The sequence below is a fragment of the Streptomyces sp. UF-297 genome (genome assembly GCF_058245575.1).
This window is the reverse complement of sequence record NZ_JBSIBZ010000051.1, coordinates 1-55568: the sequence shown is the minus strand read 5'-3', so window position 1 is coordinate 55568 and position 55568 is coordinate 1. Positions and strand designations below refer to the sequence as shown.

The 55568-nt window shown below is 72.6% G+C and carries 53 protein-coding genes and 1 tRNA gene (1 of these 54 running past the window's edge); 23 read left to right on the top strand and 31 right to left on the bottom strand.

Annotated features, from left to right (window positions below; all coding sequences use genetic code 11):
* Together AC4IJH_RS26060 and cdgB are read right to left on the bottom strand one after the other, a co-directional pair.
* On the bottom strand, positions 1-14 hold the start of the coding sequence (locus AC4IJH_RS26060; RefSeq protein WP_490854289.1) for a carbohydrate-binding protein. The gene continues 898 nt to the left of window position 1, outside the view; the window shows 14 of its 912 coding nt (coding positions 1-14); the start codon lies at positions 12-14; its stop codon lies beyond the left edge, outside the window.
* Positions 15-201: 187 nt separating this feature from the next.
* Positions 202-1860: a diguanylate cyclase CdgB gene (gene cdgB / locus AC4IJH_RS26055; RefSeq protein WP_490854288.1), complete on the bottom strand. Its 1659-nt coding sequence runs from the start codon at positions 1858-1860 to the stop codon at positions 202-204.
* Positions 1861-2122: 262 nt separating this feature from the next.
* Between cdgB and AC4IJH_RS26050 the strand changes: the two genes are divergently transcribed.
* Positions 2123-2752: a flavin reductase family protein gene (locus AC4IJH_RS26050; protein WP_490854287.1), complete on the top strand. Its 630-nt coding sequence runs from the start codon at positions 2123-2125 to the stop codon at positions 2750-2752.
* 90 nt (positions 2753-2842) lie between these two features.
* Here the strand turns inward: AC4IJH_RS26050 and AC4IJH_RS26045 are convergent, their stop codons facing one another.
* Positions 2843-3715, bottom strand: coding sequence for an EamA family transporter (locus AC4IJH_RS26045; protein ID WP_490854286.1), 873 nt, complete (start codon positions 3713-3715; stop codon positions 2843-2845).
* Between the two features lie 87 nt (positions 3716-3802).
* On the opposite strand from AC4IJH_RS26045, the gene AC4IJH_RS26040 reads away from it, so the two are divergent.
* Complete coding sequence (locus AC4IJH_RS26040) at positions 3803-5386, top strand: B12-binding domain-containing radical SAM protein (protein WP_490854285.1); 1584 nt, start codon at positions 3803-3805, stop codon at positions 5384-5386.
* A gap of 88 nt (positions 5387-5474) precedes the next feature.
* Here AC4IJH_RS26040 and arfB read toward each other — a convergent pair whose 3' ends face one another.
* Positions 5475-5912 (bottom strand): alternative ribosome rescue aminoacyl-tRNA hydrolase ArfB, encoded by a 438-nt coding sequence (gene arfB, locus AC4IJH_RS26035; protein ID WP_490854298.1) that lies wholly within the window; start codon positions 5910-5912, stop codon positions 5475-5477.
* 281 nt (positions 5913-6193) lie between these two features.
* Here arfB and AC4IJH_RS26030 point away from each other — a divergent pair, with 281 nt between their 5' ends.
* Positions 6194-6769 (top strand): TerD family protein, encoded by a 576-nt coding sequence (locus AC4IJH_RS26030; RefSeq protein ID WP_490854284.1) that lies wholly within the window; start codon positions 6194-6196, stop codon positions 6767-6769.
* A gap of 218 nt (positions 6770-6987) precedes the next feature.
* Here AC4IJH_RS26030 and AC4IJH_RS26025 read toward each other — a convergent pair whose 3' ends face one another.
* Positions 6988-7269 (bottom strand): helix-turn-helix domain-containing protein, encoded by a 282-nt coding sequence (locus tag AC4IJH_RS26025; RefSeq protein ID WP_490854283.1) that lies wholly within the window; start codon positions 7267-7269, stop codon positions 6988-6990.
* A gap of 66 nt (positions 7270-7335) precedes the next feature.
* Between AC4IJH_RS26025 and map the strand changes: the two genes are divergently transcribed.
* The 3 genes from map (at position 7336) to AC4IJH_RS26010 (ending at position 10741) form a co-directional block, all read left to right on the top strand.
* Complete coding sequence (gene map, locus AC4IJH_RS26020; RefSeq protein WP_490854282.1) at positions 7336-8103, top strand: type I methionyl aminopeptidase; 768 nt, start codon at positions 7336-7338, stop codon at positions 8101-8103.
* Positions 8104-8518: 415 nt separating this feature from the next.
* The gene (locus tag AC4IJH_RS26015; RefSeq protein ID WP_490854281.1) at positions 8519-9991 is read left to right on the top strand and encodes a S41 family peptidase; all 1473 of its coding nucleotides are present in this window, start codon (positions 8519-8521) and stop codon (positions 9989-9991) included.
* Between the two features lie 252 nt (positions 9992-10243).
* Positions 10244-10741 carry a hypothetical protein gene (locus tag AC4IJH_RS26010; RefSeq protein ID WP_490854280.1) on the top strand — a complete coding sequence of 166 codons (498 nt, stop codon included), beginning with the start codon at positions 10244-10246 and terminating at the stop codon, positions 10739-10741.
* A 262-nt stretch (positions 10742-11003) separates the two neighbouring features.
* Here the strand turns inward: AC4IJH_RS26010 and AC4IJH_RS26005 are convergent, their stop codons facing one another.
* On the bottom strand, positions 11004-11651 hold the full coding sequence (locus tag AC4IJH_RS26005) for a pentapeptide repeat-containing protein (protein ID WP_490854297.1): 648 nt from the start codon (positions 11649-11651) through the stop codon (positions 11004-11006).
* Between the two features lie 277 nt (positions 11652-11928).
* Here AC4IJH_RS26005 and AC4IJH_RS26000 point away from each other — a divergent pair, with 277 nt between their 5' ends.
* Positions 11929-13149 carry an NAD(P)-binding protein gene (locus AC4IJH_RS26000; protein WP_490854279.1) on the top strand — a complete coding sequence of 407 codons (1221 nt, stop codon included), beginning with the start codon at positions 11929-11931 and terminating at the stop codon, positions 13147-13149.
* Between the two features lie 79 nt (positions 13150-13228).
* Entirely contained in the window at positions 13229-14368 is a 1140-nt protein-coding gene (locus tag AC4IJH_RS25995; protein ID WP_490854278.1) for a zinc-binding dehydrogenase, read from the top strand.
* Positions 14369-14439: 71 nt separating this feature from the next.
* On the opposite strand, the gene AC4IJH_RS25990 is transcribed toward AC4IJH_RS25995, so the two are convergent.
* From AC4IJH_RS25990 to AC4IJH_RS25980, 3 genes are all read right to left on the bottom strand, one after another.
* Positions 14440-15543, bottom strand: a complete 1104-nt coding sequence (locus tag AC4IJH_RS25990) for an aminopeptidase P family protein (RefSeq protein ID WP_490854277.1) — start codon at positions 15541-15543, stop codon at positions 14440-14442.
* 189 nt (positions 15544-15732) lie between these two features.
* Positions 15733-15806 (bottom strand) — tRNA-Thr (locus AC4IJH_RS25985).
* 105 nt (positions 15807-15911) lie between these two features.
* A complete protein-coding gene (locus AC4IJH_RS25980) occupies positions 15912-16148 on the bottom strand; it encodes a hypothetical protein (RefSeq protein WP_490854276.1) in 237 nt (78 codons plus the stop codon).
* Positions 16149-16549: 401 nt separating this feature from the next.
* Here AC4IJH_RS25980 and AC4IJH_RS25975 point away from each other — a divergent pair, with 401 nt between their 5' ends.
* The 3 genes from AC4IJH_RS25975 to AC4IJH_RS25965 all read left to right on the top strand — a co-directional run bounded on the left by AC4IJH_RS25975 (position 16550) and on the right by AC4IJH_RS25965 (position 19303).
* Positions 16550-17686 carry an ABC transporter ATP-binding protein gene (locus AC4IJH_RS25975; RefSeq protein ID WP_490854275.1) on the top strand — a complete coding sequence of 379 codons (1137 nt, stop codon included), beginning with the start codon at positions 16550-16552 and terminating at the stop codon, positions 17684-17686.
* Between the two features lie 374 nt (positions 17687-18060).
* Positions 18061-18477, top strand: coding sequence for a hypothetical protein (locus AC4IJH_RS25970; RefSeq protein ID WP_490854274.1), 417 nt, complete (start codon positions 18061-18063; stop codon positions 18475-18477).
* A gap of 97 nt (positions 18478-18574) precedes the next feature.
* Positions 18575-19303: a nucleotidyltransferase family protein gene (locus AC4IJH_RS25965; RefSeq protein WP_490854273.1), complete on the top strand. Its 729-nt coding sequence runs from the start codon at positions 18575-18577 to the stop codon at positions 19301-19303.
* 150 nt (positions 19304-19453) lie between these two features.
* Here AC4IJH_RS25965 and AC4IJH_RS25960 read toward each other — a convergent pair whose 3' ends face one another.
* The 7 genes from AC4IJH_RS25960 to AC4IJH_RS25930 form a co-directional block, all read right to left on the bottom strand.
* Positions 19454-21118, bottom strand: a complete 1665-nt coding sequence (locus AC4IJH_RS25960; protein ID WP_490854272.1) for a DoxX family protein — start codon at positions 21116-21118, stop codon at positions 19454-19456.
* Positions 21119-21271: 153 nt separating this feature from the next.
* Complete coding sequence (gene rlmB / locus AC4IJH_RS25955; RefSeq protein WP_490854271.1) at positions 21272-22228, bottom strand: 23S rRNA (guanosine(2251)-2'-O)-methyltransferase RlmB; 957 nt, start codon at positions 22226-22228, stop codon at positions 21272-21274.
* Positions 22229-22363: 135 nt separating this feature from the next.
* Complete coding sequence (cysS, locus tag AC4IJH_RS25950) at positions 22364-23761, bottom strand: cysteine--tRNA ligase (protein ID WP_490854270.1); 1398 nt, start codon at positions 23759-23761, stop codon at positions 22364-22366.
* A gap of 154 nt (positions 23762-23915) precedes the next feature.
* Positions 23916-24329 (bottom strand): PPOX class F420-dependent oxidoreductase, encoded by a 414-nt coding sequence (locus AC4IJH_RS25945; protein WP_490854269.1) that lies wholly within the window; start codon positions 24327-24329, stop codon positions 23916-23918.
* Positions 24330-24434: 105 nt separating this feature from the next.
* Positions 24435-24944 (bottom strand): 2-C-methyl-D-erythritol 2,4-cyclodiphosphate synthase, encoded by a 510-nt coding sequence (ispF, locus tag AC4IJH_RS25940; RefSeq protein WP_490854268.1) that lies wholly within the window; start codon positions 24942-24944, stop codon positions 24435-24437.
* Positions 24931-25680 carry a 2-C-methyl-D-erythritol 4-phosphate cytidylyltransferase gene (gene ispD / locus AC4IJH_RS25935; RefSeq protein ID WP_490854267.1) on the bottom strand — a complete coding sequence of 250 codons (750 nt, stop codon included), beginning with the start codon at positions 25678-25680 and terminating at the stop codon, positions 24931-24933. Before ispD ends, ispF begins: the two co-directional genes overlap by 14 nt.
* 317 nt (positions 25681-25997) lie before the next feature.
* Positions 25998-26480 (bottom strand): CarD family transcriptional regulator, encoded by a 483-nt coding sequence (locus AC4IJH_RS25930; protein WP_003953493.1) that lies wholly within the window; start codon positions 26478-26480, stop codon positions 25998-26000.
* 753 nt (positions 26481-27233) lie between these two features.
* Here AC4IJH_RS25930 and AC4IJH_RS25925 point away from each other — a divergent pair.
* Positions 27234-27911, top strand: coding sequence for a copper chaperone PCu(A)C domain-containing protein (locus AC4IJH_RS25925; RefSeq protein WP_490854266.1), 678 nt, complete (start codon positions 27234-27236; stop codon positions 27909-27911).
* A gap of 96 nt (positions 27912-28007) precedes the next feature.
* Here the strand turns inward: AC4IJH_RS25925 and phoP are convergent, their stop codons facing one another.
* Both phoP and phoR read right to left on the bottom strand, forming a co-directional pair.
* Complete coding sequence (gene phoP, locus AC4IJH_RS25920; protein ID WP_466419800.1) at positions 28008-28679, bottom strand: two-component system response regulator PhoP; 672 nt, start codon at positions 28677-28679, stop codon at positions 28008-28010.
* A gap of 5 nt (positions 28680-28684) precedes the next feature.
* On the bottom strand, positions 28685-29980 hold the full coding sequence (phoR, locus tag AC4IJH_RS25915) for a two-component system sensor histidine kinase PhoR (RefSeq protein ID WP_490854265.1): 1296 nt from the start codon (positions 29978-29980) through the stop codon (positions 28685-28687).
* Between the two features lie 204 nt (positions 29981-30184).
* Between phoR and phoU the strand changes: the two genes are divergently transcribed.
* A complete protein-coding gene (gene phoU / locus AC4IJH_RS25910; protein ID WP_490854264.1) occupies positions 30185-30862 on the top strand; it encodes a phosphate signaling complex protein PhoU in 678 nt (225 codons plus the stop codon).
* Between the two features lie 381 nt (positions 30863-31243).
* On the opposite strand, the gene AC4IJH_RS25905 is transcribed toward phoU, so the two are convergent.
* Entirely contained in the window at positions 31244-32005 is a 762-nt protein-coding gene (locus AC4IJH_RS25905; RefSeq protein WP_490854263.1) for a phosphoglyceromutase, read from the bottom strand.
* Positions 32006-32145: 140 nt separating this feature from the next.
* Between AC4IJH_RS25905 and AC4IJH_RS25900 the strand changes: the two genes are divergently transcribed.
* On the top strand, positions 32146-33459 hold the full coding sequence (locus tag AC4IJH_RS25900; RefSeq protein ID WP_490854262.1) for an MDR family MFS transporter: 1314 nt from the start codon (positions 32146-32148) through the stop codon (positions 33457-33459).
* Positions 33460-33646: 187 nt separating this feature from the next.
* On the opposite strand, the gene AC4IJH_RS25895 is transcribed toward AC4IJH_RS25900, so the two are convergent.
* Together AC4IJH_RS25895 and mshA are read right to left on the bottom strand one after the other, a co-directional pair.
* Complete coding sequence (locus AC4IJH_RS25895; protein ID WP_490854261.1) at positions 33647-34144, bottom strand: type III secretion system chaperone family protein; 498 nt, start codon at positions 34142-34144, stop codon at positions 33647-33649.
* Positions 34137-35534 (bottom strand): D-inositol-3-phosphate glycosyltransferase, encoded by a 1398-nt coding sequence (gene mshA, locus AC4IJH_RS25890; RefSeq protein WP_490854260.1) that lies wholly within the window; start codon positions 35532-35534, stop codon positions 34137-34139. The genes AC4IJH_RS25895 and mshA overlap by 8 nt, the downstream gene beginning before the upstream one ends.
* Positions 35535-35695: 161 nt before the next feature.
* On the opposite strand from mshA, the gene AC4IJH_RS25885 reads away from it, so the two are divergent.
* A complete protein-coding gene (locus tag AC4IJH_RS25885; RefSeq protein ID WP_490854259.1) occupies positions 35696-36502 on the top strand; it encodes a class I SAM-dependent methyltransferase in 807 nt (268 codons plus the stop codon).
* Between the two features lie 12 nt (positions 36503-36514).
* Here AC4IJH_RS25885 and AC4IJH_RS25880 read toward each other — a convergent pair whose 3' ends face one another.
* Entirely contained in the window at positions 36515-37363 is an 849-nt protein-coding gene (locus tag AC4IJH_RS25880) for a helix-turn-helix domain-containing protein (protein ID WP_490854258.1), read from the bottom strand.
* Between the two features lie 135 nt (positions 37364-37498).
* Between AC4IJH_RS25880 and AC4IJH_RS25875 the strand changes: the two genes are divergently transcribed.
* Positions 37499-38506 (top strand): aldo/keto reductase, encoded by a 1008-nt coding sequence (locus AC4IJH_RS25875; protein ID WP_490854257.1) that lies wholly within the window; start codon positions 37499-37501, stop codon positions 38504-38506.
* Between the two features lie 21 nt (positions 38507-38527).
* On the opposite strand, the gene AC4IJH_RS25870 is transcribed toward AC4IJH_RS25875, so the two are convergent.
* From AC4IJH_RS25870 to AC4IJH_RS25840, 7 genes are all read right to left on the bottom strand, one after another.
* The gene (locus AC4IJH_RS25870; RefSeq protein WP_490854296.1) at positions 38528-38950 is read right to left on the bottom strand and encodes an Hsp20/alpha crystallin family protein; all 423 of its coding nucleotides are present in this window, start codon (positions 38948-38950) and stop codon (positions 38528-38530) included.
* A 119-nt stretch (positions 38951-39069) separates the two neighbouring features.
* Positions 39070-39513, bottom strand: a complete 444-nt coding sequence (locus AC4IJH_RS25865) for an NUDIX hydrolase (protein WP_490854256.1) — start codon at positions 39511-39513, stop codon at positions 39070-39072.
* Between the two features lie 5 nt (positions 39514-39518).
* Positions 39519-40826, bottom strand: a complete 1308-nt coding sequence (locus AC4IJH_RS25860) for a CHAD domain-containing protein (RefSeq protein WP_490854255.1) — start codon at positions 40824-40826, stop codon at positions 39519-39521.
* A complete protein-coding gene (locus AC4IJH_RS25855; protein WP_490854254.1) occupies positions 40792-43083 on the bottom strand; it encodes an RNA degradosome polyphosphate kinase in 2292 nt (763 codons plus the stop codon). The genes AC4IJH_RS25860 and AC4IJH_RS25855 overlap by 35 nt, the downstream gene beginning before the upstream one ends.
* A 294-nt stretch (positions 43084-43377) precedes the next feature.
* Positions 43378-44364 carry an ATP-binding cassette domain-containing protein gene (locus tag AC4IJH_RS25850; protein ID WP_490854253.1) on the bottom strand — a complete coding sequence of 329 codons (987 nt, stop codon included), beginning with the start codon at positions 44362-44364 and terminating at the stop codon, positions 43378-43380.
* Positions 44365-44571: 207 nt separating this feature from the next.
* Positions 44572-45552, bottom strand: coding sequence for a mycothiol synthase (mshD, locus tag AC4IJH_RS25845; protein WP_490854252.1), 981 nt, complete (start codon positions 45550-45552; stop codon positions 44572-44574).
* Between the two features lie 138 nt (positions 45553-45690).
* Positions 45691-46086 carry a hypothetical protein gene (locus tag AC4IJH_RS25840; protein ID WP_490854251.1) on the bottom strand — a complete coding sequence of 132 codons (396 nt, stop codon included), beginning with the start codon at positions 46084-46086 and terminating at the stop codon, positions 45691-45693.
* A 271-nt stretch (positions 46087-46357) separates the two neighbouring features.
* Here AC4IJH_RS25840 and AC4IJH_RS25835 point away from each other — a divergent pair, with 271 nt between their 5' ends.
* From AC4IJH_RS25835 to AC4IJH_RS25820, 4 genes are all read left to right on the top strand, one after another.
* A complete protein-coding gene (locus AC4IJH_RS25835) occupies positions 46358-46639 on the top strand; it encodes a hypothetical protein (RefSeq protein ID WP_490854250.1) in 282 nt (93 codons plus the stop codon).
* Between the two features lie 108 nt (positions 46640-46747).
* Positions 46748-47416 (top strand): RNA polymerase sigma factor, encoded by a 669-nt coding sequence (locus AC4IJH_RS25830; RefSeq protein ID WP_490854249.1) that lies wholly within the window; start codon positions 46748-46750, stop codon positions 47414-47416.
* Between the two features lie 95 nt (positions 47417-47511).
* Positions 47512-47955, top strand: a complete 444-nt coding sequence (locus AC4IJH_RS25825; RefSeq protein ID WP_490854248.1) for a hypothetical protein — start codon at positions 47512-47514, stop codon at positions 47953-47955.
* Positions 47956-48261: 306 nt separating this feature from the next.
* Positions 48262-50121 (top strand): bifunctional metallophosphatase/5'-nucleotidase, encoded by a 1860-nt coding sequence (locus AC4IJH_RS25820; RefSeq protein ID WP_490854247.1) that lies wholly within the window; start codon positions 48262-48264, stop codon positions 50119-50121.
* 100 nt (positions 50122-50221) lie between these two features.
* Here the strand turns inward: AC4IJH_RS25820 and AC4IJH_RS25815 are convergent, their stop codons facing one another.
* Complete coding sequence (locus AC4IJH_RS25815) at positions 50222-51541, bottom strand: chymotrypsin family serine protease (protein WP_490854246.1); 1320 nt, start codon at positions 51539-51541, stop codon at positions 50222-50224.
* A 324-nt stretch (positions 51542-51865) separates the two neighbouring features.
* Between AC4IJH_RS25815 and AC4IJH_RS25810 the strand changes: the two genes are divergently transcribed.
* Together AC4IJH_RS25810 and AC4IJH_RS25805 are read left to right on the top strand one after the other, a co-directional pair.
* A complete protein-coding gene (locus AC4IJH_RS25810) occupies positions 51866-52372 on the top strand; it encodes a SigE family RNA polymerase sigma factor (protein ID WP_490854245.1) in 507 nt (168 codons plus the stop codon).
* 58 nt (positions 52373-52430) lie between these two features.
* Complete coding sequence (locus AC4IJH_RS25805; RefSeq protein ID WP_490854244.1) at positions 52431-52964, top strand: DUF3574 domain-containing protein; 534 nt, start codon at positions 52431-52433, stop codon at positions 52962-52964.
* 60 nt (positions 52965-53024) lie between these two features.
* Here the strand turns inward: AC4IJH_RS25805 and AC4IJH_RS25800 are convergent, their stop codons facing one another.
* Positions 53025-53876, bottom strand: coding sequence for an SDR family oxidoreductase (locus tag AC4IJH_RS25800; protein ID WP_490854243.1), 852 nt, complete (start codon positions 53874-53876; stop codon positions 53025-53027).
* A 239-nt stretch (positions 53877-54115) separates the two neighbouring features.
* On the opposite strand from AC4IJH_RS25800, the gene AC4IJH_RS25795 reads away from it, so the two are divergent.
* Positions 54116-55534: an LmeA family phospholipid-binding protein gene (locus AC4IJH_RS25795; RefSeq protein WP_490854242.1), complete on the top strand. Its 1419-nt coding sequence runs from the start codon at positions 54116-54118 to the stop codon at positions 55532-55534.
* Positions 55535-55568: the final 34 nt, after the last annotated feature.

Genomic DNA, 55568 nt, shown 5'->3' with positions numbered 1-55568 from the left:
TTGCCGGCCGTCATTGCGTGTCACTCCCAGCGGTCTGTGCAAGTCGTGCGAGTCGTTCGTGCTGACCTGTGTTCCGGTCTTCAGGCCCCCGGCGGCGCCCCGCCGCATCGGCGCAGCCTACCCCTTTCGGGCTACGGCACGCCGACCCCGGACCGCTACAGAATCGCTACAGAAAGGGGAGACGAACGGCGCAGCCGCAGGTCAGCCCGCGCGCCGGTTCGCCTTGGCGCGGGAGCGCTTTTCCACGTACATCCGCTGGTCCGCGGACTGCAGGACCTCCTCGGCCGACATGCCGCAGCTCGCCCAGCCGATGCCGAAGCTGGCGCCGACGCGGACCGCCCGCCCGTCGACCCGGATCGGCGGAATGATCGCGTTGCGCAGGCGTACGGCCAGGTCCTGGGCGTCGGCCTTGCCCAGCCCGTCGGCCAGCACCACGAACTCGTCGCCGCCGAGCCGGGCGACGGTGTCCCCGTCGCGCACGCCGTTGGTCAGCCGCCGGGCGACCTCGATCAGCACGGCGTCGCCGGTGTGGTGCCCGAAACGGTCGTTGATCGACTTGAAGCCGTCCAGGTCGCAGAAGAGGACCGCCAGGCCCTTGGTGCCGTCGTCCTCGGGGCCCTCGCTGGGCGCGACGGTGTGCACGTGGTGGTCGTAGGGGCCCACCGCGCCGCCTTCGTAGGAGTCGAAGGGCTCGGGGCCCTCGGGGCCGTAGCCGTGCGCCTGGGCGGCGGCCGTGGAGGCGGCGGAGGCGTAGGCGTCGGCGTCCGAGCCGGGCGGGCGCGAGCACAGCCGGGCGCTGAGGCGGGCCCGCAGCTCGGCGCTGTTGGGCAGGCCGGTCAGCGAGTCGTGGCTGGCGCGGTGCGCGAGCTGGAGCTCGTGGCGCTTGCGCTCCTCGATGTCCTCGACGTGGGTGAGCAGGAAGCGGGGCCCGTCGGCGGTGTCGGCGACGACGGAGTTGCGCAGCGAGACCCAGACGTAGGAGCCGTCGCGGCGGGCCAGGCGCAGCTCGGCCCGGCCGCCCTCGGCGGAGGTGCGCAGGAGCGTACCGATGTCCTCGGGGTGGACGAGGTCGGAGAAGGAGTAGCGGCGCATCACGGAGGCGGGGCGGCCCAGCAGGCGGCACAGCGCGTCGTTGGTGCGCAGCAGCCGGCCGTGCTGGTCGCCGCCCATCTCGGCTATCGCCATGCCGCTGGGCGCGTACTCGAAGGCCTGGCGGAAGGACTCCTCGCTGGCGCGCAGGGCCTGCTGCTCGCGCTCCAGGCGCACCAGGGCGCGCTGCATGTTGGCGCGCAGGCGGGCGTTGCTGATGGCGATGGCGGCCTGGAAGGCGTACATCTGCAGGGCTTCCTGGCCCCAGGCGCCGGGGCGGCGGCCGTTGCGGGGCTTGTCCACGGAGATCACGCCGAGCAGTTCGCCGCCGCCGGACGCGGCGGCGTACATGGGCGCGAAGAGGCGGTCCATGGGGTGCCACTCGTCGGGGAAGCGCGGCGCTGGCCCGGCGGTGTGCCACTGCGGGACGTCGTCGTCGTCCAGCACCCAGCCCTCGGTGTACGGGATGAAGCGCAGGTCGCCCCAGCGGTCGCCCATGCTCAGCCGGCGCTCCCAGGAGGAGCGGGAGCCGACCCGCCCGGCCATCAGCGCCTCGGCGCCCGCGCTTCCGGCGACGGCGGCGACGACGAGGTCGCCGTCGGGGCGTACGAGGTTGACCGCGGCGAGCTCATAGCCGAGCCCGGCGATCGCGCCGTCGGCGACGGTCTGCAGGGTGTCCGCAAGGCTGCGTGCGGTGTTCAGGTCGGCGACCACTTGGTGCAGCTGCCGCAGGGTCGCAAGACGGACGTATGGCTCCGACTCGGTCTCCATCGCTCGCTCTCCCCGAGACCTCGACAGCAACTCCAGGATTTCTTGTCGGCGCTCTTGCTGTGGTGTCACGGCCACTGAATCACAGTGAGCTGTTCACTCGGTACACAGGGTCAACAATTACTGGCTGCTGTGACTCAAGTCACAGCGGGTGATGGGCAGTTGATGATCTTGGTGGGGAGCGCTTCTACAATTCCTGAACGCAAATTCGAGAACGAGCGCCGCTCGGCCGTCAGACCTAGGGCGCACCTGGTCCCCGGGGCCGATGCGCGGCCCCGCGGACGCGGCTAGCGTTCATGGCGTGTTCACGAAAAGCTCCACCGGCCCCGCCCCCACCACCGCCCCCGATGCCACCGGCGCCGTCACCGACCGCATCGTCCCCCATCCTGATGGGGTGAGTGACGACGATTTCCGCGCCGCCCTGTCCCGACTTGCCGCCGGTGTAGTACTGATCACCGCCCATGACGCCGAGGACGGCCCGCGCGGTGAGGACGCCGGCATGACGGCCACCGCGTTCCTGTCCGTCTCCCTGGACCCCCCACTGGTGATGGTGAGCGTTCGCAACGACTCGCGGATGGACGACATTCTTGAGCGGCAGCCGCTGTGGGCCGCCTCGATCCTCTCCGAGAGCCAGCGGCACATCGCGGGACGCTTCGCCATGAAGGGCCGCATCAGCGACCGCCTGCTCTTCGAGGACATCCCCTATGTACGGGGGGAAGAATCGGGCGCGCCGCTGGCGGGCGGCGCCCTGGCGACCCTGGAGTGCCGCACCGAGCAGCGCGTGGTCGCCGGGGACCACACCCTGGTCATCGGCCGGGTGCTGACCGCCTCGGCACCGAGCGCGGAGGGCGGCCCGCTGACGTACTTCCGGGGCCGGTACCGGCAGTTGAAGTAGGCGGCGCGCGGCGGGTGCGTACGGGGCGTGGGCCGTTCGGCGCGCGCCGGTGGGGGCCATGGCGAGGATCTCCCCCGAGGCGGCGGGGTACTACTGCGCGCCGATCAGCGCCACGCCGATGAACGTGGCCACCACGCCGGTCAGCTGCAGCCGCCGCAGCCGCTCCTTGTCGATCAGCCCGGCGAGGACGACGGTGACGACCGGATAGAGCGAGGCCAGGACGGCGACCACCGGCAGCAGATCGGAGCGGGTGGTGTGCGCGTACAGGAGGTTGGCGACCATGTCGCCCAGGCCGACCACTACGGCAGCGGCGAGCCGGGCGGGGGTCCAGCCGCCGCCCTCGCCCTCCACGGACGGCTCCTTCCCGCGCCGGGCGCGCGCCATGACCAGCAGGATCACACCGACCAGGACGACATAGGCGGTGCGCTGCCCCAGCAGCGTCTGCGGCACCGAGGTCCGGCTGCCCAGCGCGATACCGACCAGCACCACCCCGAACCCGGCCGCCGCCAGCAGCGCCAGCCCCACCGACCGGGCCGCTCCGGCGCGCGGCCCCGAGTTCAGCTCGGGGCCCACCGCGACGCAGGTGCCGACCGCCGCCAGCGCCAGCCCGCCGCACTGCAGCAGCGGGGGCGCCTGCCCCTGGACCACGCCGACCAGGACCGGTACGGCGACAGACGTGGCCGCGATCGGCGCGACCAGCCCCATCCGCCCGATCGCCAGCGCCCGGTAGAAGGCGCCGAGGGCCACCACACCGGCGGCCCCGGCCACCGCGCCCCACGCCAGCCCCGGCACGTCCGGCGCGGCGGGCAGGCCCGCGGCCACCAGCACCGCCGTACCGGCCAGCGCCGCCGACTGCGCCACGAAGATCACCGCGTAGGCGGGGAGCCGGCGCGAGAGCCTGCCGCCCACGAAGTCGGCGGCGCCCCACAGGACGCTCGAGCACAGCCCCAGCAGTACGACCACGAGAACCCCTCCCCGTCCGGTTTCCCCGCGCAGTATGGACGTACGGAAGTACCGACTTGAACCGTCTCGTCTACCAAGGAGACGTACGTGTCCAAGGTGCTGATCATCAATCCGCCCAATTCCAACACCGTTCTGGACGGCGCCACTTGTACGGTCACCCGGCCCGAGGACCACACCGACTGGTCCAACTTCCCCAGCCTGGGCGTACTCACCCTCGCCTCCGCCCTGGCGGACATACCGGGCGTCACCCCCGTCTATCTGGACGGGACCGTCGTGCCCTGGCCGACGGTCCTGGACTACATCGACACCCACGCCGGCGAACTGCTGGCCGTGTGCGCCAGCACGCTGACCGCGACGTACGAGGCCGCCGTCGCGCTGCTCGCGCACGCCAAGGCCGTCCGGCCGCAGATCGCCACGGTGGTGGGCAACGACCACTTCACCGCGCTGACCGAACCGTGCATGCGGCGCCGTCACTCCTGCATCGACTACGGGTTCGTGGGCAACGAGGTCATCGGCCCCTTCCGTGACCTGATCGCCGATCTGCACCGGGGCGCCGTGCGCGGCCCGGAGGCGTACCCGGGGCTGGTCGTGTGGCGCGAGGGGCGCACGGTGCGCGTACCGCAGCGGCCCGAGCCCGTCTTCACCCGGCACCTGCACGGCCTGGTCGACGCCGCCTTCGACCACAGCACGCCGTACGAGAAGAACTTCCGCACCCGCGTCGCGCCCCGATTACACGAGCTGCTCGGCGTCGAACTGCACGCCGGGATGCCCGTCGAGATCGGCCGCGGCTGCATCAAGTTCAGCCGCAACGACGCCTGTTCGTTCTGCTCGATCCAGTTCGGCGGGCTGTGGAAGAACACCGTGGACAGCCCCGCCGCCGCCTGGCGGCTCATCGAATCCGCCACCCGCGGCGGCTACGACTACCTCTATCTGACCGCCGACGAACTCCCGCTCACCTTCGGCCCGTTCCTGCGCAGGATGCTGGATCAGACCCCCGCGTGGTGGTCCGCGCTGCCGGAGGCCGAGCGCCCCGTGCTGGTGGGGTACGCGCGCGCCGACGGCCTCTCCAGCCCGCGGCACGCCGACACGCTGCGCCGCCTGGGCATCCGCCAGCTCATGGTCGGCCTGGACGCCGGCTCGCCCGTCTCGCTCTCGGCGATGAACAAGCCGCTGTCCCCGGCCAAGGACGCCGACCCCGCCCACCGCGCCGAGCGGATGTTCGACCACAACGTGCGGGCCATGCAGATGGCCAGGGAGCACGGGCTGCTGCTCAAGGTCGGCTTCGTCATCGGCCACCTGGGCATGACGCCACAGCTGCTCGCCGACAACGTCGCCTCCATGCGCGAGCTGATCGACGCGGGCAAGGGCGCCATCGCCTCCCTGGACGTCGAGGTCCTCTCGCCCGAACCCGGCTCGCTGGACTACCGCTGTCTGACCGAGCCGGATCTCGCGGCGCGGGCGGCGGAGCGCACCGGCCTGGAACTGCCGCCGGAGAGCCTGCGCCGCGCCGTCGCCGAGCGCTGGGCGCCGCTGGACATCGTGGACCGGGAGGCCGCCATGGAGGACTACGTCAGCGCCGTCATGCCCGGACTGACGCTCGCGGACCTGGCCGCCGAGCGGGCGGCGCTGCGGGAGTACGGGAAGGATTCGGGGGTGGTGATCGGGGAGTGATCCGGGGGCGGTGACCGGGGAGTGATTCGGGGGGCGGTGAGCGGGGAGTGACCCGGGGGGGCGGTGAGCGGGGGTGGAGCGGCGCGGGTCAGTGCCAGTCGCGGCCCGAGCGGCCCCGCTTGGTGTCGCCGCGCTGCTTCTTCTCCCGCAGCCGCCGCTCGTTGATGCCGCGCGGGATACGCGTCTTGCGGCGCGGCTTGGGCGGCGGCGCCGACGCCTCGGCGAGCAGCGAGGCCAGGCGTACGGAGGCCGTCTCGCGGTTGCGCCACTGGGAGCGGTGCTCGGAGGCCCGTACGGACACCACGCCGCCGTCCACGAGCCGGCCGCGCTCGGCCAGCCGCGCCAGCGCGCGCTCCTTCCACACCTCGGGGAGCGCTTGGGTGGCGGCGAGGTCGAAGCGCAACTCGACCTGGCTGTCGGAGGTGTTGACGTGCTGGCCGCCCGGCCCCGAGGACCGGGAGAATCGCCACATCAGCTCGGCCTCGGGGAGAACGACCGAACCGCGGATGACATAGGGCCCGGACATGTCACCCATGATCCCGCCTTTCGGGCGGGCGCGTCACCTTCTTTTCGCCGGTGTGTGTCCGGTTCGCCTCGCTGCTGCGTTTCCGGTTCTCCTCGCCGCCGTATGCCCGGTTCTCCTCGCCGCCGTATGCCCGGCGCGTGGCCGGATCCCGGCATCAGGATTGAGCAAAGAAAGTAAAGAGACCTGGAACCTCTCGGTCCCCTGCTTGCGTTCTGCTGGGTGACGGTAGCTTCGTCCGCAGTACGGAGCCCGGACGATTCAACGAGGAAAGGGACATCCCCATGGCTGTAAGCCTGTCCAAGGGCGGCAACGTCTCGCTCACCAAGGAGGCACCGGGCCTGACCGCCGTCACGGTCGGCCTCGGCTGGGACGTCCGCACCACCACGGGCACGGACTTCGACCTGGACGCCAGCGCCATCGCCGTCAACACGGCCGGCAAGGTCTTCTCCGACCAGCACTTCGTCTTCTTCAACAACAAGGCCACGCCGGACCAGTCCATCGTGCACACCGGTGACAACGTCACCGGCGAGGGCGAGGGCGACGACGAGCAGATCAAGGTCAACCTGGCCGCGCTGCCCGCCGACATCGACAAGATCGTCTTCCCGGTCTCGATCTACGACGCCGAGAACCGCAGCCAGAACTTCGGCCAGGTCCGCAACGCGTTCATCCGCATCCTCAACCAGGCCGGCGGCGCCGAGATCGCCCGCTACGACCTGTCCGAGGACGCCGCCACCGAGACCGCCATGGTCTTCGGCGAGCTGTACCGCAACGGCGCGGAGTGGAAGTTCCGCGCGGTGGGCCAGGGCTACGCCTCCGGCCTGGTGGGCATCGCCCAGGACTTCGGCGTCAACGTCTGAGTCCAGGCCTGACGCGCGCGGTTGCAGCGCGCGCACGAGCCACTGAGGGGCCGGTCCCGGCGGGGACCGGCCCCTTCGGCATGTCCGGAGCCCCTGTTGTCCCGGGGCCCTGTCCGCTCAGGGGCTCTGCCCGCTCAGGGACCTTGCCCGGCCGAAGCCCTTGCCCGCCCAGGGGCCTGCCCGCTCAAGGGCCTTGCCCGCCCAGGGACCCGGTCCGCTCAGGCCGCCGCTCCCCCGGCCGCGGCCCCTTCCTCCTCCTCGGGCGTGGCCAGTACGGCCAGCTCGTCGAGCGAGAGCCCGAGCGTGCCCGCCAGCGCCACGACGGTGAAGAAGGCCGGGGTCGGCGCCCGGCCCGTCTCGATCTTGCGCAGCGTCTCGGCCGACAGTCCGGCGGAGGCCGCGATCTCGACCATGCTGCGGGGGCCGCGGGCCTCGCGCAGGATCGCGCCCAGCCGCTCGCCGCGCTCGCGTTCCCAGGGGGTCAGTGGAGTGCGCACCATGCCCGTGATACTAATACCGGTAAACAAATACCGGTATAAGAATTGGAACCGCGGGAGGACCCCACGATGGTCGAGCTCAAGACGGACACGGCGCTGGACGCGATGCGGGTGGCGGGACGGGTCGTCGCCGACGCACTCGCGGCGGTGCGCGCCGCGGCCGCCCCCGGCGTGCGGCTGCTGGAGCTGGACGAGGTGGCCCGTACGGTCCTGAAGGAGGCGGGCGCCACCTCCCCCTTCCTCGGCTACCGGCCCTCCTTCGCCCCCACCCCCTTCCCCGCCGTCATCTGCGCCTCCGTCAACGACGCGATCGTGCACGGCATCCCGGACGCCTCCCGGCTGCGCGACGGCGACCTGGTGAGCATCGACTGCGGCGCGGTCGTCGACGGCTGGGCGGGCGACGCCGCCACCAGCTTCACCGTCGGTACGCCGAGCCCCGCCGACCAGCGGCTGATGGACACCACCCGGCAGGCCCTGGAGGCGGGCATCGCGGCGGCCGTGGTCGGGGCCCGTATAGGGGACATCGCGCACGCCATCGGCAGCGTCGGACGGGCCGCCGGCTACGGCATCCCCGACGGCTTCGGCGGACACGGCATCGGGCGGCAGATGCACGAGGACCCGGCGGTCCCCAACGACGGCCGCCCCGGGCGCGGCTTCGTGCTCCGGCACGGGCTCACCATCGCCATCGAGCCGATGTTCCTGGCCGGCGGCAAGGACGCCTTCTACGAGGCCTCCGACGGCTGGACCCTGCGCACCTCGGACGGCAGCCGGGCCGCCCACTTCGAGCACACCGTCGCCGTCACGGACGAGGGGCCGCGGGTGCTGACGCTGCCGTGAGCGCGGGGCATTGCGGGCGGGGGTGCGGGGCACTGCGGGCGAGGCGCGAGGCACTCCGGGCGGGGGCGCGAGGCACTGCGGGCAGGGGTACGAGGCACTGCGGGCAGGGGTACGAGGCACTGCGGGCGAGGTGCGGGGCACTCCGGGCGGGGGCTCGGGGCACTGCGGGCGAGGCGCGGGGCACTCCGGGCGGGGGCTCGGGGCACTGCGGGCGAGGCGCGGGGCGTGCGCGGTCGCGGGGCAGGCCGGGCCGCAGGGCGGGCGGGGGTTATCCCCACCCCCAAGTGACCGGCCAGCGGGATGTCTTGGGCGGGCCCGGACGAGGAGCATGGAATCACCGGACGGGGCCCACGGGCTCCGGTCGGCTCCACCGGCCCGACCAGGGCGTGTCCGCCCCTCCCGAGAAGGCACGATCATGCACTCCAGGCGTTCTTCCGGCGCTGCCTCACCCGTGCTCGCCAAGGCCGTGGCGGCGGCCGCGCTGCTGGCCGTCACCGTGGGCCTGCCCGCCGCCCCGGGAGCCGCCGCCGCTCCCGCCGCCGCGCGCGATCCGCAGGCCGCGAAGGCCGGGGCCGGGCGGACGGCGGACGGCATATGGCAGATGGACGGCTACGGCACCGTGCTGAAGGTGGGCCACGGGCGCCTGCAGGAGTACCAGACCACCGCGGTCAGCTGCCTGAAGGGCGACTATGCGCGGCGCGCGGGCGGCGGCTCCGGGGCAACCCGCTTCACCACCGGCGACGGCAGCGTCCTGGTCCTGCGCGCCTCCGGCGACCGCGCTCGGCTGCACTACGACGGCTCGCCCGGCGACCGGCAGCTGCGCCGGGTGGCCGCGCTGCCCGGCTCCTGCACCCGCCCGGCGGCCGGCGGCAAGCTCGCCGCCTTCGACGTCTTCTGGCAGACCTTCCAGGAGAACTACCCCTTCTTCGCCGCCAAGGGCATCGACTGGTCGGCGGCCCGGGACCGCTACCGCTCCAAGATCGACAAGCACACCACCGACGCCGAGCTGTTCGCCGTCCTGCGGGAGATGATCACCCCGCTGTACGACGCCCATGTCACCGTCGACGGCGGCCGCCCCGACCTCCGCTTCGGCCAGGTCCGCCCCGGCACCGTCGTACCGGGCGAGGAACTGGACCGGCGGGTCAAGGCCTTCGTCCAGCAGCGCGACCTGGGCGGCGCGCACAACCCCCTCCAGGAGTTCGCGGACGGCCGGATCAGCTACGCCGACCTGCCCGGCGGCCGCGGCTATCTGCGCATCTCCGGCTTCAGCGGCTACACCGACGCCGAGAAGAACCCCTACGCCGCCGACCGCGCCGCGCTCGACCGCGCGCTGGACACCATCCTCACCCCCGGCCGCACCGCCCGCCTCCAGGGCCTGATCATCGACCTGCGGGTCAACGGCGGCGGCTCGGACGCCCTCGGCCTGCGCCTCGCCGCCCGCCTGACCGACCACCCCTACTTCGCCTACGCCAAGCGGGCCCGCAACGACCCGGCCGACCCGACCCGCTTCACCCGCCCCCAGCCCCAGTACGTCCAGCCGGCGCCGGGCACTCCCCGCTACACCGGCCCCATAGCCGTACTGACCGGCGGCTCGACGGTCAGCGCCGGGGAGACCTTCACCCAGGCCCTCATGGAGCGCCCCGGCCGGACCGTACGCATCGGGCAGCCGACCCAGGGCGTCTTCTCGGACGTGATGGAGCGCCGGCTCCCCAACGGCTGGCGGATCGGCCTGCCCAACGAGGAGTTCCGCACCCGCTCGGGCCACACCTTCGACGGCCCCGGCATCCCGCCCCACCTCGTGGAACCGGTCTTCACCGAGGAGGAGTTCGCCCAGCGCCGCGACTCCGCCTTCGACCGGGCCCTCGCCGTCCTCTCCGCCCGCTCCTGACCCTCCTGCTCCTGACCCGCCTGCGCCCGGCGCCCTGCCGGGTCCCGGGCCGGCCCACCCATGGCCGGGCGGGTCCCGGGCCGGCCCACCCATGGCCGGGCGGGTCCGGGCAGGTCCAGACGGATCCGGGCAGGTCCGGGCGGGTCCGGGCAGGTCCGGGCAGGTCCGGGCGCGTGCCCCCGTGATCCACCGGCCGGCGGCAGCACCCGTCGCGAGTCATCCCCGCCCCCATCACATGACACCATCGAGTACGTGATCGACCTCGGCTACTCGCTCTCCCCCCGCTTCCCGGACCCGACGCGGATGGACTACCGCACCGCGGACGTCCGCACCCTGCGCCACGACCTCTTCTGCGGCGATGTCTACCTCGCCGACACCAAGGAGGACCGGGAGCTGTCCACAGCCTGGGGATGGGTGCCGGTGCTCGACTTCGCCTGGGCGCTGTGCGACATCATCGAGCAGCTGGGCCGCGATCCGCGCGGCAACCGCTCCGCCCAACGGCAGTACGCGGAGCTGGACTTCACCGAGTCCTCCGACCGGATGCTCTTCGAGCGCCGCTTCGGCTGGGTGGACATCACGGCCGACTGGGCACCGGCCGACGAAGCCCCCCTCACCTTCAACCACGCCGCGCTGCGCCGCGAGGCCCGCGACTTCCTGCACGACCTGATCGCCGACCTCACCGATATGCACGAGGGCCTCGCCGACAACCCGGTGGTGTGGGACCTCCAGGCGCGCTTCCCCCGCACGTAGCCCGGCCTGCACCGCCCTTCCCCCACACGCGAACCGACCTGCCCCACTCTTCCCCCGCACGCGGCCCGGACCGCCCCGCCCTTCCCCTGTGCCTAGCCCGGCCTGCACCGCCCTTCCCCCACACGTAGCCCGGACCGCCCCACTCCTCCCCGCACGTGGCCCGGACCGCCCCACTCCTCCCCCGTACCTAGCCCGGACTACCCCGCTCTTCTCCCCTCCCCCCCGGCCCGCCCACCCCCACCCCGCCGCTCCTCGCGTCACCTCACGACTCCACCCGCACCCCCACCTGTGCCGCGAACGCCGGTGCCAGGTCCATCAGTTGCACCGGGCTGATCACCGCCCCCGCCAGCCGGTCGATGCCGCGCGCGATGTCCAGACCGGCGGCCCCCCGCAGGTCGACGTCCTTCATCCGCGCCCCGCTGAAGTCCACCCGCGCCAGCGTGCAGCCGTCGAAGGTCACCCGCTCCAGCACCGCGTCGGCGAAGTCGGCCTCGACCAGTACGCACCCCTCGAAGGCGACGTCCCGCAGCTTGGCCTGGCGCAGATTCACGAAGTCGATCTTCCCGCCGCGCACCACCACCCGCTCCAGCACCGCGCTGTGCAGCTGGGTCCCGCCCAGCCGGGCGTCCACCACCTCCACGTCGCGTAGCGACGCCTGCGAGAGGTCCGTGCCCACCCCGCGCACGTTCTCCAGCAGGCTGTCCACGAACCGGCCGCGGCTGAGCACCGTCTCGTCCAGCGCGCACCGCCGCACCGCGCAGTCCAGGAATCGGGCGCCCCACGCCGACTGCCCCGCGAAGTCGCCGTCGGTGAACTCAAGCCCGTCGTAGTCCCCCTCGGACTCCAGCGCACCGCCGTCGAAGGGCCGCAGCTCGGGCAGCCGCACCTCCGGCCGCCGTACCGCCCGCACCGTCTCCTTGCCGCGCCCCGCCATGGGACCCACCGCCTCTCGCTCCGCGCCCGCCGTGCCCGTTCCCGTACGCCCCCGCTCTGCTCCCATCGTGGAGCACGCCACTGACAATCCGCCCTGACCTGCGAAAACAACGCGATGTCACATCCGCGCCCACCCCGGACGTCCAAGAAGACGACACCGCGCAACAAGCCGACACGACAGCAACCAGCAACCAGCAACCAGCAACCAGCAACCAGCAACCAGCAACCAGCAACCAAGAATCGGGGCGCGCACCATGACCGCCAACTCCACCCACCGCACCCCCATCACCGTCATCGGCGGCGGCTTCGCGGGCCTGACCGCGGCCATCACCTCCGCCGAGGCGGGCGCCACCGTCACCCTGTACGAGGCCCACCGCACCCTCGGCGGCCGCGCCCGTACCGCCGACGCCCCCTACCGCGTCAACGAAGGCCCACACGCCCTCTACAACCGCGGCCCCCACTGGCCCTGGCTCAAGCAGCGCGGCCTCCTCGAACCGCTCGCGCCGCTCCCCCTGCTCCAGGCCGGCCGTATCCGCTTTCACCACGGCGGCACCCTGCGCCGCACCCCGCCGCTGGGCGTCCTCAAGCTGCGCGGCCGCAAGAACGCCCCCGTCGACCAGGACTTCCGTACCTGGGCCGGCTCCCAGGTGGGCGAGGCCGCCGCCCGTGCCGCCGCCCACTACGCCGGCGTCGCCACCTTCCACCACGACCCCGGCCTGCTCTCCGCCGCCTACACCCAGGAGGTGCTGCGCCGCACCACCTCGCTGCCCCCGGAGGCCCACTACCTCCGCGGCGGCTGGGGCGAGCTGATCGCGCGCATGGCCGAGCACGCCCGCCGCCTGGGCGTACGGATCGAGACCGGCGCCCGTGTCGACGCGCTGCCCGCCGAGGGCCCCGTCATCGTCGCCACCCACCTCGACTCCGCCCGCGCCCTCCTCCAGGACGAGTCCCTGACCTGGAGCGGAGCCCGTACGGCCCTGCTCGACCTCGCCCTGCACACCCGCCGCGGCGACCTGTTCGCCCTCTCCGACCTGGACGCCTCCGGCTGGCTGGAGCGCTTCACCGCGCAGGACCCGGGCCTCGCCCCGCGGGGCGAGCAGCTGCTCCAGGGGCAGTTCGGCATCGCGCCGCACGAGACGCGCGCCGACGGCATCGCCCGCGCCGAACGCCTCCTGGACGCCGGTTTCCCCGCCTGGCGCGAGCGCGTCACCTGGCGCCGCGAGTCCCTGGCCACCAACCGCACCGGCGCCGTCGACCTGCCCGGCACCACCTGGCGCGACCGCCCCGCCATCGACCGCGGCCACGGCGTCTACCTGGCGGGCGACCAGGTGGCGGCCCCCGGGCTGCTGAGCGAGGTCTCCTTCAACAGCGCCCTGGAAGCCGCCACTTTGGCCCTCGCCCACACATCCCCCTCGACCCCCTTGACCTCAACTCAACTTGAGGTCGCACAGTGGCAGAGCCGGGCCGCGATCTAGCACCGGGCACCCAGCACCACCCGGCCGCACGGCCCCGCCACACAGCCCCGCCACACAGCCCCGCCACGAGGAGTCCTCCATGCACGCGATACGGCTGCACGCCTTCGGCCCCGCCGAGAACCTGACCTACGAGCGGACCGAAGACCCCCTGCCCGGCCCCGGCCAGGTCCGTATCGCCGTCACCGCCGCCGGCGTCCACCTCCTGGACACCGCCCTGCGCGAGGGCATGCAGGGCGGCCCGGCCCCCCTCCCCACGCTGCCCACCGTCCCCGGCCGCGAGGTCGCGGGCACGGTCGAGGCGCTCGGCGAGGGTACGGACCCCGCGTGGCTGGGCCGCCGCGTCGTCGCCCACCTGGGCATGGCCCCCGGCGGCTACGCAGAACTGGCCGTCGTCGACGCCGAAAAGCTCCACGTCGTCCCCGACGGCCGGGACGAGGCCGAGGCCGTCGCCATGATCGGCACCGGCCGCACCACCATGGGCATCCTGCTCTTCGCCGGCCTGACCGCCGAGGACATCGCCATCGTCCCGGCGGCGGCGGGCGGCATCGGCTCGCTGCTCGTCCAGCACGCCAAGAACGTCGGCGCCACCGTCATCGGCCTGGCGGGCGGCCCCGCCAAGGTGGAGCGCGTACACAAGCTCGGCGCCGACCTCGCCGTCGACTACAAGGACGACAACTGGCCCGCCCAGGTACGCGAGTTCCTCACCGCCCGTAGCGCACAGGGCGCCAAGGAGCGCACCCCAGCCACCGACCTCGGGACCACAGGCGCCAAGGAGCGCACCCCAGCCACCGCCCCCAGGACCACAGGCGCCAAGGAGCGCACCTCAACCACCGCCCCCAGGACCACAGGCGCCACGATTGTCTTCGACTCCGTAGGCGGCGAAGCCGGCCGCGCCGCCGTGGACCTGCTCGCCGACGGCGGGCGCCACCTCGTCTTCGGCTGGTCCTCCCAGGGCATCAAGGAGGGCGGCCCGCTCGAGTTCGCCGAGGGCGAGCTGGAGCGGCGCAACATCACCTCCGAGTCCGTGCTCGGCCCGCCGATGCTGGCCAAGGCCGGCGGCGACAACCCGATGCGCACCCTGGAGGAGGCCTCCATGGCCGAGTGGACCTCCGGCCGGCTCACCCCGGCGGTCCAGCGCTTCCCGCTCTCCGAGGCCGCCGCCGCGCACACCGCCCTGGAGACCCGCGGCACCATCGGCAAGGTCGTCCTCATCCCCTGAGACCGCCTGAGGGGCGCCCCGCCGTCACAGGGGTACGGCGGGGCGCCCCTCTTCCTTCGCAGCGGGGCCCGCTACTCCACGATCCCCATCTCCCGCGCCGTGTTGTTCAGCCGCCGCCCGCCCGTCTCCGTACACGTCACGATGTCCTCGATCCGCACCCCGAACCGCCCCGGCAGATAGATCCCCGGCTCGATCGAGAAGCACATCCCCGGCACCAGCGGCAGATGCTCGCCCTCCACCATGTACGGCGGCTCGTGCGTGGTCACGCCGATCCCGTGCCCGGTGCGGTGGATGAAGTACTCCCCGTACCCCGCGGCCTTGATGACCTTCCGCGCCACCCGGTCGATCTCCTGGCACGCCACCCCGGGCCGTACCGCCTCGAACGCCGCCTGCTGCGCCTCGCGCACGATGTCGTGCACCTTGCGCTCCTCGGCGCTGGGCTCACCCACGTGCACGGTACGCGTCGTGTCCGACCCGTACCCGTCCTTGAGGCCGCCGAAGTCGAGCACCACCATGTCGCCGTGCTCGATGATCCGCTCGCCCGCCTCGTGGTGCGGGTTGGCCCCGTTGGGCCCGGACCCCACGATCGTGAAGTCCACCTGGCTGTGCCCGTGCTCCCGCAGCAGCCGCGCCAGGTCCGCCGCCACGTCGCACTCCCGCCGGCCCCGGAAACGCACCTGCAGGATCTGCTCGTACGTGGCGTCCGCCGCCGCGCCGGCCGCCGCCAGCCGCTCCACCTCGTGCGCGTCCTTGACCGCGCGCAGCATCGGCAGCGCCTCGGTCAGCGAGGTGTAGGAGGTCTGCGGCAGCGTCCGCTGGAGCCCCAGCAGGTGCATCGCCCACGCCGAGTCAGAAATCCCGTAACGCCCCTGCTGCCCGAGCCACTTGGCCAGCACCCGGTACGGGTCCTCGCCGTCGGACCACCCGGCCAGCTCCACCGCCCCGGCCCCGGCCGCCCGCCGCGCGTCCGGCGCCTCCAGTACGGGCACCAGCAGCCGCGGCCGCTCCCCCGGCGTGATCACCAACGCCGTGAGCCGCTCCGTCTCCGCGGTCACCCGGTACCCGCACAGCCACCCCAGATCCGGCCCCGGCATCACCACCAGCCCGCCCAGCCCGGCCTCTCCCGCCGCCCGGCCGGCCCGCTCCATCCTGAGCCCGTAATCCTCACCCGTCATCTGCACACCCGCCACACTCACCACCGCCCTCGAAGTAGCCCTGCCAACTCCTGGCGAATCTACGCCCGCCCACCCCCGACCGCCCGGCCTGCCGCCCCCCCAGCCGATCAAGATCACTGCCGCGCTCCCCTGCGGTACGGCAGCACAAAGCCCCCTCCCGGAATTCCAGGAGGGGGCTGCGGCCTGCAGAGCCCCCTGTCGGGTTCGAACCGACGACCTTCTGTTTACAAGACAGATGCTCTGGCCAGCTGAGCTAAGGAGGCACCGGACCATACGATCCGGCAACTAGCCTAGCGGATACCTTGTTCGGGCTCGCAAGGGTTATGTTTCCGCAGCTCACGAGCGTATCGGGGGGCGGGGGAGGCCGGTCAGGAGTGGCCGCCCTGGCACTCGTGCACCGGGCCGATCATGGACATCAGGACCACGGGGGTGCCGCCCGCGCGGCGGCAGGAGTGGTCGTCGGCGGGGCTGCGCAGATGTCCCGAGGCGCTCGCCGCCGCGGCGCCGGGCGCGGCGAGCACGGCCGGTACGCCCAGTACGGCCAGCAGGCCCAGTGCCGCCAGCAATCGCCGGGTACCACCCCGGACTTCGATCCGCCGTCTCATGCCGCCCGTCTCCTTCACCTCGCCCGTACGACCGCCGCGCGACCGCCGCGCGACCGTCACGCGGCCACCGCACCACCACGCGACCGCCGCACGGCCACCGCCGCCGCCCGCCCGCCGCGCGACCACCGCGCCGCCGCCCCACCGAACCTACGCAGCCGCCCGCCCCCGTACCCACGACAGCTGGGCCGTTGGAGTGACGGCGGCCACGGTCGGTCACCGGTCGTGACGCACCCCGGCGCCGCGCCGCCACGGCCCCGCATCACCGCCATTTCGTGACCTACGCCCTACTGACACCCGGCCCGCGCGCGGGTAGCGTCACGGGCAGTCCACAGCAGTGGACTACACCAATCCCTCTACTCGGATCGTCCGGCACGTTCCTGCCGGTGAAGGGACACCTCACCATGGCTACGGTCACGTTCGACCAGGCAACCCGCGTCTACCCGGGTTCCGACAAGCCCGCCGTCGACAAGCTCGACATCCAGATCGAGGACGGCGAGTTCCTCGTCCTGGTCGGCCCCTCCGGCTGCGGCAAGTCCACCTCCCTGCGCATGCTCGCGGGCCTGGAGGACGTCAACGAGGGCGCCATCCGCATCGGCGACCGCGATGTCACCCACCTCCCGCCCAAGGACCGGGACATCGCCATGGTGTTCCAGAACTACGCGCTCTACCCGCACATGTCCGTCGCCGACAACATGGGCTTCGCACTCAAGATCGCGGGCGTGCCGAAGGCCGAGATCCGGCAGAAGGTCGAGGACGCGGCGAAGATCCTGGACCTCACCGAGTACCTGGGCCGCAAGCCCAAGGCGCTGTCCGGCGGTCAGCGCCAGCGCGTGGCCATGGGCCGCGCGATCGTGCGTGAGCCGCAGGTCTTCCTCATGGACGAGCCGCTGTCCAACCTGGACGCCAAGCTCCGCGTCTCCACCCGTACGCAGATCGCCGGCCTCCAGCGCCGCCTGGGCATCACCACCGTGTACGTCACCCACGACCAGGTCGAGGCCATGACCATGGGCGACCGTGTGGCGGTCCTCAAGGACGGCCTGCTCCAGCAGGTCGACTCGCCGCGCAACATGTACGACCGCCCGGCCAACCTCTTCGTCGCGGGCTTCATCGGCTCCCCCGCCATGAACCTGGTCGAGGTGCCGATCACCGACGGCGGCGTCAAGTTCGGCAACAGCGTGGTCCCGGTGAACCGCGAGGCGCTGTCGACCGCGGCCGACAAGGGCGACCGCACCGTCACCGTGGGCGTGCGCCCCGAGCACTTCGACATCGTCGAGCAGAACGGCGGCGCCGCCAAGTCCCTGTCCAAGGAGACCGCGGACGCCCCGGCGGGCCTGGCCGTCACGGTCAACGTCGTCGAGGAGCTGGGCGCCGACGGGTACGTCTACGGCACCGCCGAGGTCGGCGGCGAGGTCAAGGACCTGGTCGTACGCGTCAACGGCCGCCAGGTCCCGGAGAAGGGCGCGCAGCTGCACGTCGTCCCGCGGCCGGGCGAGACCCACGTCTTCTCCACCTCCACGGGCGAGCGCCTCACCGACTGACCACGGGCCCCACGGGCGAGCGCCTCACCGCAGAGCGGTCGGGCGGCCGGCCGCTGGGCTCAACGGGTGACCTGCCGCCCCGCGGCCCCCGGCGGGCCACCACCCCCGTCGCCCCAGCCCCCCGTCACGCCTCACCCCGGGCCCCAACTCCCCCTGCGGCGTCGGACTTTCGGGTCCGGCGCCGCAGTCGTACGCAGCGCCCGCCACCTCTGCACACAGAGCCCCACCACCTCGTTCATGTCGACAAATACCCCGGCACACCCGGCTTTTCGACCCCTGTACGTCAACATCACAAGCGCGCACAGGGCGACTTTCGTCCCTCGATCTGATGACTAAATGTCGCCAAATCATCACCCCTCGCTACCATCGCGTGCGTGAACTCAGCAGCCCGCCGTATCGGCCGATCCCTCGCCTTCGTCCTTCCCGTCGTCCTCGTGCTCTCCGGCACGCTCGCGGTCACCCGCGTCCCGTGGGCCTCTCCGGCCTCCGAGTCGCAGATGCTCACCGCCGCGTCCGGTGACGCCTCCACCAAGGCCGGCTCCCGCGCGCCGCAGGACGTCCTGCGCGACCGCCTCCTGGTCGAACTCCAGGAGAAGAACCCGGGCGTCGCCCTGACCCACCTCCAGGAGGAGACCACCGAGCGCCCCTCGCTGGCCAAGCACTGCGCCTCCATCGCGCGCGCACTGGGCCGCGCCGCGGTCGCCAAGTACGGTGCCGCGCACCGCGCCCAGGCCTATTCCCGGCCCGTCTGCGACACCTCCTTCGCCAGCGGCGTCACCTCCGCCCAGTGAAACGCGGGGCCACCCCCGGCTCGCCCCCCGTCCGCCCCGCCCGTCACACCGGGCTCCCCGAGCCCGGCCCGAACTCCCGGCGCATAGGCTGCGCACCATGACAGCCGCCTTGTACCCGCGCCCCACGCAGGCCGTCGTCCTCGCCGGCGGCCAGGGCTCGCGCCTTCGCCCCTACACCGACGACCGCCCCAAGCCGATGGTCGAGATCCCCGGCACCGGGACCCCGATCATCGGCCATCAGCTCGCCTGGCTGGCGGAGGAGGGCGTCACCGACGCCGTCGTCTCCTGCGGCCATCTCGCCGAGGTCCTCCAGGACTGGCTGGAGCAGGCCCAACTCCCGCTCCGCGTCCGCACGGTCGTCGAGACCGAGCCGCTGGGCCGCGGCGGCGGCCTGAAGTACGCGGCGGCCTCCCTCCCTCGCCCCGAGGAACCCTGGTACGCCACCAACGGCGACATCTGGACCCGCTTCTCGCTGCGCGACATGGCCGCCTTCCACTACGAGCGCGATGCGACCGCCACCCTGGCGCTGGCCCGTCCGCGCATCCCCTGGGGTGCCGTGGAGACCAACGAGTTCGGCCACGTCCTGGACTTCATCGAGTCGCCGCCCTCCCCGTACCTCATCAACGCGGGCGTGTACGTCTTCTCCGCCGCCTTCGCCGCCCTGCTCCCGGAGCGCGGCGACCACGAGCGCACCACCTTCCCGCGCCTCGCGCGCGAACGCCGCCTGGCAGGTTTCCCGCTGCCCAACGGCGCCTACTGGCGCGCGATCGACACCGCCAAGGACCTTACCGAGGCCGCCAAGGAGCTGTCCGCGCACACGCGTTGACGCCCGTGGCAGCCCGCCGTGCCCGTACGGCTGCCGCACAACCGCGTTCGCACCGCACGGCTACGCATCACACGACACCGCCGCCCCCATGGCCCCGACGGGCCACAGGAGCGGCGGTGTTGTCCGTACGCCACGCGGTGCGCGCCGGGGTCAGCCCAGCAGCCCTCCCAGCGTGCCGCCACCGTCGCTGCCGCCCCCGCCGGAGCCTCCGTCGGAGCCCGACGAACTGCCGCCCGTGGAGCCCCCGTTGGTGCCGCCGCCGGTGCCGCCCACCGTCGGCGCCTGGGTCGGCGCCGGGGCCCGGGTCGGCGCCGACTGCTGCGGCGGGCGTCCCGTGGCCGGGCCGGGCTGGGTGGCGCCGCTGCTGACGCTGCCGGTCGCCCGGGCCGTCTCCGGCGCCTGGACGGACGGCGAGGACGCGGTGCCCGCGGGCCGCGAGGCGCCCGTCGAGGGCTTGCCGCGCCCCTTCTTGGGCACGCTCCCCTTGCGGCCGCCGTCCACCTTGCGCCCATCGCCCTCGCGGGCCGGGCGCGGCAGCGGCGAGCCGGGCAGGTTGTTGATCGCGGGCTGGCCCGGCTCGGGCACCGGCGGCACCGTGGTGGACCGTACGGCCCCGCCCAGCAGCGAGCCGATCAGCAGCGTCAGACCGGCGACCACCGCGGTCATCACCGCGCCGCGGCGCAGCACCCGCCGCCGCAGCTCCCACAGTTCGGCGCGCGGGCCGAGCGTGCGCCAGGCCTCGCCGGCCAGCCGCGCGTCCAGGGAGTAGACGGGCGCGCCCGCGATGATCAGCGGGCTCCAGGCGGCGAGGTAGATGATGTCGGGCGCGTCGTAGGCGGGTACGGTCCGCCAGCTCACCGTCATCAGCAGCGCGGCGGACAGCAGCGCCCCGATGGAGCCCGCGACCCGCTGCCACAGGCCGCACATGGTCAGTACGCCGACCACGACCTGGAGGAAGGCGACGGTCAGCCCGGCGCCGACCGGGTGCGAGAGCGCGAAGTCGCGCAGCGGTGCGGCCAGCCCCCAAGGGTGCAGCGAGGTCAGCCACTTGACCATGGAGCCGCGCTCGCCGCCGTCGAAGTAGACCGGGTCGCAGAGCTTGCCCATGCCCGCGTAGACGGAGATGAGGCCGAGGAAGATCCGCAGGGGCAGGAGGACGACGCCGAGGTTCATCCGGCGGCCGGGGTAGTAGCCCTGGCGCAGGTCGTCGGCGCCGCCGCGCTTGCCCGCGGGGCCGGCCTCGTCGTAGCGCCCGTAGCCGTCCTCGTGCGCGGCGCCGTAGGCAGATCCGTACGGACCCTCGAACTCGCCGTCCCCGTAAACGCCTTGGCGCCCGGGTCCCTGTCCCTGCGCGGCGGGCCGTACGGGGCGCAGCTGCGCGGTGTCGGTGTCCGAGCCGTCGCGGGGGCCGACCACGGTCGGGGTGCGGGCCGCGCCGTAGTGGGTGTCCTCCTCCAGCCGGACCCGGGGCAGGACCTGGGTGGCGCCGGCGTCCTCGGCGTGGCGTACGGCGCCGGAATTCCTTACGGCGTGCAGGAGTTGGGTGGCTGCGCTCTCGCCCTGTTCGGTGTGGCCGCTCCACACCACGGGCGCGCGCCGCCTGGCTCCGGCCGGCTGCCCGACGACGGGGATACGCGTGGTCTCGGCGGCGGCACTCGCGACGGGTGCGGCGAGCTGTACTCGGAAACTGGCGTGGTTGACGATGACCTGCGCGGGATCGCACGGCACCTTGACCGAGCTCAGGACCGGCTCGTCATCGAAGCCCGGCGAGCGTCCCCCCGTAGGTGTGCGGGGTGTTCTGGTGTCCACGCTCATCTAACCGAGTGACCCGCGTTTAAGACACTGCCTTGACCATGCCTATCTGTCCGAGACCCGTCAAAGGATCAAGGGCCGTACGCGCCGTGCACACAGCGTCAGGCCCGGCGCCGTGATCCGGCGCCGGGCCTGACGGGGACTACCGCGCGGCGGTCACGCGCGGCGGCGTGCGGCCTCCCACAGCACCACGCCCGCCGCGACACCGGCGTTCAGCGACTCCGCGCCACCGGGCATCGGGATGCGGACGCGGATGTCGCAGGTCTCGCCGACCAGCCGCGACAGGCCCTTGCCCTCGCTGCCGACGACGATGACGACCGGCCCGTCCAGCACCTGAAGGTCCTGGAGCTCCACCTCGCCGTCCGCCGCCAGCCCGACGACGGTGAGACCGGCCTTCTGGTACGACTCCAGGGCGCGGGTCATGTTGGTGGCGCGGGCCACCGGGGTACGGGCCGCGGTGCCCGCCGAGGTCTTCCAGGCGCCCGCCGTCATGCCGGCCGCGCGCCGCTCGGGCACGACCACGCCGTGGCCGCCGAAGGACGCCACGGAGCGCACGACGGCGCCGAGGTTGCGCGGGTCGGTGACGCCGTCCAGCGCGACGATCAGCGGGTCGGCGCCCTCGTCGAAGGCGGCCGCCGCCAGGTCCTCGGGGTGCGCGTACTCGTACGGCGGGACCTGCAGGACCAGGCCCTGGTGGTTGAGCCCGTTGGTCATCCGGTCCAGCTCGGGGCGCGGCGCCTCCATCAGGTTGATGTTGCCGCGGTCCGCCGCGAGCTGGAGCGCCTCGCGCACCCGCTCGTCGTTGTCGATGAACTGCTGGACGTAGAGGGTGGTCGCCGGGACGCCGTCGCGCAGCGCCTCGAAGACCGGGTTGCGGCCGACGACCATCTCCGAGGTGCCCTTGGCGCCACCGCGGCGCGGGGCCGGACGGCGGGCCGCGGCCTGCTTCGCCTGGGCGTTGGCGACCCGGTTCTTCTTGTGCCCCTTACGGGCGGAGGCGGGCGGCGTGGGGCCCTTGCCCTCGAGGCCACGGCGTCGCTGGCCACCGCTGCCGACCTGCGCGCCCTTCTTGTTGGACGTGCGGCGGTTCCTGCGCTGGCTGTTGCCGGCCATGGGTCACCTGTTTCTTCACTGCTCTCGACGTCTCGCGACGTGGATATGTACGTACGGGAAAAGTGTCGCCCCGAGTCCATGGGGACAGCGACTCGGGGCAGCCACTCGGCAAAATCTTCGGGGCCTTCGGGGCCTTCAGGACAGCGACCAGCGCGGCCCGGACGGGGTGTCCTCGATGGCCAGGCCGGACTGCTGGAGCTGGTCGCGGATGGCGTCGGCGGTGGCGTAGTCCTTGCGGGCCCGGGCCGCCTGCCGCTGCTCCAGGACCAGGCGGACCAGGGAGTCCACCACGCCGTGCAGGTCCCCGCCGCGGTCCGTGCCCGAGCCGGACCACTGCGCGTCCAGCGGGTCCAGGCCCAGCACGCCCAGCATGGCGCGCACCTCGGCCAGCCGGGCGACGGCGGACTCCTTGTCGTCCGCGCTCAGGGCGGCGTTGCCCTGGCGCACGGTGGTGTGCACGATCGCCAGGGCCTGCGGGACGCCCAGGTCGTCGTCCATCGCCTCGGCGAAGGCCGGCGGCACCTCGGCGGCCGGCTCGATCGCCTTCCCTGCTTTTTCGATGACTCGCTGCACGAAGCCCTCGATCCGCGCGAACGCGGACTCGGCCTCGCGCAGCGCCTCCTCGCTGTACTCGATCATCGAGCGGTAGTGCGGGGTGCCCAGGTAGTAGCGCAGCACGATGGGACGCCAGCGCTTGACCATCTCGCTGACCAGGACGGAGTTGCCCAGCGACTTGGACATCTTCTCGCCGCTCATCGTCACCCAGGCGTTGTGCGCCCAGTACGCGGCGAACGCGTCGCCGAAGGCCTTGGCCTGGGCGATCTCGTTCTCGTGGTGGGGGAAGACCAGGTCCACGCCGCCGCCGTGGATGTCGAAGGCCTCGCCCAGGTACTTGTGGGCCATCGCCGAGCACTCCAGGTGCCAGCCCGGGCGGCCACGGCCCCAGGGCGTCTCCCAGCTGGGCTCGCCCTCCCTGGCGGCCTTCCACATCGCGAAGTCGCGCGGGTCCCGCTTGCCGATCTCCCCGTCGGCCGAGGGCTGGAGCAAGTTGTCCAGCTCGTGGCGGGAGAGCTCCAGGTAGCCGGGGAAGGACCGCACGTCGAAGTAGACGTTGCCCTCGGCCGCATAGGCATGACCGCGCTCGATCAGACCGCGCATCATCTCGATCATCTCGGGCACATGGCCGGTGGCCCGCGGCTCGTACGTGGGCCGCAGGCAGCCCAGCGCGTCATAGGCCGCGTTGAAGGCGACCTCGTTCTCGTAGCCGATGGACCACCACGGGCGGCCCTGCTCGGCCGCCTTCTTGATGATCTTGTCGTCGATGTCCGTCACATTGCGCACGAACGTCACGTCGTAGCCGCGGTAGGCGAACCAGCGGCGCATGATGTCGAAGTTCAGTCCCGACCGGATGTGCCCGATGTGCGGGGCGGCCTGCACGGTCGCGCCACACAGGTAGATCGAGACACAGCCCGGCACGAGCGGGGTGAAGTCGCGAATCTGCCGGGCGCTGGTGTCGTACAGGCGAATAGTCACGCATCAAGGGTAGACGGAACGAGGCAGTGCCCCGCGACCCATTGGGGCACGGGGACACAGAAGCGTGACACTTCGAGTCGTCGGGGGGCCGCGGGACCTGTGTCCCGGGGCTCAGGAGCGCGCGAACCGGCTGCCGGGCGCCCCCGTACGCCCCTCAGATGCGGCCCACCACCTTGCTCGGCGTGATGCGCACGACCACCCGCTGCGCGTCGTCCTTGGAGGCCGGATTGAAGTCCGCGTAGGACTGGCCCGTGTACTTGCGCGACAGCTCGTCGATCAGCTCGGGGCCGCCCTCGGGGGTGATGGTGGCGCGCCCGCGGATCTCGGCGTAGGTGTACGGGGCGTCGAAGGGCTGGAGCAGCACGGTGACCCGCGGGTCCCTGCGCAGATTCTTCTCCTTCTGACGCCCCACCGTCGTCGAGATCAGCACGTCGTCGCCGTCGCGCGTGACCCAGACCGGCGACAGCTGCGGGCTGCCGTCGGGCTGGATCGTGGCCACGGTCACGAAGACGGGACCGTCGAGAAGGGCCTTCAGGTCCTCGGACAGTGCGGCCGATGCCTGTGTCACGGGAGATCCTTCCTGCGCTGCGTCAGTCGGACACGGTGCCTCGATCCTCCCCCAACACCCGCGCCGCGCCCGGCATTCCCGCGCCGGGGCGGCGCCGGAGGGCGGTCAGCTCCGGTGGACGACCAGCGCCGTGGCGACGGCCGCCAGGCCCTCCGCGCGGCCCGTCAGGCCCAGTCCGTCCGAGGTCGTCCCGGACACCGAGACGGGGGCCCCGGCCGCCTCGGAGAGCGCCTTCTGGGCCTCGTCCCGCCGCTTGCCGATCTTCGGCCGTACGCCGATGACCTGCACCGCGATATTGCCGATCTCAAAGCCCTCGGCCCGTACGATCCGGGCGGCCTCGGCCAGCAGGGTCACACCGGAGGCGCCGGACCACTCCGGGCGGTCGGTGCCGAAGTGCGCGCCCAGGTCGCCCACGCCGGCGGCCGAGAACAGCGCGTCACAGGCGGCGTGCGCGACCACGTCGCCGTCGCTGTGCCCCGCCAGGCCGTACCCGCCGCTGGCCTGCTCGTCCCACAGCAGCCCGGCGCACCACAGCTCGCGCCCCTGCTCGAAGGCGTGCACATCGGTGCCGATGCCCACCAGCGGCAGCGCGGCATTGCTCTCAAACAAACCCATCGGTGGCCCTCCTACGGGCGAGTACGGCCTCGGCCAGCACCAGATCCAGCGGCCGGGTCACCTTGAACGCTTCCTCGTGGCCCGGCACGACCACGACGGGGGCGCCGAGCCGCTCCACCATGCCGGCGTCGTCGGTGGCCCCCTCGCCCTGTACGGCGACCGTCTCGTGGGCCTTGGCCAAAGTGGCGCGATCGAACCCCTGCGGGGTCTGTACGGCCCGCAGCAGGGCCCGCTCGGGCGTGCCCACCACGGGCTCCGCCTCGCCGGGCGCGCCCGGCCGGACCTGCTTGACGGTGTCGGCGAGCGGCAGCGCGGGCACCACGGCCGGCGCGCCGGCCCCGACGGCCGCCACGACGGCGTCGACGGTGTCCACGGGCACCAGCGGGCGGGCGGCGTCGTGCACCAGCACGATCTCGATGTCCTGGGGCAGCGCCGCCAGGCCGAGACTCACCGACTCCTGGCGGGTCTCGCCGCCCGGTACGACCAGGACGTCGGTGCGCTCGGGCAGCGGGTGGTCGTCCAGGAGGGTACGGACCTCCGGGGCGCCGTCGGGCGGCGCGACGACCACGACGAGGGAGACGGCGCGGGAGGCGGCCATGGCGCGCACGGCGTGCACGAGCATGGGGGTGCCGCCCAGCGCACGCAGCGCCTTGGGGGCGCCGGGGCCGAGCCGTACACCACGGCCGGCCGCGGGGATCACCGCGGCCGTGCGGGGCCGGCGGGGTTGGTCTGACATCGGTAGCACTCCGGGATTCCGGGGGTCATCGCCCGGATTTGGCGCGTTCAGGTTTGTTTCCTCGGCCGACATGGGTATGGCCTCAGCGTGCCGGGCGCGAGGCCCGACCGGCCCCTTCCGTGACGACCGGTCGAGTCAGCTGCCCGAGCCCGGCACGCCACTGCGCAACGCGGCGGTTCTGCCCGCAGATATGCCGCAGCGCCCGGCAACAGACCGCTCCTTGCAGGAGTCGATCGTCACTCGGGCACCGCGGCATTACTTCTTCGAGGCACTCTGAGGTACCACTGCACCGGCTCTCAGGGTGTCAGGACGCAGCGTCAGGACGCGAGGACCTCGTCCAGCAGAGCCTCGGCCTTGTCTTCGTTGGTGTTCTCCGCGAGAGCCAGCTCGCTCACCAGGATCTGGCGGGCCTTGGCGAGCATGCGCTTCTCACCTGCGGAGAGTCCGCGCTCACGCTCACGACGCCACAGGTCGCGAACGACTTCGGCGACCTTGATCACGTCACCGGAAGCGAGCTTCTCCAGATTTGCCTTGTATCGACGGGACCAGTTCGTGGGCTCTTCGGCATATGGCGCACGCAGCACCTCGAAGACCCGGTCCAGCCCGTCCTGGCCGACTACATCGCGTACGCCGACGAACTCCGCATTGTCCGCTGGTACACGAACCGTCAAGTCGCCCTGGGCGACCTTCAGCACCAAGTAGGTCTTGTCCACGCCTTTGATCTGGCGAGTTTCGATGGCCTCGATCAGCGCGGCCCCGTGATGGGGATAGACCACGGTGTCGCCAACCTTGAACGTCATGTGACAGGTACCCCTTCCGTGGCTATCCATGCTAACACGGGAACGGGCCGTTCTGAATGGCGTTTTCGCAGGTCAGGGCATATCTCGGGGCTTGACAACAGCGCCTGGATCGTGCTTCGAGGGGGTCTCGAACGCGGGTATTCGCAGGTCGGAGGGGCTGTGCGCGGGGCCGGAAACACACACGCTACGCGGCCCGAAGCGCCTGCTGGAGAGGCCGAACGTCCCGTTTTGCCGGGATCCGGATGACGGACTTCCGCTACTCCGTTCGGTCACGTGTGGACGACTCCACGCCGATTCCCGAATTGATCATCAGGCGTCGGCGGCGGCACGTGATCAATTCCCGGAACACCCCGCATTCCCAGCGAATGCCGATTTCCCCTCCCGGAAACCGACCGCCCGTCACTCGATCGGCCCCTTGTCGGCAATTCCGGAACGATCTAGGAGTCCACGGCAGAAACGTTCTGCGGCTATCACTTGGCGGGGATGAGGTGGGTGTTCGGCGTGGATGTGAAGGGTGATGTGACGCGGGCATGATCGCGTTGAGGGCGGGTCGGGTGCGGCGGCGCCGGAACGGCTCGGTAACCTAGCCGCGCTGACACACCCTTAGGGCGGCTTTACGTACGTGCCGTCATGCACTGCCATCGCACTGCCATGCCTCGTCGTACGGACTGCCGCGCCTGCCGTCCATCCGCTCCATCCGCGACCGGGCTCGAAGTTCGGCCGCCGTAGCTCGTCCTAGGAGATGCCGCCGCCGTGAGCCGCAGCCTTCGACACGGCGTCCTCGCCGCCACCGTCCTTACGCTCTCGATCGCCTCGCTCTCCGCCTGCGCGGCCGGGAACAGCGCCCAGACGCTGGAGATCAAGCCCGACAACGCCGCCACAGCGGTCGGTGAGATCAAGCTCCAGAACGTCTCTGTGATCACCCAGCCCGACCTGAAGTCCAAGGGCCCGGCCGTGGTGACCGCGACCGTCTTCAACAACGGGCAGCAGGACCAGACCCTGAAGTCCGTCAAGGTGGACGGCACCGACAAGGAAGCCAAGCTGTCGCCCGCCCAGGGCTCGGGCCCCATCACCATCCCGGCCGGCGGCTCGGTCGTCATCGGCGGCAAGGGCAACGCCTCCGCCGTGCTGCCCAGCAGCCGCGAAGCCATCCAGGACGGCAACGCGCAGCCGCTGACCTTCGACTTCAGCGAGACCGGCAAGGTCAAGCTGCAGGCGTTCGTGGTGCCCGCCAAGAGCTTCTTCAAGGACTACGGGCCCAGCGAGCTGCCGCAGCCCTCCGGCAAGCCCTCGGGCTCGGCGACGCCGGGCTCCGGCGCCGACAAGCCGGGCGAGGCGGGCACGCCGTCCGGTACGCCCTCCGGCACCCCCTCGGGCACGCCGTCCGGCACCCCCCAGGGCGGCGCCTCGGGGCAGCACTCCGGCCACTGAGCCCGAAGCCGCGCGTAGCGGCGCCCATGACGACACCGCCCGCCGTACGGCCCCTGTCCGGGGGCCGTACGGCGGGCGCGGTGGGTGCCGGGGCTCCTACGGCTCGAACTTGTAGCCCAGCCCGCGGACGGTGACCAGGTAGCGCGGCGCGCCCGGGTCCGGTTCGATCTTGGCGCGCAGGCGCTTGACGTGGACGTCCAGGGTCTTGGTGTCGCCCACGTAGTCGGCGCCCCAGACTCTGTCGATCAGCTGCATACGGGTCAGCACGCGGCCCGCGTTGCGCAGCAGCATCTCCAGCAGGTCGAACTCCTTGAGCGGCAGATCGACCTTGCCGCCGGAGACCGTGACGACATGGCGGTCCACGTCCATGCGGACCGGGCCCGCCTCCAGGGCCTGCGGGGCGACCTCCTCCGGCTCGCCGCGGCGGCGCAGCACCGCGCGGATGCGGGCGACCAGCTCCCGCGAGGAGAAGGGCTTGGTGACGTAGTCGTCGGCTCCTATTTCCAGCCCGACGACCTTGTCGATCTCGCTGTCCTTGGCGGTCACCATGATGACGGGGACGTTGGAGCGGCCGCGCAGCTGACGGCAGACCTCGGTGCCGGGCAGGCCCGGCAGCATCAGGTCCAGCAGGACCAGGTCGGCGCCGTTGCGCTCGAACTCGTCCAGCCCATCGGGCCCGGTGGCCGCGATGGCGACCTCGAAGCCCTCCTTGCGGAGCATGTAGGAAAGTGCGTCGCTGAACGACTCTTCGTCTTCTACGACGAGCACTCGGGTCACGGTCGGACCTCCGGGGCAGGGTGAACGGGGGGAGCGGAGTGTGCGGGGAGCGGGTCGGTGAAGGTCTCGTACGGGCGGTCCTCGTCGTCGAGGCCCTCCGCGAGGGGTCCGGCGGCCGTGGTGCCCGGTACGCGGTCGCGTACGGCTCCGGCCTCCGGCAGACGCAGGGTGAAGGTGGAGCCCTGTCCCTCGGCGCTCCACACCGTGACCTCCCCGCCGTGCGAGGCGGCCACGTGCTTGACGATGGCGAGGCCGAGGCCGGTCCCGCCGGTGGCGCGCGAGCGCGCCGGGTCGACGCGGTAGAACCGCTCGAAGATACGGTCGCGGTCCTTCTCGGATATCCCGATGCCCTGGTCGGTCACCGCGATCTCGATCAGGTCGCCACCGGGTGCGGGGACGCGCCGGCCGGCGATGCCGACGCGGGTGCGGGCCGGGGAGTAGTTCACGGCGTTCTCGACGAGGTTGCCCAGCGCCGCCGCGAGCTGGCCGCGGTTTCCCCATACGTGCAGGTCGGCGGTGCCTCCTGCGGCCATGGTGATCTGTTTGGTGCCGGCCTGCTGGCGACAGCGGTCGATCGCCTCGGCCACCAGCTCGTCCACCCGTACCGGCTCCGAGTCCTCCAGGGGGTCGTCGTTCTGGACCCGGGAGAGGTCGATGAGCTCCTGGACGAGGTTGGTCAGGCGGGTGGCCTCGTTCTGCATACGGCCCGCGAAGCGGGTGACCGCCTCGGGGTCGTCGCTGGCGTCCATCACGGCCTCCGAGAGGAGGGAGAGGGCGCCGACGGGGGTCTTGAGCTCGTGGCTGACGTTGGCGACGAAGTCACGGCGGACCGCTTCTATGCGGCGGGCCTCGGTGAGGTCCTCCACCAGCAGCAGCACCAGGCGCGAGCCCAGGGGGGCGACCCGGGCGGAGACCGCCAGGGCCTCGCCGCGGCCCGTGCCACGGCGCGGCAGGTCCAGCTCGACCTGGCGTATCTCGCCGTCGCGCCGGGTGTCGCGGGCCATCTGGAGCATCGGTTCGACGGCCAGCTTGCCGCCGCGCACCAGCCCGAGGGCGTACGCGGCCGAGCTGGCCTTGACCACCGCGTCGGCCTCGTCCAGGACGACGGCGGAGGAGCGCAGGACGGACAGGACGGTGTCCACGCCGGGCGGCAGCACGGCGTCGGTGTGCAGGGAGGTGCGGGTGGGCTTGGCCTGATCCCGCTCACTCCAGCGGAACGCCAGCATGGCGATCACGCCGGTGCACAGTCCGGCGATCGCTGCCACTGCGGCGATGGCCGCGTCCACGTTCATGACTCCAGGTTATGCGCCGGATCGGACACTTCCCCAGCCGTACGAGGGTCTGCTCGAACACCCGTCGCCCAGAGTTCACCTTGGCGTCGGTGCCGGTTCACCGGTGATGGCAGAACCGGTCGCGTTCGGGCCGGAACGTGGGAGCGTGGGGCCACTACCCCCTTCCGTACCCCACGCCCCTTTCGATGCGAGAGAAGGTCACTGATGCGGGACGCGTACCACGAGGAGCTGGACTCGATCGGCGAAGGCCTGGTCGAGATGGCCCGGCTCGTCGGCTCCGCGATCGGGCGCGCCACCACGGCGATACTCGACGCGGACCTGAAGCTGGCCGAGAGCGTCATCGCGGCCGACGAGAAGGTCGACGATCTCCAGCGCGATCTGGAGGCCCGGGCGATCGCGCTGCTGGCGCGGCAGCAGCCGGTCGCCACCGACCTGCGGATCGTGGTCACCTCGCTGCGGATGAGCGCCGACCTGGAGCGGTCCGGCGACCTCGCGCAGCACGTGGCCAAACTGGCGCGGCTGCGCTTCCCGCAGACCGCGGTGCCGCGGGACCTGCACGCCACGATCCTGGAGATGGGGCAGCTGGCGCAGCGCCTGATGGCCAAGGCCGGCGAGGTCATCATCACCAAGGACGTGGACCTGGCGCTCCAGCTGGAGCAGGACGACGACGCGATGGACCTGCTGCACCGCGCGCTCTTCCAGCACCTGATGGACGACCGCTGGAAGCACGGCATCGAGACCGCGGTGGACGTGACGCTGCTGGGCCGCTACTACGAGCGCTTCGCCGACCACGCCGTTTCGGTGGCCAAGCGGGTGGTCTACCTGGTCACGGGCGAGCACGCGGACGAGATCACGGCACCGGCCCAGGTGGAGGGCGCGTAGGGGCCCGCCGTGCCCGCATCGGGGCGGCGGGGGGCGGGGAACGGCTGTACTGGCGCGCGGCGTGCCTCCGCGCGCCGTTGATGCGCCGCATGCCGCGGGATTGCAATGGGGACCAGGTGACCTCTCCCGAGGAGGAATCATGACGCACTTCCCCGAGTCCGTTACGACCGCTCCCCAGCACGAGGTGCGCGGCGACTGCTCGTGCGGCCCGGGCTGCAGCTGCGGCTGTCAGTCCGGTGGCCCCTGCCAGTGCGGCGGCGGCTGCGGCTGACGCTCGACGCCCGGGCAACCATGCAGGTGGGCAAGCGATAGGCGCACGAAGGGCCCCGGCCGGAGGGTGTTCCGGCCGGGGCCCTTCACGCTGCACGCACCGCGGCGTGCTTACTTCTTCTTGCCCTGGTTCTTCACGGCCTCGATGGCGGCCTTGGCGGCCTCCGGGTCGAGGTACTTGCCGCCGGGGGTGACGGGGCGGAAGTCGGCGTCCAGCTCGTAGTAGAGGGGGATGCCGGTGGGGATGTTCAGGCCGGAGATGTCGGCGTCGGAGATGCCGTCGAGGTGCTTGACCAGGCCGCGCAGGCTGTTGCCGTGGGCGGCGACCAGGACGGTGCGGCCGGCCAGGAGGTCGGGGAGGATGCCGTCGTACCAGTACGGCAGCATGCGCGTGACGACGTCCTTGAGGCACTCCGTGCGCGGGCGCAGCTCGCTGGGGATGGCGGCGTAGCGCGGGTCGTCGCTCTGGGAGTACTCGGCGCCGTCCTCAAGGGCGGGCGGCGGGGTGTCGTAGGAGCGGCGCCACAGCATGAACTGCTCCTCGCCGAACTCGGCGAGGGTCTGCGCCTTGTCCTTGCCCTGGAGGGCGCCGTAGTGGCGCTCGTTCAGGCGCCAGCTGCGGTGGACCGGGATCCAGTGGCGGTCGGCTGCCTCCAGGGCGAGCTGCGCGGTGCGGATCGCGCGCTTCTGCAGGGAGGTGTGCAGCACGTCGGGGAGCAGGCCGGCGTCCTTGAGCAGCTCACCGCCGCGGACCGCCTCCTTCTCGCCCTTCTCGTTCAGGTTGACGTCCACCCAGCCGGTGAACAGGTTCTTCGCGTTCCATTCGCTCTCGCCGTGGCGGAGGAGGATCAGCTTGTACGGTGCGTCGGCCATGCCTTTGAGCGTAATCGACTTCCGGCCGTGGGCCCGCCGCCGGGACGTTTGACGGCAGCCGTCAAACGAGTGGCGGCCCCCTGGTGGCGTCAGTAGGTTCCGATCATCGCCGCGGCCACTTACGTCACGGGGGAAGTCGCATGTCAGCAGCCAGGTCAGCAGCGCGTTTGAGACAGGCGGCCAAGGAGAGCGTGTCGGGTCTGCCCCGGCAGTTCTGGTGGCTGTGGACCAGCACGCTGATCAACCGGCTGGGCGGGTTCGTAGCGACTTTCCTTGCCATGTACCTGACCGTCGAGCGGGGGTACTCGGCCTCGTACGCGGGGCTGGTGGGCGCGCTGTACGGGCTGGGCGGGGTCATCTCCTCGGTGCTGGCCGGGGTGCTCGCGGACCGGCTCGGGCGGCGCCCCACCCTGCTGATCGCCCAGCTGTCGACGGCGGCGTCGGTGGCGCTGCTGGGCTTCGTGGAACACCCGGTGGTGATCGCGGTGGTGGCGTGCGCGGTGGGCATGGCCTCCAGCGCCTCGCGGCCCGCCGTCCAGGCGATGATGGCCGACATCGTCGCGCCCGAGGACCGGGTGCGCGCCTTCGCGCTCAACTTCTGGGCGATCAACATGGGGTTCGCGATCGCGTCGAGCGCGGCCGGGCTGATCGCCGAGCACGGCTATCTCGCGCTGTTCCTGGGCGAGGCGGCGCTGGTACTGGTCTGCGCCGTGGTGGTCTTCGTCAAGCTGCCGGAGTCGCGCCCGCAGCGGGGCTCCGCGCAGGGACGTGAGGCCGGTGCCGGCACCGGGGACTCCCCCGCCGAGCGGGTCTCGATGCTGACCGTGCTGCGCGACGGGCGGTTCATGGCCGTGGTCGCGCTCAACTTCCTGCTGGCGCTGCTCTTCCAGCAGGGCTCGATCTCGCTGCCGATCACGATGGGCCTGGACGGCTTCTCCGGCGCGGACTTCGGCATGGTCATCGCCGTGAACGGCCTGGTGATCGTGCTGCTCCAGATACCGGTCACCCGCGTGATCGAGCACCGCAGCCCCGCGGCGCTGCTGATCGGCTCGGCGCTGCTGACGGGGTACGGCTTCGGGCTGACCGCGTTCGCCGGGTCGGTGGGGATGTACGCGCTGGCGGTGCTGATCTGGACGCTCGGCGAGATCATCAACGCGCCGACGCAGATGGGGCTGGTGGTCCGCCTCTCCCCGACCCACGGGCGCGGCCGCTACCAGGGCGTGTTCGCGGCGTCGTGGTCGGTGGCGTCCTTCGGCGCGCCGCTGATCGGCGGCACGGTCATCGACAACCTGGGGACGTCGGCGCTGTGGGGCGGCTGCGCGGTGGTGGGGACGGTGGCGGCGCTGGGGTACGGGGCGTTGTTGCGCGCTGAGCGCAGGGCGCCGGCCGGGTCGGCGGGCGCCCATGGGGTGGATGCGGCCGATGTCGCGCCGCGTACGGGGTCGGTGGTCTGAGCGCGGCGCCGTTTCGCCTGCGGCGGGCCGTTGCGCCTGCGGGCCTGTTGCGCCTGCGGGTCCGCTGCGCCTGCGGCGGGCTGTGGTCCGCTGCGCGGGGCTGTTGGGTGCGGGGGCGGGGGTCCGGGGGTGGGAAAAGAAGGGTGGGTGGGGTCTTCGTCAATTGTGTGGTGCGGGTGGGGTGTTGTTACTGGGGGCGCTGGGTCAGGCGGTCGAAGGCCTGGAGGTTGCGGGTGGATTCGCCGCGGGCGACGCGCCAGTCGTATTCCTTGCGGATGGCGGTGGCGAAGCCCATCTCCAGGAGGGTGTTGAAGCTGCCGTCGGCGTTTTCCAGGACGGTGCCAAGGACGCGGTCCAGTTCGTCGGGGGTGACGGCGGCGAGGGGGAATTTGCCGACGAGGTAGATGTCGCCGAGCTGGTCGATGGCGTAACTGACGCCGTACAGGCGGGTGTTGCGCTCCAGGAGCCAGCGGTGCACCGCGGCGTGGTTCTCGTCGGGGCAGCGGACGACGAAGGCGTTGACGGAGAGGGAGTGCCGGCCGACCAGCAGCGAGCAGGTGGTGGAGAGCTTGCGGGTGCCGGGCAGCTTGACGACGTAGGAGCCGTCCGAGGGGGACTCCCACTCCAGGCCGGAGTCCTGGAGCGTCGACTCGATCACCTCGTGCACCGCGCGCTGGTCAGCCATGCGGTGATCGTAGGCGACGGCGCCGCTCCTGTATCGCGGCGGTGTAGACATCGGCGGTCGCCGAGGCCGCGGTGTCCCAGCCGAAGGACTGGGCGTGCCGGGCGGCGGCCAGGCCCATGGTGTCGGCGAGGGCGGGACTGTCCACGAAGCGGCGCAGCGCGCGGGCGTAGTCGGCCGGGTCGTGGCCGGGGACGAGGAAGCCGCTGACGCCGTCGCGTACGGCCACCGGCAGGCCGCCCACGGAGGCCGCCACCACGGGAGTGCCGCAGGCCTGGGCCTCTATGGCGACCAGGCCGAAGGACTCGCTGTAGGAGGGCATGACCAGGACGGAGGCGGCGCGGTACCAGTCGGCGAGCTGCTCCTGGCCGACCGGCGGGCGGAAGCGCACGACGTCGGCGATGCCGAGCCGGGCGGCCAGCTTCTGCAGGCCCTCGGGCTTGGCCAGGCCGCTGCCGCTGGGGCCGCCGACGACGGGCACGAGGAGCTTGGTGCGCAGCGAGGGGTCCGCGTCCAGGAGGTGGGCGACGGCGCGCAGCAGGATGTCGGGGGCCTTCAGGGGCTGGATGCGGCCCGCGAAGAGCGGGATGACGGCGTCGGCGGGCAGGCCCAGGCGGGCGCGGGCGGCGGCCCGGCTGGCGTGGATGCCGGCGCCGCCGGGGTCGCGCAGCGCGCCGGGGCCGGCGGGCAGGAAGCGGTCGAGGTTGACGCCGGGGTGGACGACGGCGACCTTGTCCCGGTCGGCCTCGTAGTGGCGCACCAGCTCGTCGGCCTCTTCGGCGGTGTTGGCTATCAGGCGGTCGGCGGCCCGTACGATCTGCGTCTCGCCGATGACGCGGGCGGCCGGCTCCGGGGAGTCACCGGCGGCCAGGGCGGCGTTCTTGACCTTGGCCATGGTGTGCATGGCGTGCACGAGCGGGACGCCCCAGCGCTCGGCGGCGAGCCAGCCGACGTGGCCGGAGAGCCAGTAGTGGGAGTGGACCAGGTCGTAGTGGCCGGGGCGGTGGCCGGCCCAGGCCTGCATCACGCCGTGGGTGAAGGCGCACAGCTGGGCGGGCAGCTCCTCCTTGGCCAGGCCTTCGTAGGGGCCCGCGTCCACGTGGCGCACCAGGACGCCGGGGGCCAGCTCCACCACGGGCGGCAGGGTGCCGGTGGTGGCGCGGGTGAAGATCTCCACCTCGATGTTGATCGAGGCGAGCTTCCTGGCCAGCTCGACGATGTAGACGTTCATGCCGCCCGCGTCGCCCGTGCCGGGCTGGTGCAGCGGGGAGGTGTGCACGCTGAGCATCGCCACCCTCCTGGGGCGGCGCGGTCCGCCGGGCAGCCGCAGCCGCGACTGGCCGGGGAACTGACCGTGGGGACGGCTGCGGAGCCGGGACACATAGTGGCTCACTGCGAGCTACCTCCTGCCGGGGCGTAGGACGCCTTCCAGCTCCCCAACAACGGAAGTGGCACATCCATTTCCACCCGGGCCGCACGGGCGCGCTCTTTGCCAAAGCGTGACCGACTGCGGGCAGCGGCCCGCGCGCCCCGGGAAGCACATAGGCTCAAGGCATGTCCCGCAGCACCTCCCCGCCCTCCCGCCCCATCGGGAACGCGACCCGCGGGACCACCAACCCCAACCGGCTGCGCCGCATGGACCGCTGGATCGCCCAGGCGCACGCCGCCGAGCTGCGGCGCAGCGCCGATCCCGTCGCCGTGGACCTCGGGTACGGGGCCGCGCCCTGGACCGCCGTGGAACTGCTGGCCCGGCTGCGTACGGTCCGCGGCGACGCGAGCGTGGTGGGCATCGAGATCGATCCGGCGCGGGTGGCGGCGGCCCTGCCGTACGAGCGGGCCGGGCTGTCCTTCGCGCACGGCGGCTTCGAGGTGCCCCTGGGCGGCCGGCGCGCGCCGACGCTGATCCGGGCCGCCAATGTGCTGCGCCAGTACGACGAGGCCGAGGTGCGGGCCGTGTGGGAGCGGCTGTGCGGGCGGCTCGCGCCGGGCGGGCTGCTGGTGGAGGGCACCTGCGACGAGATCGGGCGGCGGCACGTGTGGGTGGCGCTGGGGCCCGAGGGGCCGCGTACGGTCACCTTCGCGGCCCGTCTCGGCTCCCTGCAGACCCCCTCCGACCTGGCCGAACGCCTTCCCAAGGCGCTGATCCACCGCAATGTGGCGGGCGAGCCGGTGCACCGCTTCCTGCGCGACTTCGACCGGGCGTGGGCGGCGGCGGCCCCCTACGGCGCCCTCGGCGCGCGGCAGCGCTGGATCCGTTCCGTACGGTCGCTGGCCGCCGGCTGGCCGCTGGCGGACGGGCCGCGGCGCTGGCGCCAGGGCGAGGTCACCGTGCGGTGGGAGGCGCTGGCGCCTGCGGGGTGAGGCCGCGGGCGGTCAGCCCACCAGGGCGGGCCGGGCCAGGCGGGCCAGCTCGCGCAGTCGCCCGGCGGTCGGGGAGTGGCCAGGCGCGGTGTAGGTGAGCAGGACCTGGTCGGGGTCGGCCGGGAGGCGGAAGCTCTGGAAGGTGATGAGCAGTTCGCCGACCTGGGGGTGGTGGATGCGCTTGGTGCCGGTGAGGCACTCGTGGACCTCCTGCGCCTCCCACAGGCGCTTGAAGTGGGCGCTGTGCTCGATGAGTTCGCCCAGCAGCCGGCACATCCTGGGGTCGTGCGGGTGGCGTCCGGCCTCGGCCCGCAGCGTGCCGACGGACTCCTGCGCGGCGCGCTCCCAGTCCGGGTACAGCTCGCGGGCGCGCGGGTCGAGGAAGAGGAGCATGGCGGAGTTGCGGCGCTCCGGCTCGATCTCGTCCAGGGGGAAGCTCACCCGGCCGCCCAGCGCGTTCCAGGCCAGGATGTCCAGGCCGCGGCCGAGGACCATGGCGGGGACGGTGTCGTCCATGGCGTCCAGGAGCTGGCGGGTCTCGGGGCGTACCCGCTGGGCGGCGTCCGGGCCGGTGCGGCGCGGCGGGGCGGTGACATTGCGCAGATACGTCACCTCGCCGTCGCTCAGGCGCAGCGCCCGCGCCACGGCGTCCAGGACGGAGTCGGAGATCGCGTTCGCCCGGCCCTGCTCGATGCGGGTGTAGTAGTCGACGCTGATGCCGGCGAGCTGGGCGACCTCCTCGCGGCGCAGGCCGCTGACCCGGCGCCGGTTCAGTCCGGAGGGGAGCCCGAGGTCGGCCGGGTCGAGCGCTGCCCTGCGGGCCTTGAGGAACGAGCTGATCCCGGGTTCTGCGTGCACCATCGCACCAGTATGCGACGCGGGGTGCGCTGGGTGGTCCTGGCAGACCCAGGTTGAGGTGGGCCTGGTGCGGCCTTCACGGGGATCCCAGGATGGTTCCCATAAGGCATGCAGAGCGGATCAAAGGGAGTAACTCCGATGAAGCGCAGGATTCTTGGCGGAACTGGCATTTCGGTCAGCGAGTACGCGCTCGGCGCGATGATGTTCGGCAGCTGGGGCAACTGCGACCACCAGGAGAGCACCCGCATCATCCACCGCGCCCTGGACGCCGGCATCAACTTCGTGGACACCGCGGACGTGTACGCCGCCGGGGAGTCCGAGGAGATCGTCGGCAAGGCCCTCAAGGGGCGGCGCGAGGACGTCGTACTGGCCACGAAGTTCTTCAACTCCATGGGCCCGGACGCCAACCACGGCGGCAATTCCCGGCGTTGGATCGTGCGCGCCGTCGAGGACAGCCTGCGCCGCCTGGACACCGACTACATCGACCTCTACCAGGTGCACCGCCCGGACCCGGCCACCGACATCGACGAGACCCTCTCCGCCCTCTCGGACCTCGTACGCTCCGGAAAGGTGCGGGCGATCGGCACCTCCACCTTCCCCGTCGAGCAGCTCGTCGAGGCGCAGTGGACCGCCGAGCGCCGCGGGCACATCCGCTTCCGTACCGAGCAGCCGCACTACTCGCTGCTGGCGCGCGGGGCGGAGGCCGCGGTGCTGCCGACCGCGCAGAAGTACGGGATGGGCGTGCTGACCTGGGGCCCGCTGAGCGCGGGCTGGCTGTCCGGGCGCGATCTGTCGGCCAGCGGGCGGGCCGCGCTGGAGAACGCGAAGTTCGACCTGTCGGTGCCGGAGAACGCGCGCAAGGCGGAGGCGGTCGGCAAGCTCGCGGAGCTGGCCGCCGACGCCGGTCTGACGCTGCCGCACCTGGCGACGGCGTTCGTGCGGTCCCACCCGGGGGTCACGTCCGTGATCATCGGTCCGCGCACCATGGACCAGCTCGACAGCCTCCTGGACGGGGCCGAAGTGACCCTGAGCGAGGCGGTGCTGGACCGGATCGACGAGATCGTGCCCCCGGGTGCGGACCTGAACCGGGCCGACGCCTACTACGTGCCGCCGGCCGTGCAGGACGCGTCGCTGCGGCGGCGGTAGGGGCGCACGGCCGGGCGCGGGTCAGCCGCTGATCTGCCGGGGCGCCGAGCCGCCGGTGATCTGGATCCTGCGCGGCTTGGCCTGCTCGGCGACCGGGATACGCAGCGTCAGCACACCGCTGTCGTACCGCGCTTCGATACGGTCGGTGTCCAGCGACTCACCGAGGAAGAGCTGCCGGCTGAACCGGCCCGCGGGGCGCTCGGCGGCGAGCTGTTCGGCGCCCTCGGGGGCGGGCGAGCGGCGCTCGGCCCGCACGGTCAGCACATTGCGCTCGACGTCGAGGTCGATGCTCTCCGGGTCGACGCCGGGCAGATCGAAGTGGATCACGAACTCGTCGCCGGAGCGGTAGGCGTCCATCTGCATCGCCGCGGGGCGGGCCGCCGTCCCGAGCACCTGGTGGGCGAGGCGGTCGAATTCACGGAACGGGTCGGTACGCATGAGCATCACGGTCATCTCCTTCCGCTTGGCGCTGGGTGCGATGCCCTACGCCTTCCTATATAGCGCCGCGGAAGAAAATTGACAAGAGGGGGCTCAACTCTTTGGCTGTGCGGGGAAGTCCCAGCTCAGGCCAGGTGCAGTGCCTCCAGCAGCGCGTCGATGAGCGGGCGGTCGTGGTCGTGGGTGAGGCGGTCGCGGGCGGCGGCCGGGGGCAGCCACAGCAGCCGGTCCACCTCGTCATTGGGCGCGAAGCAGCCGGCCACCGCCTCGGCCGCCCAGTAGCGGACCTCCTTGGGGCGGCCGCCCACCAGGTAGCGGACGGTGGGCAGCGGCGCCCCCGGCCTGCCCTCCATGCCGGTCTCCTCCGCCACCTCGCGCAGCGCCCCCGCCAGGGCGTCCTCGCCGCGCTTCAACTTGCCCTTGGGGTGCGAGAGATCGTCGTACTTCGGCCGGTGTACGAGCGCGATCTCCAGCCCGCCGCCGAGCGGGGAGCGGCGCCAGAGCACACAGCCCGCCGCCCGTACCAGGTCCTGCCGCGCGGTCCGCACGCCGCCGTCCTTTCCCGTCACTGCCCTCACCTGCGCGCCGGTCCGGCCAGCGGGTCGGCGGCGGGCGCCGGCAGCCACACCCGGCCGAACGCGAAGCGCGCCGCCTCCACTTCGCGCCGCTGGTCGGCGTGGAGCACCCCGAGCGCGTACGCGGTCGCCGGGGCGATGCGGGGGGTGCGGGCCGCGGCGGCGGCAGCGGCGGCGGCCTCGGCCGCGTCGCGGTGCCGCTCCAGGGCGCGGCCCGCCTCGGCCAGGCGCTGCTCGGTCACGATCCGGCCCGCCCGGCCCCACTCCCCGGGGTGCTGCTCGTCCGGCGCCTGCCGGTCGGCTGGCGGGCGGTGCGCCCCGGTCACTTCCGTCGCGTACCGGCTCAGCCGTACCAGCTGCCGTACCTGGTGCCAGGGCGCGTCCTGCTGCTGTCCCGCGGCCAGCGCGTCGGCGTCGTACGGGTGCCCGGCGCGGGCCAGCGGCAGCGCGGCCACCGCCTCGGCGAGTCGCTGATGGGCCTGCTCGGCCAGCGGCGGCAGCGCCTCCGCGGCGGGGCGGGCGGCCATCGCCGGGTCCAGCGGCGCCTCGGAGGCCAGTACGGCGACCGCGTCGGCGACGGCGTGGAAGCGCGAGGAGCCCAGCGCCTGGAGGGCGGCGGAGTGCGCGCGGGTACGGGCCAGGGTCAGCTGGCGGTCCAGCAGCGCGCCCGCCCGCGCGGCCCCGGCGGCCAGGGCTGCGGCCGCCGCCTCCGCCGGGACGCCGCCGCCCGCGTCCCCGGCGGCCGGGCCCTCGCCGGGCCGGCCCGCCGCTTCCGTCGGCCCGGTGAGCCGCTGCAACGCCGCCACCAGCCGCTGCGCCCGCGCCGCGTAGGCGTGCTCGCGGGCCAGCGTGACCGACAACCAGCCCAGTTCGGCCCGGAGTTGATCGGCCCAGGACTCGTCCGCCAGCGGGCGGAAGGTGTGCAGCGCGCCGCTGATGCGCCGGGCCGCGTGGCGCAGCTGCCGGGCGGCCTGCGCGGCGCCCGCCGCGTCCGGGCCGCTCTCCCCGTGGGAGCGCAGGCTGCGCAGGAACTGTGCGGACTGCCGGTGCAGATACCCGGCGAGCACGTCCCCCGCCGTGCCGGCGGCGGGCTGCGGCCCGCCCGCCGTCGCGGCGCGCACGCCGTAGGGTCCGCCGGACTCCAAGCCGGTGCCGATCACGCCGTTCACTCCCCCTGCCCGTGCTGCTGACTGTGGCCCGGCGCCCGCCACGGACCCGGCCCTGGTCACGGCCGGTACGGTCCGGGCGGCTCCCCCGCGCGGCGGGGGCGGTTCAGGACGCCGGTCCACGCCGTCGCCTGCGGGCATCGATGAGCATTTCCTGTACGTTGCGCAGCGGCACGCCGTCCGCGTCGGCCGAGTGCCGGGTCCAGTTGCCGTCCGGGCCCAGGTGCCAGGACGAGGTGGTGTCCGAAGTGCCGGTCTCCAGAAGGCGGTTGAGGGCAGCGCGGTGCGCCGGGTCGGTGACCCGTACCAGCGCCTCGATGCGGCGGTCCAGGTTGCGGTGCATCATGTCGGCGCTGCCGAGCCAGACTTCGGGTTCCCCGCCGTTGCCGAAGGCGAACACCCGGGAGTGCTCCAGGAAGCGCCCCAGCACGGAGCGCACTCTGATGTTCTCGCTCAGTCCCGCGACTCCGGGGCGCAGCGCGCAGATGCCGCGCACCCACACATCCACCGGCACGCCCGCCTGCGAGGCGCGGTACAGCGCGTCCACGACCGCCTCGTCAACCATCGAGTTGACCTTGATACGGACGTAGGCGGGCCGCCCGGCGCGGTGGTGCGCGACCTCCTTGGTGATGCGCTGGACCAGGCCGTCGCGCAGCGACTTGGGCGCCACCAGCAGCCGCCGGTAGGTCTCCCGCCGGGAGTAGCCGGACAGCCGGTTGAACAGGTCCGAGAGGTCGGCGCCGACCTGCGCGTCGGCGGTCAGCAGCCCCAGGTCCTCGTACAGCCGGGCCGTCTTGGGGTGGTAATTTCCGGTCCCCACGTGGGAGTAGCGGCGCAGCATCTCCCCTTCCTGGCGCACCACCAAGGAGAGCTTGCAGTGCGTCTTGAGGCCGACCAGGCCGTAGACGACGTGGCAGCCCGCCTCCTCCAGCTTGCGGGCCCACTTGATGTTGGCCTGCTCGTCGAAGCGCGCCTTGATCTCGACCAGGACCAGGACCTGCTTGCCGGACTCGGCCGCGTCGATCAGCGCGTCCACTATCGGGGAGTCGCCCGAAGTGCGGTACAGCGTCTGCTTGATGGCCAGCACGTCCGGGTCGGCGGCGGCCTGCTCCAAGAAGGCCTGGACGGAGGTGGAGAAGGAGTCGTACGGGTGGTGGAGCAGCACGTCGCGGTTGCGCAGCGCGGCGAAGATGTCGGGCGCGGAGGCCGACTCGACCTCCGCCAGGTCGCGGTGGGTGCCCGCCACGAACTTGGGGTACTTCAGCTCGGGCCGCTCCAGCGCCGCGATCCCGAACAGCCCGGTCAGGTCCAGCGGTCCGGGCAGCGGGTAGACCTCGGCGTCGGAGACCTTCAACTCCTGTACGAGCAGGTCGAGTACGGCCGGGTCGATGGACTCCTCGACCTCCAGGCGGACCGGCGGCCCGAAGCGGCGCCGCATCAGCTCCTTCTCCAGCGCCTGGAGCAGGTTCTCCGCGTCGTCCTCCTCCACCTCCAGGTCCTCGTTGCGGGTGACCCGGAACATGTGGTGCGCGCGCACCTCCATTCCCGGGAACAGCTCCTCCAGGTGGGCGGCGATCACGTCCTCGATGGGGACGTAGCGCTGCGGGGAGGCCTCCAGGAAGCGGGACAGCAGCGGCGGCACCTTCACCCGCGCGAAGTGGTCGTGGCCGCTGACGGGGTTGCGTACGACCACGGCGAGGTTCAGGGACAGGCCGGAGATGTACGGGAAGGGGTGCGCCGGGTCCACCGCGAGCGGGGTGAGCACGGGGAAGATCTGCTGGCGGAAGAGCGTGAAGAGGCGGGACTGCTCCTTGTCGGTCAGCTCGGGCCAGCGGATGAGGTGAATGCCCTGGTCGGCGAGTTCGGGGGCGACGTCCTGCTGGTAGCAGGCGGCGTGCCGGGCCATGAGTTCGCGCGAGCGGGTCCAGATCAGGTCCAGCACCTCGCGGGGCTGCAGGCCCGAGGCGGAGCGGGTGGCGACGCCGGTGGCGATACGGCGCTTGAGGCCCGCCACCCGGACCATGAAGAACTCGTCCAGATTGCTGGCGAAAATCGCCAGGAAATTCGCCCGTTCGAGGAGGGGGGTGGCCGGGTCCTCGGCCAGTTCCAGCACCCGCTCGTTGAACGCCAGCCAGCTGCGCTCGCGGTCCAGGAACCGCCCGCTGGGCAGTTCCTCGCCGTTGGCGCCCGGTACGCCCTCGTCCTCGTACGCGTCCAGATCGGCGTCCAGATCCGGCTCCAGCTCCGGGACGCGCGCGGCCACGGCGTGCGGGCGGTGCGCCGCTATGGAGCCGACCGAGGGCTGTGCCGGTGCAGCCGCCGCGGGGCGTTCCGGGGACGGAGCCGGGGCGGGCATCTCGGAGTGGACCGGGGCCTGGGCGCTGGGCTGCTGGTTCATGGCCTTATTCTTCCGCGCTTCGGGGGTCGCGGGCGCGTCGGAAAGGGGCGGGGCGGAGCAGAGCCTGAGGTGGTCCGGGGCGTGTGGCACAGCGGGCTGCATTCAGTGATGCTCGCAAGCAAGTTTGAATCACCGGTAACGCGGATATGGCGACCAGGCAAGCGGGGGGCTACTGCCAGGGGTTTCGCGGGTTGCGCGGGGCGGGGGCGCCCGCCCTGCGGGCCGGTGCGCACTCGTGGCGTGCCGGGCGGGTGTGCCCCCGGCACGCTTCGGTACGGTCCCGGGGCTGCGTGATCATGCGAACCGGCCTTCGTGCGCGGCGCGGTGGTGGGGGTGCGGGCGGGCGGCAGGGGGCAGCCGTCGGGGCTCGGCGCTGGGGGCGAGGAGGGCCGGCGCGGACGGGGTGCGCAGATAGCCGAGCAGGAGTTCCTCCAGGGAGGGTTCGGCGGTGTGCCAGGGCCCGGCGACCGGGCCCTCGCGCCGTACCAGAGCGGTGAACTGCCGTCCCGTCAGCCGCGCGTCGACCACGGTGTGCGCGGCGACCCCGGGCGGCACGCCCTGGCCCTGGTGTGCGCCGGTGACCAGCGAGTGCGCACCGATGAGGTCCTCCACCTCGCCCGCCAGCCGCACCCGCCCCTCCCCGAGCAGCAGCAGGTAGTCGCAGACGCCGTCCATCTCGGCGAGGGCGTGCGAGGACATCACGACCGTGGTGCCGTGCTCGGCGGCCTGTGCCATCAGCAGGCTCACGACCTGGTAGCGCGCCAGCGGGTCCAGGTCGGCCAACGGCTCGTCCAGCAGCAGCAGTTCGGGGCGTTTGGCGAAGGCCAGGGCGAGCGCGACGCGGGTGCGCTGACCGCCGGAGAGCTTGGCGATCCGGGCCCGGGAGGGGATGTTCCCCTCCCGTACGACCTGATCGGCAACGGCCTGGTCCCAGCGCCCCGGGTTGAGCTCGCGGCCCAGCCGCAGCGTCTCCTCCACGGTGAAGCGCGCGTAGAGCGGCTTGTCCTGCGCGAGGCAGGCGATGCCCGCCCGCCCCTGGGCCGAGCCGGGGGCGGTGCCGCCGAGCACGCTCAGGGTGCCCTCGTCGGGCCGCACCAGCCCCGAGGCGAGCCCCAACAGCGTGCTCTTTCCCGCCCCGTTGGGGCCGACCAGCGCGCAGATACGCCCGGCCGGGAGCCGGAAGCTGCAGTCGCGAAGGGCCCAGGCGCGGCGATATCTCTTCCCGAGCCCTACGGCCTCGACCGCCGTGCGCCCCGAGAAGCGGCTGGTCAAGCCGTTCATCCGGCGCGCCCCCTTCCCCAACCATTCCACTAATGAAGTAGTGGAAGCCTGGGGGAAGTCGGCTGCGCGTGTCAACTTCTGCCCGGAGGCTGGAGGGCTGGGGCCGCGGGGCCTGGGGGAGGTGGGGGTGCGGGGCGGGTGGCGGGTGGGGACCCGGCCGGGCGGCGGCCCGCGAGGACGCCGGAGCGCCGGGGGCCGCCTTCCGGCTCACAGCTCCGTGCGGTACATCAGGTCCGTCTCGTGGGTGGTGAAGCCGAGGCGTTCGTAGACGGTGACGGCGGGGGTGTTGTCGGCGTCGACGTACAGCATCGCCGTGGGCAGGCCCTGGGCCGCCAGGTGGCGCAGGCCGATGGCGGTCAGGGCCCGGCCGAGGCCGCCGCCCTGGGCGCCGGGGCGGACACCGAGCACGTACACCTCGCCGAGCCCCTCGTCCGCGTGCGCCTTGGTCCAGTGGAAGCCGATCAGCCGGCCGTCCTTCTCCGCCAGGAAGAAGCCCTTGGCATCGAACCACTTCTCGGCCTTGCGGTCGTCCAGGTCCCGCTGGGTGAGCGCGCCCTGCTCCGGGTGGTGGGCGAAGGCCTCGGCGTTGGCCTCCAGCCAGGCCGCGTCGTCCGCGTCCGGCTGGAAGGTGCGTACCCGTACGCCCTCCGGGAGCACCGGCTCGGCCAGGTCGAGGCCGGCCAGCGGGCGGCGCATCTGCCGCAGCTCGCGGAAGAGCGTCAGGCCGAGGGTCTGCGCGAGGTGGCGGGCGGCCGGGTGCCCGCCGTGGGCCCACACCCGCAGCCGCCGCCCGGACTGCGCCAGCAGCTCGGCGCCCAGCGCGCGGCCGTGCCCTCGGCCGCGGCAGCCCGGATGCACCACCAGCTCGGCGGCCGGCGCCTCGACGGGGTCGGTGTCCTCCAACTGCGCGTACCCGACCAGCCGTTCGCCGTCGGCACCACCGTCACCGGCACCGTCGCCCCTGTCCGACGCGCCGGCATCGGGTACGTACAGCAACAGATGCCGCACCCCCTCACGCCGCCCGCCGCGCAGCTGCAGCCGCCCCTGCTCGGACACGGCCGGCTGCCCGTCCGTCCGCGCGGCCTGCTCGATCAGCCCGAGCACTGCCCCGGCCGCCTCGCCCGACAACTCGTCCCACACCTGGATCCCGCGGCCTCCCAGGCCGTTCCCCTGCACAGCGTCAGTCATGTCCGAAGCGTACGACTCCGGTGGCGCCGGCCCCTGGGAGGGCTCAGCCGCCAGCGGTCCGCCGGTCAGGGTGCGGCCATGGATCAGCGGGCCGGTGGGGCTGGTCGCGCAGTTCCCCGCGCCCCTCTCGGGGCTCGCCTACGGCACCAGGAGGCGCCACTGGAGGGCCCAGGGGACGAAGGCCAGGCCCGCGGTCAGGAGGAGGGCGAGGCGGAGGCGGGTGGGGGCGGGTATCTCGTGGCGGGCGCGGAAGGCGGCGAGGGCGGTGGCGAGGGTCGCCGCGATGGTGGCCAGGGTGCCGATGACGGCCGTCGCGCCGGTCGCGGCGAGCCAGCGTGCGGGACGGGGCACCGGACGGATCACCGAGCGGGGAGTACGGGACCCGGCCCGGCGCCCGCGGGTGACGGCGCGCGGCGCGGCCACGACCGGGTAACCGGCGAAGGCGACGCCAGTACGGAAGACACGGCAGGCGCGGAAGGTGGCAGTGGGCGGGGACAGGTGCGGAGACGGAGCAGGGGCACTTGCGAAGTTCACGTGTTCGACGTTACGGACCGCAGCCACACAGTGACCATCCGGCTACCCGGAGGGGTCATGGTGGGGTATCCCGCAGTATCGCCGGACCACTTCGACGGCGCGCCCCGGCCCGCTCAGCGACGTACATCACACCCGCATCGCGCGCGGCGACCCCCATGTTCCGGCCGTTGGTTACGGCTACCCGTGTGAAGGCCGTCGCAGCCGCAGCGGCCCGCAGGAGACCGGCGGCGCCGTGCGCGCCGTACGGCCGTCACCCAGGGAGCACCCACTCGTGAACGACGGCATGGTGAGCGTCCGCGTCCTGCTGATTCTGCTGATCGCGGGCCTGATCACGTACGTGGCCTTCCACAACCCGGCGCTCGGCGTGGCCCTCGGCGTCGGCGTCGTGGTCGCCGCCTTCATCCACCAGATCACCCAGAGCGACACCGAGAACACCGAGAACACCAAGGACGGCGGGGGCCATGGGGGCAACGGGGGCAGTGGGAACACGAGCGTCCCCAATTCCACCAACTCCCCCAGCTCCCCCAACTCCCCCACCCCCACCGACCGGTGACACAAAGTTATGGAGATCCAATCCCCCGGTTCCCGTGCGCACAGGGCGACTTCATCGGTAAGGGCAGCACCAGCAGATTGCCCGAGCGTCACGAAAGGGAACACGCTCATGACCCACGGACCCGTGCCGCGCGAGGCGGAGGACGACGACCGTTCGTCGGCGCCCCTGACCGCCCGTGCGGCGGAGCCCGCGCTCGCGCTGCCGGATACGCCGGATACGTCAGCGCCGGTGATCCCCTCCTCGCGTCACAGCCGCGACATCGAAGACCAGCTGCGGGAGCAGCGCCCCTTCATCAGGCAGACCATCGTCAAGATGCACCTCGGCCCGCACGTCGACGCCATCGAGCAGCAGGCGCTGTGGCGTCTGTACCAGGTCCTCAAGAAGCCGGGGTTCGCCTTCACCAAGGACGACGGCGGCCGGGGCCTGGTGTACCGGATCACGGAGAAGGCCGTGGCCGACTGGAAGCGCGAACAGGCACGGCGCAGCACCAGGGAACTGGTCACCGACACCGTCCCGGAGACCTCCGTGGCGGACGACCCGGACATGGAATGGTTTCTGCTGACCAGCAGCATCGACGCCCTGCTGGCCAAGACCATCACCGACCCGCAGGTCAGGGAGGTCTACCGGCTCTCCCTCCTGCACGCGATGAACACCAGCGAGATCGCCCGCGCGCTGGGCATCGACCGCGGCACGGCCCGTAAACGCCTGGCCGCCGCGCGCCAGTTGGTCGAGGACGACCCGGACGGCGCGTGGCACGAGCTGGGGCTCGACCAGTAGGCCCCTTCTCGGGGCCGCAGCTGCCAGTGCGGGGGCTGGCGGCAGCGGCCCCGAGTGGGGCCCTACTCGGGGGACCCACAAGGAAAGGACACACCTTGCACTCGAAGGATGAAGCACTCCGTTCCAGGGTGCGTGAAAGCAACAGGCGGCTTCAGGAGAAGTACGGGCCTGCTTCGGGGCAGCCGTGGGGGGCCGTGATGCGCGCCATCGCGGCCCAGAAGGTCGACGGGGAAGCTCAGGTGGACGGGGACGAGGGCGGCGCGAGCGCCGACAACGGGGCGGACGGCACCAGCGCGTCCTGCAGCACATCCGGCACCATGCCCAACCCGAACAACCGGTCGGCGCCACGAGCCGCCCGGCTCGTTCTGCTTCTGACCACATCACTGGCGGCCGCTGTCAGCATGATCACGTTGTCCACCGCCCTGATCACTCTGCTCACCGGCGCACTCGTGGCGAGCGCGCTCGCCCTGGGCACTCGTTGGGGGCACAGTGATCCGCCCCTGGTCGCGGCATCGCCCCGGCCGGGGCAAGGCAGCTAGCGCCGGGAACGGCTCACCCACCAGAAGTTGTCCCGATGCCGGCAAAGGGGCGCTCCCCAACGGGGGCAGGGAGCGCCCCCTGCACCGGCACGCGGTACACGTCACACGGCACGACGTACGAGCGAAGCGGCAACCTGCCCGTAACCCTTCACCCCCTGTTGCGCTACGCGCGTTGACCGTAGGCTTCGCACCGCCCGCGCCTCGACCGCAGGCACCGCACCGGTCGCCCCTCAGGGGCACCGCGCAGGTCGCCCCGCCGTCACCTTGCGAGCAGCAGTCACGTACGTCATTCCTGGAGGGGACCACATGTCAGCCACACCTCAACGGCGCCGCAGAGCCCGCCGCCTGGCGGCCGGAGGGATCGTGCTGGCCTCCGCGGCCGCGCTCACCGCCGTGGCACTGCCGGCCGGCGCGGACAGCGGGTACGGGCACGGCAAGGGCCGCCCGGACAAGGGCTCGCGCACCGTCGACGTGCAGCTCCTCTCCTTCAACGACTTCCACGGCAACCTCCAGCCCCCGCAGGGCTCCTCGGGAACCGTCGAGGAGGTCCAGCCGGACGGCAGCAAGAAGAAGGTGGAGGCGGGCGGGGTCGAATACCTGGCCAATTCCCTGCGTACGGCACGTAAGGGACACAAGTACTCCGTGACGGCCGCGGCCGGCGACCTGGTGGGCGCGAGCCCCCTGCTGTCCGGGCTCTTCCACGACGAGCCCACCGTCGAAGCCATGAACAAGCTGGGCCTGGACGTCACCTCCGTCGGCAACCACGAGTTCGACGAGGGGCGCCAGGAGTTGGAGCGCCTGCAGAAGGGCGGCTGCCACCCCAAGGACGGCTGTTTCGAGGACGGCAAGAAGTTCAAGGGCGCCGACTACCCCTATCTCGCCGCCAACGTCACCGACGAGAAGACCAAGAAGCCGATCCTGAAGCCGTACCACGTCTGGAAGCACAAGGGCGTGAAGATCGGCTTCATCGGGGTGACGCTGGAGGGCACCCCCGATGTCGTCAACCACGAGGGCATCAAGGGCCTGAAGTTCCACGACGAGGTCGAGACGATCAACAAGTACGCCAAGGAACTGGACCGCCAGGGCGTGAAGTCGATCGTCGCGCTCATCCACGAGGGCGGCATGCCCGCCTCCACCTCCTACAACTACGACTGCGACAGCCCGGGGCCTGGAGGGGGGTCCCCCCAGGCCAGTAGCTCTGGGGGAGGCATCTCGGGCCCCGTCGTCGACATCGCCAAGAAGGTCACGCCGAAGGTCGACGCGCTGGTCACCGGCCACACCCACCAGGCCTACGCGTGCACGATCCCGGACCCCTCCGGGACGCCGCGCACCGTCACCTCCGCCGCCTCCTTCGGCAAGCTCTACACCGAGACGACGCTGACGTACGACCGCCGTACCAAGGACATCGTCCGTACGAGCGTCAAGGCGCCGCGCGCCGCGAACCACGTGGTCGACCGCACCCAGCCCAAGGCCGCGGACATGACCTCCCTGATCAAGCGCTGGGACAAGCTGGCCGCGCCCATCGCGAACAAGCCGGTCGGCTACATCTCCGCGGACATCGCGGGCCGTGGCACGGCGACGCCCGAGTCGCCGCTGGGTGACCTGCTCACCGACGCGCAGCTGGCGGCCACCTCCGCCGAGGGCAAGGGCGGCGCGCAGCTCGCCCTGATGAACCCGGGCGGCATCCGCTCCGACCTCGCCCACAAGGCGTCGGGCGGCGAGGGCGACGGTGTGGTGACCTACGGCGAGGCGTACACGGTCCAGCCGTTCACCAACTACCTCAACGTGATCGACCTGACCGGCGCCCAGCTGCTGGCCGCCCTCCAGCAGCAGGTCAGCGGCCCCAACGCGGCCGAGCCGAAGATCCTCCAGGTCTCCAAGGGCCTCACCTACACCCTGGACCTCACCAAGTCCGGCGCCGACCGGATCGTGCGGGACTCGGTGAAGCTGAACGGCCAGGCCATCGACCCGGCCAAGACCTACCGCGTCGCGCTGAACGAGTTCCTGGCCGGCGGCGGCGACGGCTTCCCCGCCTTCAAGGAGGGCAAGAACAAGTACGTCGGCCCCTCCGACCTCGACGCCTTCACCTCCTACCTGACGGCGAACTCCTCGGCCACCGGCCCGATCGCCCCGCCGAAGGCGGACCGCATCACCGTGGTGAAGTAACCGGCACCACCGGCCCGGCGGGACAGGGACCGCCGGGCCTTCGCCTCTCTTCGCCCCGCTCCCACCCCGCGCGAGCGCGGAGGGCGCCGCCCGCCGAGCGCTACGTGTGCCGCGCGCCCGCCGGCGCCTCGTCCGGCGTGCGGACCTGCGCGCCCAGCGCCCGCAGCGCGTCCTCGATGTTGATGTGGAAGGCCTCCTGGGAGCAGCGCTGCCCCCGCGGCCCGGTGCACTGCTGCGCCGTCGGCGCGTACACCGCGTCGACCATGCCGCGCGCCACGGAGCGGGTGGGGTCGTAGGCGTCCACCGTGGCCACCGGGGCGCCGCTGTCGCCGGAGCCGATGCTGGGCAGGCCGCCAAGGTTGACCGTACGGAAGCCGGGGCCGACCCGCCGGCCGTCGACCTTGGCGTACTGGTCGAGCCGGGTGACGTACACGGTGGACTCCCCGGACGCCGCGCCCGAGGCGTACACCAGGCTCCCCACCGCCGGGTCGGCCGCGCCCACGGCCTGGCGCCCCTGGTCCTCGGCGGTGCCGTTCGGGCCGACGTAGTGGTACGAGCCGTACGAGCGGCCGGTGATCACCATCGCGTCCACGGTGCCCGAGCCCCACTCGCCGCTGCCGACGGTGCGGCCCACGCCCGCCGTCAGCCACTCCTGCCCGGCGCCGCAGTGCTCGGCGGTCAGCAGGCCCTCCTGGCCGTCGGCCAGCCGCACGGGGAAGCCGGTGCTGCACTGCCGCCCGGTCAGCGCGCTGCGGATGGCGGCGCCGCCCCAGTACGGCTCGGTGTCGGCCTGCCGCGAGACCGCCTGCGGCGCGGGCTGGACCGTGTACGTCACCGGGATGCCCGCGTACTGCTCGGGCGCCCACTGCGAGACCGGCCGGTCGGTGCCCACCTCCAGGGCGGAGAAGTTGTCCACGGGCCCGGTGGCGGTGACCTCGGCGCCCAGTCTGCCGGGCGGGGAGTCCATGAACTCCTCGGCGGCGCGCAGCAGTTGACTGCGGCTGAATCGGGCCTCGCGGACCTCGACGGGCACCGGCTCGGTGTCGATGAGGTCCTGGAGGTCGGCCGGGACCTTGCCCTTCCAGTACAGCGTGACGATCCGGGGCGCGATCCGCAGCCCGGTGAAGCTCGCGAGCCGCTGTTCCCGGACCTCGGCGCGGATCTCGTCGGCGACCGCCTGCGCCCGGGCGCGATCGGCCATTTTCCGCTCGGCGGCGGCCGGTGCCAGGGCGGCGGCCTTGGCGCGCTCCCCCGGGGCCGCCGAACTCCCCTGCGCCGAGGCGTGGTTGACCTGGACCGCCGCCCGGGCGGAAGGCGCGGCAGGGCCGTCCGCCGCGGCGGTGACGGGCCACAGCGCGACCGCCGCTGTCACCCCGGCCGCCACCGTGGCGGCCATCGGCTTCCGGTTGCTGATGCGCATACGCACAGGTCCTCCCGCGTCGGCGTTTCATCCAGGGGCAAAAGCGGCCGAGAGTGCACCACCGGCCGGCGTCTGTGCTTGACCCAGCCCTGACATGCGGTGATTTGCTCTGCTTCGCCGATGCGCGTGGTGCGCGTTGTGCGACGGGCCGCTCCCGGTCACTACACGCAGCCGGGGGCGCGAGGGGCTGCATCGACTTTCCGGGGCGGGCCAGGAGCTGATCCTCCAGGGCCCGGCCGGCCCTCTCCTGCCCGCTCCTGCCCGTTCGTACCTGCTCGGTGTGCGAGATCCGCAGCCCGAGAAGCACAGAGGAGAGCGAGAAGCGTGGGACAGTCCCTGAAGGACCAGGAGTTCGAGCGGTTCGCCGCAGCGGCACGCCCGGGACTGCGCGGGGCGGCGTACCAGCTGTGCGGTGACTGGCACACCGCCGAGGACCTCGCCCAGGTGACCCTCATCAGGATCTACGAGCGCTGGGACCACCTCACCGACCACACCCAACTGGGCGCCTACGCACGGCAGGTGCTGCTGCGGGTGCACGCGGGCGAGGTCCGGCGCAGCCGCCACCGCAAGGAAGTACGGACCGCCGAGTGGGGCGAGGCGGAGCCCAGCCGCAGCCACCCGCCGCGCATCGAGGACCGGCTGCTGCTCCAGCGGGCCCTGCACCGGCTCGGGCCGCGCCAGCGCGAGGCGGTGGTGCTGCGCTACTGCGCGGACTTCAGCGTGCGGCAGGCCGCCGAGGCGATGCGCTGCACTCCGGCGACCGTACGCAGCCAGACCACGCGTGGGCTGGACACCCTGCGCAATCTGCTCACTCCGGTGATCCGCGGTTAAGGGCGCCGCGCGGTGAGCAGTACTTTCTGGCTCTCGTTTTCCTGAGAAGGGCTCCCCCATGACTCCGACCCCGCAGCACTCCCCCGCTTCCAGGCCCCGGTTGCGCCTGGCCGCCGTCGCGCTCACCGCCGCGCTCATCGGCGCGGGTGCGCCCGCCGCGTACGCCGCCCTGGACGACCCCTCCCGGCCCGCCGCCGCTGCCCCCGCGGCCGCACCGGCGCCCGCGCCCGCCGCGGTGAGCGGCGAGACGGACGCCGAGGGCCGCCCGTTCGTCGAGACGAGCCTGATGTTCGGCACCGTGCGCCCCAACGGCGGACCGCCGGTCACCGAGAAGGAGTTCCACGCGTTCGTCGACGAGGTCGTCACCCCGCGCTTCCCCGACGGCCTCACCGTCCAGGACGGCTACGGCCAGTACCGCGACGCCCACGGCACCATCGAGCGCGAGCGCTCCTACGAGCTGATCCTGCTCTACCCGGCCTCCCAGGCCCGCGCCAACGACCCCAAGATCGAGCGGATCCGTACGGAGTACCTCAAGCGCTTCGACCAGGAGTCGGTCGCCCGCATCGACGACCGGGCGCGCGTGGACTTCTGAGCACCCGCGCCCGGCCCCCGCTCCGCCCCGTCAGAGGAAGTCAGCGAACGTCAGCGGACGTCACCGGAAATCGGCCACGTGCTCCCGGGCCCACTGCGCGAAGGTGCGCCCCGGCCGGCCGAGGACCGGCTCGACGGTGGACAGCGGCGGCCGGGTGCCGATGGTGGTGCCCAGGCCCTGGACGATCTGGAGGGCGACCTCCTTGGGGACGCCCTGGGCCGCCATCGCCTCGGCCGCCTCGTCCTCGCTGACGCGCACGAAGCGGGTGCCGCGCCCGATGGCCAGGCCGATCTCGGCGGTCATCTCCGCGAAGGTCAGCGCCTGCGGGCCGGTGACGGGGTAGGCCTTGCCGAGGTGGGTGCCCGAGGTGTCCAGCAGCGCGGCGGCGGCCACCGCCGCCAGGTCGGCCTCGTGGACGGGGGCGGTCACCGCGTCCGGGTGCGCGCCGCGGACCACGCCGGACTCGCGTATCCCGGCGAACCAGTCGAGGGTGTTGGCCGCGTACATCCCGCCGCGTACGAAGGTCCACTCCAGCCCGGAGGCGCGGATCGCCCGCTCGACGCCGGCGTGCCAGCGCGCGATGTTGCTCTCCTCGTCCTGGGGCGTGTCGGTCACCGCTATCGAGGAGTTGAGGACGATCCGCCGCACGCCCGCCTCGACCGCGGCGTCGACGACGGCCAGGGCCGCCTCGCTGCCGCCCGCCGCGAGGCTGAGGAAGAGGCCGTCCGCGCCCTGGAGGAGGGGCTCCATCGAGCCGGCGTCGGTCAGGTCGGCGCGTACGGTCTCGGCGTCGGCCGGGAGCCCGGCGCGCTCCGGGTCGCGGGTCAGCGCCCGTACGGACGCGCCCTGTGCGAGGAGCTGGCCGACCAGGCTGCGGCCGACGTTGCCGGTGGCTCCGGTTACTACGATCACTGCTGTTCCCTCCCTGAGGTCTCCGTGCCGCGCGCCGGGCTCCTGCGGCCCGGCCGTACGGCACCGAGGGGCGCCCGTCCGGGCACCCGCACAGGTAAAGGAAGATCGGGACCGCCGGATTCCGGGCGGGCGTCAGGGATCGGTGATTTCCTGCCATCCGGCCGGGAAAACCGCCGCATACCTCGCGTACCACCGGTAAGACTTGCGTTCGAGGGACCCGCGCGTGGTGGGATGTGCTGATGCGAACCCCCACACGCATACCCTCACCCCCGGAAAAACATCCCCCCATAGGCAACGGCGAGGACACCCACGCGTCCGGCCGCGGCCACACCCCGGCGACCGACGGCGGCAGCGTCCCCGCGGCAGGCGGCGGCAGCGCCCCCGTCGAGGACACCCAGCGGCTCGAAAGGGCCAATCCCTACGCCGACTTGGCGGCGCTCGCCGACCCCGAGCCAGGACCCGGCGACGACCCTCGCCACGGCACGCTGCGCGCCCGCACGCCCGACGACCCACTGGGCCTGGGCCTGCGCTCGGACTACGAAGACGCCGCCGAGGACGAGGACGCCTGGCGCCCGCCCAACCACCGCCGCACCAAGCGCGGCATCAGCCGGTTCGCCGCCGTACCGCTCACCCTCAAACTGCTCATCGCCGTCCTGGTCTGCGCCGTGATCCTCGCCCTGGGCGACCGGGTGGCCGTGCTGTACGCCGAGAACAAGGCCGCCGAGCAGCTGGAGAAGGCCCTGCACCTCAACGCCCGGCCCGAGGTGAACATCAAGGGCTTCCCCTTCCTCACCCAGGTGCTGGACAAGCGCCTTCAGCAGGTGGACATCGCCGTCCCCGACCTGGCCGCCGACCGCGTCTCCCTCGCGAAGTTCGAGGCCACCGCCACCGACGTACGCCTCGACGGCGAGCTGCCCACCGACCTCAAGGGCGGACGGATCGGCAGCGTGCACGGCCAGGTCCTGCTCGCCTTCGACGACATGAACCGCGAGCTGGGCGCCTCCCAGGTCAAATTCAGCGAGCTGGGCCCGGACACGGTGCGGGCGGTGGGCCATCTGCCCATCGCGGGCCACGAGTTGCGCGTACGGGCCGAGGCGCGCATCCAGCGCATGGGCGACCGCGGGGTCTCCACCGAGATCAGCAGGATGCGCCTGGACATCGGCGACGTGGCCGTCTACCGGCCCGGCACCGGCAAGGAGGAGGGCCTGCGGCTGACCCGCAAGGCCGCCGAGCAGGTCAGCCGGGAGGCCGCGAAGATCAAGGCGCTGCTGGGGATTCCGGCCATCGCACAGCGCATCGGCATCCCGCAGGAGTACATCGACCAGGCGCTGCGCAGCGAGCAGAAGCTGCACGAGCTGACCGGGGCGCCGCGCTTCATCTCCCAGCTGATGAAGGTCAATCTGGTCGATGTGGTCATCGACCACCCCTGGCTGCTGCAGAAGGTCGGCATCGACCCCAAGATCCTGGGCGCGCTGTCCGGCCTGACCAAGCCGCAGCTGGCGGACCGGCTGGCGCTGTCCTTCCGGCTGCCCGAGATGCCCGGTGACGTACGGCTGCGCAACATCACCGTCGGGCGGGACGGCATCCATGTGGCGATGACCGGCGCGGACCTGCCGTTCGGCGAGAGCGCCGAAAAGAAACCGCAGAAGCAGAAGTAGCAGTGGCGGGGGGGGGGGGGGGGGGGGGGGGGGG

Bases quoted from the DNA above. Each gene is read 5' to 3' on its own strand.
- cdgB (WP_490854288.1), bottom strand. From the start codon at position 1,860: ATGGAGACCGAGTCGGAGCCATACGTCCGTCTTGCGACCCTGCGGCAG.
- AC4IJH_RS26050 (WP_490854287.1), top strand. From the start codon at position 2,123: ATGCGCGGCCCCGCGGACGCGGCTAGCGTTCATGGCGTGTTCACGAAA.
- arfB (WP_490854298.1), bottom strand. From the start codon at position 5,912: ATGTCCGGGCCCTATGTCATCCGCGGTTCGGTCGTTCTCCCCGAGGCC.
- AC4IJH_RS26030 (WP_490854284.1), top strand. From the start codon at position 6,194: ATGGCTGTAAGCCTGTCCAAGGGCGGCAACGTCTCGCTCACCAAGGAG.
- AC4IJH_RS26025 (WP_490854283.1), bottom strand. From the start codon at position 7,269: ATGGTGCGCACTCCACTGACCCCCTGGGAACGCGAGCGCGGCGAGCGG.
- map (WP_490854282.1), top strand. From the start codon at position 7,336: ATGGTCGAGCTCAAGACGGACACGGCGCTGGACGCGATGCGGGTGGCG.
- AC4IJH_RS26015 (WP_490854281.1), top strand. From the start codon at position 8,519: ATGCACTCCAGGCGTTCTTCCGGCGCTGCCTCACCCGTGCTCGCCAAG.
- AC4IJH_RS26000 (WP_490854279.1), top strand. From the start codon at position 11,929: ATGACCGCCAACTCCACCCACCGCACCCCCATCACCGTCATCGGCGGC.
- AC4IJH_RS25995 (WP_490854278.1), top strand. From the start codon at position 13,229: ATGCACGCGATACGGCTGCACGCCTTCGGCCCCGCCGAGAACCTGACC.
- AC4IJH_RS25990 (WP_490854277.1), bottom strand. From the start codon at position 15,543: ATGACGGGTGAGGATTACGGGCTCAGGATGGAGCGGGCCGGCCGGGCG.
- AC4IJH_RS25980 (WP_490854276.1), bottom strand. From the start codon at position 16,148: ATGAGACGGCGGATCGAAGTCCGGGGTGGTACCCGGCGATTGCTGGCG.
- AC4IJH_RS25975 (WP_490854275.1), top strand. From the start codon at position 16,550: ATGGCTACGGTCACGTTCGACCAGGCAACCCGCGTCTACCCGGGTTCC.
- AC4IJH_RS25965 (WP_490854273.1), top strand. From the start codon at position 18,575: ATGACAGCCGCCTTGTACCCGCGCCCCACGCAGGCCGTCGTCCTCGCC.
- AC4IJH_RS25960 (WP_490854272.1), bottom strand. From the start codon at position 21,118: ATGAGCGTGGACACCAGAACACCCCGCACACCTACGGGGGGACGCTCG.
- rlmB (WP_490854271.1), bottom strand. From the start codon at position 22,228: ATGGCCGGCAACAGCCAGCGCAGGAACCGCCGCACGTCCAACAAGAAG.
- ispF (WP_490854268.1), bottom strand. From the start codon at position 24,944: ATGGGTTTGTTTGAGAGCAATGCCGCGCTGCCGCTGGTGGGCATCGGC.
- ispD (WP_490854267.1), bottom strand. From the start codon at position 25,680: ATGTCAGACCAACCCCGCCGGCCCCGCACGGCCGCGGTGATCCCCGCG.
- AC4IJH_RS25930 (WP_003953493.1), bottom strand. From the start codon at position 26,480: ATGACGTTCAAGGTTGGCGACACCGTGGTCTATCCCCATCACGGGGCC.
- phoR (WP_490854265.1), bottom strand. From the start codon at position 29,980: ATGAACGTGGACGCGGCCATCGCCGCAGTGGCAGCGATCGCCGGACTG.
- phoU (WP_490854264.1), top strand. From the start codon at position 30,185: ATGCGGGACGCGTACCACGAGGAGCTGGACTCGATCGGCGAAGGCCTG.
- AC4IJH_RS25905 (WP_490854263.1), bottom strand. From the start codon at position 32,005: ATGGCCGACGCACCGTACAAGCTGATCCTCCTCCGCCACGGCGAGAGC.
- AC4IJH_RS25900 (WP_490854262.1), top strand. From the start codon at position 32,146: ATGTCAGCAGCCAGGTCAGCAGCGCGTTTGAGACAGGCGGCCAAGGAG.
- AC4IJH_RS25895 (WP_490854261.1), bottom strand. From the start codon at position 34,144: ATGGCTGACCAGCGCGCGGTGCACGAGGTGATCGAGTCGACGCTCCAG.
- AC4IJH_RS25885 (WP_490854259.1), top strand. From the start codon at position 35,696: ATGTCCCGCAGCACCTCCCCGCCCTCCCGCCCCATCGGGAACGCGACC.
- AC4IJH_RS25880 (WP_490854258.1), bottom strand. From the start codon at position 37,363: ATGGTGCACGCAGAACCCGGGATCAGCTCGTTCCTCAAGGCCCGCAGG.
- AC4IJH_RS25875 (WP_490854257.1), top strand. From the start codon at position 37,499: ATGAAGCGCAGGATTCTTGGCGGAACTGGCATTTCGGTCAGCGAGTAC.
- AC4IJH_RS25870 (WP_490854296.1), bottom strand. From the start codon at position 38,950: ATGCTCATGCGTACCGACCCGTTCCGTGAATTCGACCGCCTCGCCCAC.
- AC4IJH_RS25860 (WP_490854255.1), bottom strand. From the start codon at position 40,826: ATGCCCGCAGGCGACGGCGTGGACCGGCGTCCTGAACCGCCCCCGCCG.
- AC4IJH_RS25855 (WP_490854254.1), bottom strand. From the start codon at position 43,083: ATGAACCAGCAGCCCAGCGCCCAGGCCCCGGTCCACTCCGAGATGCCC.
- AC4IJH_RS25850 (WP_490854253.1), bottom strand. From the start codon at position 44,364: ATGAACGGCTTGACCAGCCGCTTCTCGGGGCGCACGGCGGTCGAGGCC.
- mshD (WP_490854252.1), bottom strand. From the start codon at position 45,552: ATGACTGACGCTGTGCAGGGGAACGGCCTGGGAGGCCGCGGGATCCAG.
- AC4IJH_RS25830 (WP_490854249.1), top strand. From the start codon at position 46,748: ATGACCCACGGACCCGTGCCGCGCGAGGCGGAGGACGACGACCGTTCG.
- AC4IJH_RS25820 (WP_490854247.1), top strand. From the start codon at position 48,262: ATGTCAGCCACACCTCAACGGCGCCGCAGAGCCCGCCGCCTGGCGGCC.
- AC4IJH_RS25815 (WP_490854246.1), bottom strand. From the start codon at position 51,541: ATGCGCATCAGCAACCGGAAGCCGATGGCCGCCACGGTGGCGGCCGGG.
- AC4IJH_RS25805 (WP_490854244.1), top strand. From the start codon at position 52,431: ATGACTCCGACCCCGCAGCACTCCCCCGCTTCCAGGCCCCGGTTGCGC.
- AC4IJH_RS25795 (WP_490854242.1), top strand. From the start codon at position 54,116: ATGCGAACCCCCACACGCATACCCTCACCCCCGGAAAAACATCCCCCC.